Annotated in this window: 65 protein-coding genes and 1 riboswitch (1 of these 66 running past the window's edge); of the genes, 44 read left to right on the top strand and 21 right to left on the bottom strand. The window is 38.3% G+C overall.

Annotation, left to right across the window (positions count from 1 at the left end; translation table 11 throughout):
* From N178_RS18570 to N178_RS18540, 7 genes are all read left to right on the top strand, one after another.
* A protein-coding gene (locus tag N178_RS18570; protein WP_045293974.1) for a sucrose-specific PTS transporter subunit IIBC crosses the window boundary here: on the top strand, positions 1-56 show its 3' portion. The gene continues 1324 nt to the left of window position 1, outside the view; only the last 56 of its 1380 coding nucleotides appear in the window; its start codon lies beyond the left edge, outside the window; its stop codon occupies positions 54-56.
* A 505-nt stretch (positions 57-561) separates the two neighbouring features.
* Entirely contained in the window at positions 562-1380 is an 819-nt protein-coding gene (gene yidC, locus N178_RS18560) for a membrane protein insertase YidC (protein WP_014458568.1), read from the top strand.
* A gap of 167 nt (positions 1381-1547) precedes the next feature.
* Entirely contained in the window at positions 1548-1727 is a 180-nt protein-coding gene (locus N178_RS26125) for a hypothetical protein (RefSeq protein WP_080890216.1), read from the top strand.
* Between the two features lie 95 nt (positions 1728-1822).
* Positions 1823-3028 carry a TolB family protein gene (locus N178_RS18555; protein ID WP_045293973.1) on the top strand — a complete coding sequence of 402 codons (1206 nt, stop codon included), beginning with the start codon at positions 1823-1825 and terminating at the stop codon, positions 3026-3028.
* Positions 3029-3063: 35 nt separating this feature from the next.
* Positions 3064-3573: a GNAT family N-acetyltransferase gene (locus tag N178_RS18550; RefSeq protein WP_045293972.1), complete on the top strand. Its 510-nt coding sequence runs from the start codon at positions 3064-3066 to the stop codon at positions 3571-3573.
* A 119-nt stretch (positions 3574-3692) separates the two neighbouring features.
* Entirely contained in the window at positions 3693-4535 is an 843-nt protein-coding gene (locus N178_RS18545; protein ID WP_045293971.1) for an ATP-binding cassette domain-containing protein, read from the top strand.
* A gap of 1 nt (position 4536) precedes the next feature.
* Positions 4537-5223 (top strand): hypothetical protein, encoded by a 687-nt coding sequence (locus N178_RS18540; RefSeq protein ID WP_045293970.1) that lies wholly within the window; start codon positions 4537-4539, stop codon positions 5221-5223.
* A gap of 27 nt (positions 5224-5250) precedes the next feature.
* Here the strand turns inward: N178_RS18540 and N178_RS18535 are convergent, their stop codons facing one another.
* From N178_RS18535 to N178_RS18525, 3 genes are all read right to left on the bottom strand, one after another.
* Positions 5251-6069: a glycerophosphodiester phosphodiesterase family protein gene (locus tag N178_RS18535; RefSeq protein ID WP_045293969.1), complete on the bottom strand. Its 819-nt coding sequence runs from the start codon at positions 6067-6069 to the stop codon at positions 5251-5253.
* A gap of 128 nt (positions 6070-6197) precedes the next feature.
* Positions 6198-6821: a class F sortase gene (locus N178_RS18530; protein ID WP_045293968.1), complete on the bottom strand. Its 624-nt coding sequence runs from the start codon at positions 6819-6821 to the stop codon at positions 6198-6200.
* Positions 6818-7627 carry a DUF4397 domain-containing protein gene (locus tag N178_RS18525; protein ID WP_045293967.1) on the bottom strand — a complete coding sequence of 270 codons (810 nt, stop codon included), beginning with the start codon at positions 7625-7627 and terminating at the stop codon, positions 6818-6820. Before N178_RS18525 ends, N178_RS18530 begins: the two co-directional genes overlap by 4 nt.
* A gap of 259 nt (positions 7628-7886) precedes the next feature.
* Here N178_RS18525 and N178_RS18520 point away from each other — a divergent pair, with 259 nt between their 5' ends.
* The 5 genes from N178_RS18520 to N178_RS18500 all read left to right on the top strand — a co-directional run bounded on the left by N178_RS18520 (position 7887) and on the right by N178_RS18500 (position 11786).
* Complete coding sequence (locus N178_RS18520; protein WP_193377163.1) at positions 7887-8777, top strand: YitT family protein; 891 nt, start codon at positions 7887-7889, stop codon at positions 8775-8777.
* Between the two features lie 218 nt (positions 8778-8995).
* Positions 8996-9748 (top strand): alpha/beta fold hydrolase, encoded by a 753-nt coding sequence (locus N178_RS18515; RefSeq protein WP_045293966.1) that lies wholly within the window; start codon positions 8996-8998, stop codon positions 9746-9748.
* Positions 9749-9856: 108 nt separating this feature from the next.
* Entirely contained in the window at positions 9857-10225 is a 369-nt protein-coding gene (locus N178_RS18510) for a GntR family transcriptional regulator (protein WP_045293965.1), read from the top strand.
* Entirely contained in the window at positions 10222-11091 is an 870-nt protein-coding gene (locus N178_RS18505; protein ID WP_045293964.1) for an ABC transporter ATP-binding protein, read from the top strand. The genes N178_RS18510 and N178_RS18505 overlap by 4 nt, the downstream gene beginning before the upstream one ends.
* Entirely contained in the window at positions 11091-11786 is a 696-nt protein-coding gene (locus tag N178_RS18500; protein ID WP_045293963.1) for a hypothetical protein, read from the top strand. Before N178_RS18505 ends, N178_RS18500 begins: the two co-directional genes overlap by 1 nt.
* Before the next feature lie 15 nt (positions 11787-11801).
* Here N178_RS18500 and N178_RS18495 read toward each other — a convergent pair whose 3' ends face one another.
* Positions 11802-12422: a DUF3885 domain-containing protein gene (locus N178_RS18495; RefSeq protein ID WP_045293962.1), complete on the bottom strand. Its 621-nt coding sequence runs from the start codon at positions 12420-12422 to the stop codon at positions 11802-11804.
* Between the two features lie 230 nt (positions 12423-12652).
* Between N178_RS18495 and N178_RS18490 the strand changes: the two genes are divergently transcribed.
* Positions 12653-13021 (top strand): hypothetical protein, encoded by a 369-nt coding sequence (locus N178_RS18490; protein WP_045293961.1) that lies wholly within the window; start codon positions 12653-12655, stop codon positions 13019-13021.
* Between the two features lie 6 nt (positions 13022-13027).
* Here N178_RS18490 and N178_RS18485 read toward each other — a convergent pair whose 3' ends face one another.
* The 3 genes from N178_RS18485 to N178_RS18475 are packed head-to-tail and all read right to left on the bottom strand — an operon-like array spanning position 13028 to position 16701.
* The gene (locus tag N178_RS18485; RefSeq protein WP_045293960.1) at positions 13028-14155 is read right to left on the bottom strand and encodes a Ger(x)C family spore germination protein; all 1128 of its coding nucleotides are present in this window, start codon (positions 14153-14155) and stop codon (positions 13028-13030) included.
* Positions 14152-15249, bottom strand: coding sequence for a GerAB/ArcD/ProY family transporter (locus tag N178_RS18480; protein WP_045293959.1), 1098 nt, complete (start codon positions 15247-15249; stop codon positions 14152-14154). The genes N178_RS18485 and N178_RS18480 overlap by 4 nt, the downstream gene beginning before the upstream one ends.
* Before the next feature lie 15 nt (positions 15250-15264).
* Entirely contained in the window at positions 15265-16701 is a 1437-nt protein-coding gene (locus N178_RS18475; RefSeq protein WP_045293958.1) for a spore germination protein, read from the bottom strand.
* A gap of 118 nt (positions 16702-16819) precedes the next feature.
* Here N178_RS18475 and N178_RS18470 point away from each other — a divergent pair, with 118 nt between their 5' ends.
* From N178_RS18470 to N178_RS27895, 3 genes are all read left to right on the top strand, one after another.
* Positions 16820-17224 (top strand): secondary thiamine-phosphate synthase enzyme YjbQ, encoded by a 405-nt coding sequence (locus N178_RS18470; RefSeq protein ID WP_045293957.1) that lies wholly within the window; start codon positions 16820-16822, stop codon positions 17222-17224.
* A 102-nt stretch (positions 17225-17326) separates the two neighbouring features.
* The gene (locus tag N178_RS27900; protein ID WP_016765283.1) at positions 17327-17452 is read left to right on the top strand and encodes a hypothetical protein; all 126 of its coding nucleotides are present in this window, start codon (positions 17327-17329) and stop codon (positions 17450-17452) included.
* Between the two features lie 586 nt (positions 17453-18038).
* Positions 18039-18164 carry a hypothetical protein gene (locus tag N178_RS27895; protein ID WP_013058681.1) on the top strand — a complete coding sequence of 42 codons (126 nt, stop codon included), beginning with the start codon at positions 18039-18041 and terminating at the stop codon, positions 18162-18164.
* A 151-nt stretch (positions 18165-18315) separates the two neighbouring features.
* Here the strand turns inward: N178_RS27895 and N178_RS18465 are convergent, their stop codons facing one another.
* Positions 18316-18858 (bottom strand): 5' nucleotidase, NT5C type, encoded by a 543-nt coding sequence (locus tag N178_RS18465; protein ID WP_045293956.1) that lies wholly within the window; start codon positions 18856-18858, stop codon positions 18316-18318.
* Between the two features lie 139 nt (positions 18859-18997).
* A complete protein-coding gene (locus N178_RS18460; RefSeq protein WP_013058679.1) occupies positions 18998-19675 on the bottom strand; it encodes a C40 family peptidase in 678 nt (225 codons plus the stop codon).
* Between the two features lie 345 nt (positions 19676-20020).
* Between N178_RS18460 and pfkA the strand changes: the two genes are divergently transcribed.
* Positions 20021-20980 (top strand): 6-phosphofructokinase, encoded by a 960-nt coding sequence (pfkA, locus tag N178_RS18455; RefSeq protein ID WP_028415086.1) that lies wholly within the window; start codon positions 20021-20023, stop codon positions 20978-20980.
* Positions 20981-21006: 26 nt separating this feature from the next.
* Here the strand turns inward: pfkA and N178_RS27195 are convergent, their stop codons facing one another.
* A complete protein-coding gene (locus N178_RS27195; RefSeq protein WP_013058677.1) occupies positions 21007-21150 on the bottom strand; it encodes a hypothetical protein in 144 nt (47 codons plus the stop codon).
* A 158-nt stretch (positions 21151-21308) separates the two neighbouring features.
* On the opposite strand from N178_RS27195, the gene N178_RS18450 reads away from it, so the two are divergent.
* The 5 genes from N178_RS18450 to safA all read left to right on the top strand — a co-directional run bounded on the left by N178_RS18450 (position 21309) and on the right by safA (position 25523).
* Positions 21309-21707: a universal stress protein gene (locus N178_RS18450; RefSeq protein ID WP_013058676.1), complete on the top strand. Its 399-nt coding sequence runs from the start codon at positions 21309-21311 to the stop codon at positions 21705-21707.
* Positions 21708-21719: 12 nt separating this feature from the next.
* Positions 21720-22439, top strand: a complete 720-nt coding sequence (locus N178_RS18445; RefSeq protein WP_045293955.1) for an NAD-dependent protein deacylase — start codon at positions 21720-21722, stop codon at positions 22437-22439.
* A 114-nt stretch (positions 22440-22553) separates the two neighbouring features.
* Positions 22554-22784 (top strand): YuzI family membrane protein, encoded by a 231-nt coding sequence (locus N178_RS18440; protein WP_045293954.1) that lies wholly within the window; start codon positions 22554-22556, stop codon positions 22782-22784.
* 613 nt (positions 22785-23397) lie between these two features.
* Positions 23398-24762: a hemolysin family protein gene (locus N178_RS18435; protein ID WP_045293953.1), complete on the top strand. Its 1365-nt coding sequence runs from the start codon at positions 23398-23400 to the stop codon at positions 24760-24762.
* A 137-nt stretch (positions 24763-24899) separates the two neighbouring features.
* The gene (gene safA / locus N178_RS18430) at positions 24900-25523 is read left to right on the top strand and encodes a SafA/ExsA family spore coat assembly protein (RefSeq protein ID WP_078082276.1); all 624 of its coding nucleotides are present in this window, start codon (positions 24900-24902) and stop codon (positions 25521-25523) included.
* Between the two features lie 40 nt (positions 25524-25563).
* Here safA and N178_RS18425 read toward each other — a convergent pair whose 3' ends face one another.
* A complete protein-coding gene (locus N178_RS18425) occupies positions 25564-26670 on the bottom strand; it encodes a mechanosensitive ion channel family protein (protein ID WP_025750169.1) in 1107 nt (368 codons plus the stop codon).
* A gap of 290 nt (positions 26671-26960) precedes the next feature.
* Between N178_RS18425 and N178_RS18420 the strand changes: the two genes are divergently transcribed.
* Positions 26961-27926, top strand: coding sequence for a bile acid:sodium symporter family protein (locus tag N178_RS18420; protein WP_045293952.1), 966 nt, complete (start codon positions 26961-26963; stop codon positions 27924-27926).
* Positions 27927-28083: 157 nt separating this feature from the next.
* Positions 28084-28536, top strand: coding sequence for a CBO0543 family protein (locus N178_RS18415; protein ID WP_045293951.1), 453 nt, complete (start codon positions 28084-28086; stop codon positions 28534-28536).
* 61 nt (positions 28537-28597) lie between these two features.
* On the opposite strand, the gene N178_RS18410 is transcribed toward N178_RS18415, so the two are convergent.
* Together N178_RS18410 and N178_RS18405 are read right to left on the bottom strand one after the other, a co-directional pair.
* Positions 28598-30031, bottom strand: coding sequence for an alanine/glycine:cation symporter family protein (locus N178_RS18410; protein ID WP_045293950.1), 1434 nt, complete (start codon positions 30029-30031; stop codon positions 28598-28600).
* A gap of 277 nt (positions 30032-30308) precedes the next feature.
* On the bottom strand, positions 30309-30929 hold the full coding sequence (locus N178_RS18405; protein ID WP_013058667.1) for a LysE family translocator: 621 nt from the start codon (positions 30927-30929) through the stop codon (positions 30309-30311).
* A 221-nt stretch (positions 30930-31150) separates the two neighbouring features.
* Here N178_RS18405 and N178_RS18400 point away from each other — a divergent pair, with 221 nt between their 5' ends.
* From N178_RS18400 to N178_RS18385, 4 genes are all read left to right on the top strand, one after another.
* Complete coding sequence (locus N178_RS18400) at positions 31151-31633, top strand: GNAT family N-acetyltransferase (RefSeq protein ID WP_045293949.1); 483 nt, start codon at positions 31151-31153, stop codon at positions 31631-31633.
* Positions 31630-32556: a DMT family transporter gene (locus N178_RS18395; protein ID WP_045293948.1), complete on the top strand. Its 927-nt coding sequence runs from the start codon at positions 31630-31632 to the stop codon at positions 32554-32556. Before N178_RS18400 ends, N178_RS18395 begins: the two co-directional genes overlap by 4 nt.
* A 25-nt stretch (positions 32557-32581) precedes the next feature.
* Positions 32582-33520: an MBL fold metallo-hydrolase gene (locus N178_RS18390; RefSeq protein ID WP_045293947.1), complete on the top strand. Its 939-nt coding sequence runs from the start codon at positions 32582-32584 to the stop codon at positions 33518-33520.
* Between the two features lie 202 nt (positions 33521-33722).
* Positions 33723-34574 carry a VOC family protein gene (locus N178_RS18385; protein ID WP_045293946.1) on the top strand — a complete coding sequence of 284 codons (852 nt, stop codon included), beginning with the start codon at positions 33723-33725 and terminating at the stop codon, positions 34572-34574.
* 474 nt (positions 34575-35048) lie between these two features.
* Here N178_RS18385 and N178_RS18380 read toward each other — a convergent pair whose 3' ends face one another.
* The gene (locus N178_RS18380; RefSeq protein WP_045293945.1) at positions 35049-36434 is read right to left on the bottom strand and encodes a protoporphyrinogen oxidase; all 1386 of its coding nucleotides are present in this window, start codon (positions 36432-36434) and stop codon (positions 35049-35051) included.
* A gap of 221 nt (positions 36435-36655) precedes the next feature.
* Here N178_RS18380 and N178_RS18375 point away from each other — a divergent pair, with 221 nt between their 5' ends.
* From N178_RS18375 to N178_RS18350, 6 genes are all read left to right on the top strand, one after another.
* Entirely contained in the window at positions 36656-37981 is a 1326-nt protein-coding gene (locus N178_RS18375) for a metallophosphoesterase (protein WP_045293944.1), read from the top strand.
* Positions 37982-38139: 158 nt separating this feature from the next.
* Entirely contained in the window at positions 38140-38562 is a 423-nt protein-coding gene (locus N178_RS18370; protein ID WP_045293943.1) for a GtrA family protein, read from the top strand.
* Positions 38563-38599: 37 nt separating this feature from the next.
* On the top strand, positions 38600-40285 hold the full coding sequence (locus tag N178_RS18365; protein ID WP_045293942.1) for a DUF6044 family protein: 1686 nt from the start codon (positions 38600-38602) through the stop codon (positions 40283-40285).
* Between the two features lie 12 nt (positions 40286-40297).
* Entirely contained in the window at positions 40298-41287 is a 990-nt protein-coding gene (locus N178_RS18360; protein WP_045293941.1) for a glycosyltransferase family 2 protein, read from the top strand.
* Between the two features lie 107 nt (positions 41288-41394).
* Positions 41395-41835, top strand: coding sequence for a hypothetical protein (locus N178_RS18355; protein WP_045293940.1), 441 nt, complete (start codon positions 41395-41397; stop codon positions 41833-41835).
* Positions 41836-41915: 80 nt separating this feature from the next.
* Positions 41916-42362: a GNAT family N-acetyltransferase gene (locus N178_RS18350; protein WP_045293939.1), complete on the top strand. Its 447-nt coding sequence runs from the start codon at positions 41916-41918 to the stop codon at positions 42360-42362.
* Positions 42363-42374: 12 nt separating this feature from the next.
* Here the strand turns inward: N178_RS18350 and N178_RS18345 are convergent, their stop codons facing one another.
* Positions 42375-42671: a hypothetical protein gene (locus tag N178_RS18345; RefSeq protein WP_045293938.1), complete on the bottom strand. Its 297-nt coding sequence runs from the start codon at positions 42669-42671 to the stop codon at positions 42375-42377.
* Positions 42672-42792: 121 nt separating this feature from the next.
* Positions 42793-42894, top strand: a riboswitch (SAM riboswitch).
* Between the two features lie 69 nt (positions 42895-42963).
* On the opposite strand from N178_RS18345, the gene N178_RS18340 reads away from it, so the two are divergent.
* The 3 genes from N178_RS18340 (at position 42964) to alaP (ending at position 45282) form a co-directional block, all read left to right on the top strand.
* Positions 42964-43302, top strand: coding sequence for a hypothetical protein (locus tag N178_RS18340; protein WP_045293937.1), 339 nt, complete (start codon positions 42964-42966; stop codon positions 43300-43302).
* 100 nt (positions 43303-43402) lie between these two features.
* On the top strand, positions 43403-43561 hold the full coding sequence (locus N178_RS26120; protein ID WP_071271404.1) for a DUF1540 domain-containing protein: 159 nt from the start codon (positions 43403-43405) through the stop codon (positions 43559-43561).
* A gap of 317 nt (positions 43562-43878) precedes the next feature.
* Positions 43879-45282 carry an alanine permease AlaP gene (alaP, locus tag N178_RS18335; protein WP_045293936.1) on the top strand — a complete coding sequence of 468 codons (1404 nt, stop codon included), beginning with the start codon at positions 43879-43881 and terminating at the stop codon, positions 45280-45282.
* 66 nt (positions 45283-45348) lie between these two features.
* On the opposite strand, the gene N178_RS18330 is transcribed toward alaP, so the two are convergent.
* Positions 45349-47442, bottom strand: a complete 2094-nt coding sequence (locus N178_RS18330) for a TerD family protein (protein ID WP_045293935.1) — start codon at positions 47440-47442, stop codon at positions 45349-45351.
* Between the two features lie 233 nt (positions 47443-47675).
* A complete protein-coding gene (locus N178_RS18325; protein ID WP_045293934.1) occupies positions 47676-48074 on the bottom strand; it encodes a GNAT family N-acetyltransferase in 399 nt (132 codons plus the stop codon).
* Between the two features lie 112 nt (positions 48075-48186).
* On the opposite strand from N178_RS18325, the gene pdxR reads away from it, so the two are divergent.
* Positions 48187-49590: a MocR-like pyridoxine biosynthesis transcription factor PdxR gene (gene pdxR, locus N178_RS18320; RefSeq protein ID WP_045293933.1), complete on the top strand. Its 1404-nt coding sequence runs from the start codon at positions 48187-48189 to the stop codon at positions 49588-49590.
* A 146-nt stretch (positions 49591-49736) separates the two neighbouring features.
* On the opposite strand, the gene N178_RS18315 is transcribed toward pdxR, so the two are convergent.
* On the bottom strand, positions 49737-50456 hold the full coding sequence (locus tag N178_RS18315; protein WP_045293932.1) for a poly-gamma-glutamate hydrolase family protein: 720 nt from the start codon (positions 50454-50456) through the stop codon (positions 49737-49739).
* Positions 50457-50499: 43 nt separating this feature from the next.
* Entirely contained in the window at positions 50500-51309 is an 810-nt protein-coding gene (locus tag N178_RS18310; RefSeq protein WP_045293931.1) for a class I SAM-dependent methyltransferase, read from the bottom strand.
* Positions 51310-51414: 105 nt separating this feature from the next.
* Between N178_RS18310 and N178_RS18305 the strand changes: the two genes are divergently transcribed.
* Positions 51415-52077 carry an MgtC/SapB family protein gene (locus N178_RS18305; protein WP_013058646.1) on the top strand — a complete coding sequence of 221 codons (663 nt, stop codon included), beginning with the start codon at positions 51415-51417 and terminating at the stop codon, positions 52075-52077.
* An 89-nt stretch (positions 52078-52166) separates the two neighbouring features.
* Here the strand turns inward: N178_RS18305 and N178_RS27190 are convergent, their stop codons facing one another.
* Positions 52167-52304, bottom strand: coding sequence for a hypothetical protein (locus N178_RS27190; protein WP_169746691.1), 138 nt, complete (start codon positions 52302-52304; stop codon positions 52167-52169).
* A gap of 174 nt (positions 52305-52478) precedes the next feature.
* Here N178_RS27190 and N178_RS18300 point away from each other — a divergent pair, with 174 nt between their 5' ends.
* Together N178_RS18300 and N178_RS18295 are read left to right on the top strand one after the other, a co-directional pair.
* On the top strand, positions 52479-53120 hold the full coding sequence (locus N178_RS18300) for an NAD(P)-dependent oxidoreductase (protein WP_045293930.1): 642 nt from the start codon (positions 52479-52481) through the stop codon (positions 53118-53120).
* A gap of 67 nt (positions 53121-53187) precedes the next feature.
* Complete coding sequence (locus N178_RS18295; protein ID WP_045293929.1) at positions 53188-53682, top strand: GNAT family N-acetyltransferase; 495 nt, start codon at positions 53188-53190, stop codon at positions 53680-53682.
* 21 nt (positions 53683-53703) lie between these two features.
* On the opposite strand, the gene N178_RS18290 is transcribed toward N178_RS18295, so the two are convergent.
* Entirely contained in the window at positions 53704-54453 is a 750-nt protein-coding gene (locus tag N178_RS18290) for a sulfite exporter TauE/SafE family protein (RefSeq protein ID WP_045293928.1), read from the bottom strand.
* Between the two features lie 155 nt (positions 54454-54608).
* Here N178_RS18290 and N178_RS18285 point away from each other — a divergent pair, with 155 nt between their 5' ends.
* The 3 genes from N178_RS18285 (at position 54609) to N178_RS18275 (ending at position 56831) form a co-directional block, all read left to right on the top strand.
* Positions 54609-55508 carry a LysR family transcriptional regulator gene (locus N178_RS18285; RefSeq protein WP_045293927.1) on the top strand — a complete coding sequence of 300 codons (900 nt, stop codon included), beginning with the start codon at positions 54609-54611 and terminating at the stop codon, positions 55506-55508.
* Positions 55505-56143 (top strand): hypothetical protein, encoded by a 639-nt coding sequence (locus tag N178_RS18280; RefSeq protein ID WP_045293926.1) that lies wholly within the window; start codon positions 55505-55507, stop codon positions 56141-56143. Before N178_RS18285 ends, N178_RS18280 begins: the two co-directional genes overlap by 4 nt.
* Before the next feature lie 121 nt (positions 56144-56264).
* Entirely contained in the window at positions 56265-56831 is a 567-nt protein-coding gene (locus N178_RS18275; RefSeq protein ID WP_045293925.1) for a TetR/AcrR family transcriptional regulator, read from the top strand.
* Positions 56832-56873: the final 42 nt, after the last annotated feature.

Raw genomic sequence — 56873 nt, 5'->3', positions numbered from 1 at the left:
TCTCTGTGAGTGTAGCATTCGGCGTTACGTGGTTCATGAAACTAAAAGAAGACTGAAAACCAGCGTTAAGCATACAACAATAGAGAATGGTATTAGATTTGCTCATCATATCTTGTGGTGAGCAAATTTTGTGTCGTAAATATGAAACTTTTTAAAAAGTAATACGTAGAACAGTCAAAGAGATAAGTTGATGTTGTGTAACAGGAACGTAAATGCTACACTACATATATTGGATTGTACTATTATAGTCAGAAAGAGAGCTGGCACATGGAATTTTATCACGATCTTTTTCTATATGCGCCGTATTTATCTGCTTTCGTTTTATACATCCTTTGTTATTATATGCTTCGTGAAGCTAGGTTTACGGCTTTTCATGCGGAACCTGTCACCGACCATGTGAATGCAGGGATCGATCCTTCAGTATTAACGATATGGAAAAGACGAAATGTATTTATACATGTGTATAGAAAAACACCAGTTAAAGAGAAGAATAATGATGAAGAAGATCCTTTCCTTCTGAAAAACACTTCATACATTTAGTCATTATTAGGAGGAAAGAATATGAAAAGAAATAAAAAATTATTATTGCTTGGTTTAATGGGAGCGCTTCTTTTAGCTCTAGCCGGCTGTAGCAGTACAAAAACACCGGTTACGGCTACAAGCGGCGGATTCTGGGATCATTATTTTGTTTACCCTTTATCTATGGCATTAACGAAAATTGCTGAGTGGGCAGGCGGAAGCTATGGTCTGTCTATTATTATTGCGACGGTTATCATTCGTTTAGTTCTATTGCCGCTTATTTTAAAACAGCAAAAGAGCACGATGGCTATGCAAGCACTTCGTCCAGAGATGGAAAAGATTCAAAAGAAATATGCTGGTAAAAAAGATCCAGAAACACAGCAAAAGCAGCAAAAAGAAATGATGCAGCTTTACCAAACGCACAAAATTAATCCGGTTGGCGGATGTTTGCCAATCTTTATTCAAATGCCTATTATTATCGCATTTTATAATGCCATTGCACGAACGCATGAAATTGCGCAGCATTCATTCTTATGGGTAAGTTTAGGAAAGCCAGATCCTTACTTTATTTTACCGGTAGTTGCAGCGATTACGACATTCTTACAAATTCGTGTAAGTATGACGGACGAAATTCAACCTCCAATGAAAATGATGATGAACATTATGCCAATCTTCATCTTAGTAGCGGGAATTTCACTTCCATCTGCTCTTGCATTGTATTGGGTAATTGGTAACTTATTCGGAATTGGACAAGGTTACTACTTGAAAAAACGTATGAGTTTATTAAAAGAAAAAGATGCGGCTAATAATGCAGCACAAGCTAAAACAAAGCCATCACCAAAATCTAAGTCAAAATCATAATATACAAAAAGCGCAGCTATTCGCTGCGCTTTTTTATTATTTAAAAAGAGGCTGGGACAAAAGTAGTTTAGCCGAAGTGAAAAACGAACCATTAATCAAAATATCTGATTAGTGGTTTGTTTTTTTATGGTGAACGGAGATTTCATCTATTTCATTGCTTCTAGCAGTTGATTGGAGGGCTAGACGAAGACTCCTGCGGGAAAAGCGGAAGAGGTGAGACCCCACAGGAGCGCAAGCGACGAGGAGGCTCAGCGGCCGCCCGCGGAAAGCGAAGTTTTGCACGGAAATCAACTGTGGTGTCACAAGAGGTTCAGCTCATGTATCTCATTTGTTGGTCTTTCGATTAAATTCATTTCTTTATGTCTCAACCTCTTTTATTTTTTCAAAAATGTGATGAGATGAGAAGATTTGTGTAACGCTATAAAAAAAGACAGGAGTGAACATGGTGAAAAAAATAGCGTTATGTCTGCTTTTTCTTATATTGTTCCCGATGCAAATAAATGCTGCCAATACAGTGAAAGTCAGTTTTATACGGGAAGGAAACCTATGGATATATGATAACGGCACCGAAAGGCAGTTATCATATGGCCGTCATGCCTCTATGCCTCAATGGTCATCTCATGGAGGTATGGTTGCATATGCAGAAAATGATTCTTTAATGATTGCACCGTTAAAAGGAAAACCGCTGCTTGTTGAACATGATGTGACTCATTATCAATGGTCACCGGTTGCCGAGGAGCTTGCGTATATTTCGAATGGAATCTTAGTATATTACAACGTTAAAACGCATGAAAAGAAGCGTGTAGCCGTAGGAGTTGATCAATTTTCATGGTTTCCGGAAGGAGATCGATTTTTAATTACGTCAGCTGCTGCGCTGGCGCCCACGGGATGGGGACCGGTAAAGCTATATACAGTGAGTAAATATGCAGGGTTAGACGTAAAAAAAGTGGAGGCTTTTACGACGCTGCCAGCAGAAAATGATTCATTTTTTGCGTATACAACAAGCAGCTTTAAATGGTCTCCTAACGGTCAATGGATTAGTTTTATAGCTATTCCAACGGCTTCGATGTCTGCAGATGCAAATAAGCTGTGCATTATTACAAAAGAAGGAAAAGCTTTTCAAGTAGTGGGAGATATGCTTAATGTACCCAATTGGTTTAAGTGGAGTAATGAAGAGCAAGTACTGGCATTTATTAATGGAGAAGGAAGGTTTGCCACCGAAAATAAAAAGTTCACTTTAAAAGAGATGCCGGTTTTTAAAGAACATGTGTATACTCCAAAAGGCTTCGCAGATTGGGATTTCACTTGGACAGAAAAAGATAACATCATCATTTCACGTGTGCCCGAAGCAGGGTGGTCGAATGATGAAAAAAAGAGGCCGCTGCCCTTTTTGTATAGTATGAATGTAAAGAACAATAAGCAAAGTCAGTTCACATTTCCGCAAAAAGGCTTAGGAGATTACGCGCCTGTTTATCATAAAGCAACGAATCAAACGATGTGGATTCGCACAAATCGAAAACAAGCAAATCTTTTAACACGCGTAAAAGATACGAAAAATGACAAGATACTCATTTCAAACTTAGACCTGCCGGGAAATTATTATGAGCTGTATCGGTGGAATGAAGTATTTAGCGTGTACAGTCCTTAATAGCTAATTAAAACATAAGAAACTAAGGTGAAAAGATGAATATACGATTGTTGGCAAAAGAAGACGCTGACGTGTACTTTGAACTCCGTCTTCGTGCTTTAAAAGATCATCCCGAAAGTTTTATTTTAAGTTATGAAGAAGAATATGAAAAAGAAATTGCTGATATCCGAAATTATTTTCCAAGCAGCCAATCAGAATTTGTAGTAGGAGCTTTTATGGAAAAACAGCTTGTGGGGATTGTAGGGTTTCAGCAGCAAAAGCCTTTAAAAGTTCAGCATAAAGGAGATATTTGGGGCATGTACGTAGCCCCTGAAGCAAGGGGGAAAGGTCTTGGGAAGACGCTGTTAAAAGCCGCTGTTGAACAAGCTTTTTCCAAAACGAATGTTTTGCAAATCTATCTAGCTGTCGCTGCTGAAAATGAAGGGGCAAAAGCCCTATACAAAAGCCTCGGTTTTACTTCTTATGCGTATGAAAAAAGAGCTCTTCAAGTAGATGGTGAATTTATTGATGAAGAGCATATGGTATTGTCTATGAAAAGCCTTTGATCATATCAAAGGCTTTTTTGTACGGGAAAAATTTAGCTGAAACGTATAGAGATGGAAGCACATTCCCCCTAAATATGCTATGATTTAACATATAGGATTATGGAAAGGCGAGGCAGCAGATGGAAAAACTGATTGAATTAAAAAATGTTGCAAAAGTATACAAAAAACATACCGTGTTAGAAAACGTTCATACGACGCTTTATAAAGGAGAGACTGTCGCGATTGTTGGAAAAAACGGTGCGGGAAAAAGTACGTTTTTAAAGCTAATTGGGGGATTATCTAAACCGACTAAAGGGACGGTTCACCTTCATAAAGAAACCGGTACGCCTGGATTTGTGGTAGAACAGTTTCCTCAGGAGCTGCGTTTTACACTAGCAGGATATTTGCAGCATATGGGGCGAATTCAAGGGTTGTCTAAGAAAAAGCGCAGCTCTAGAATTGAAGAGTTGCTCGAAACTTTCGAAATGGTAGAGTTTAGACATGAAGAAATTATTTCTTTTTCAAAAGGAATGAAGCAAAAAGTCAACATGATGCAAGCACTGCTGAGTTCTTCTAAGCTGCTATTGCTTGATGAACCTCTATCAGGATTAGATGCTCGTGCTCAGCTAGAAGTAGAACGGATTTTTACAAAGCTCAAAGAACGAGGGATGACCATTGTATTTACGTGTCATGAAGAAAGGCTCATTCATGCTGTAGCGGATCGTGTTATCACTATTGGCTCGCAGCGCATTTTAAAAAATGAGCGCGTTCAACTCATTGAGCATTTAACGGTTATTGAGGCAAATGTCATTCTCAATAAGCCGCTTCGTTTATTAAAAGAAAAGTGCATGAAAATTGAACAGCACGGAAACTACTGGATTTTTTACATAGATAAAAAATATGTAAATGAGTTTCTTGCAGAATTACTTGCTGTTCAAGCTGAAGTTGTAAAGCTATATCATATGGAAAGGGAAGAAATTTAAGATGGGCGCATTGATTCGCTATCATTTTATTACATATATTAAATCGTATCGATATATTCCGCCGCTTGCACTTTATATTATTTCGCTATGTATGAACTATACATATAGACCGAACCCGGTACTTGATAGCTTTTTTAATACTGCACTTTTTCTCTTTTTTCTAACTACTTGGTTTACAATGTCGCTGTTTCACGCAGAAGATTCCAGTCAAGAAGTTATTACAAAACTTCACGTAGGGAAAAAGAATAAGTACTTTACGAGCAAACTTATTAGCTGTGTTCTGCTGTTTACATTTTTATCGGCGGTTTCAATTGCTTATCCCGTGCTGCTTGATATGTTTGAAATGGATATATCCACTAAGCAAATGGTGTTTGGGTTTATTATTCACTGGACGTTTAGTTTGCTTGGTATGAGCATAGGTCTTGTTTTTACAAGAGATGTTGTAAGAGAAGGCAGCTTATCGTGGTTTGGACCTCTATTTATTTTAATCATTACGCTTGCAGCGGCAGGCGTTTCCTTTCCGTATCAAGGAGGCGGACTGCTGCTGTATGTACTGCCACCCGTATCTGCAATCATTCAATTTGTTAACGAAGGATTAAACAAATTTTTGGTGTTTGGCTGGGCTTTGCTTTATGCTATAGCACTAATTAGCCTGTACTTGTGGCGAGCGAATAGAAGAGATGTATAAAGAATAAACACTTGCCGCGGCAAGTGTTTATTCTTTATGCAGCACGTTATAAAGACGATCCGGGTAATTAGTAAACATGCCGGTTACGCCCCACTCGATAAGTGTTCTCATTTGTTTTTCATCATTTACTGTATACGGATGGACGTCTAAATCATACGAGCGAGCTTTTTGTACATATCGTTTTGTCAGCGTGTTTGCGTTAGGACCGATGCCGTTCGCGTACGTTTTAATTTGTTTGAACTGCTGATCTGTTAACATATTGGTTTGCTTTGTACGAATCAGTTGAATTAGTTTCATAGTAGGTCGGTATCGATGGACGGTTTTTAAGCTTTCAGGACTAAATGATTGCACAATAACATGATCAGTATGAATGTTGTACTTAGCCATCAGCGTTAACAATTCTTTTTCCATACCTGGATATTCATGTGGAGATTTTGTTTCAATATAATAGTTTGTTCGATTGCCAAACGTACGGAATATTTCTTCTAAAGTTGGAATGACGGCTTTTTTATTACCTTTTCCTGCGTTCAAACGCTGAAGCTGCTTCACTGTATACTGTTTTACATATCCTGTTCCATTTGTCGTGCGGTCAACTTTATAGTCATGAATTGCTACAAGCTGGTGATCTTTAGACATGTGAAGATCAAGTTCGAGATAATCTGCTTTTTGCTGTACGGCGGCGAGATAAGATTGCATCGTATGCTCTGGCTCATATCCTGATGCGCCTCGATGAGCAATAATGGCTACTTTTTCTGCTTGAGTAGAAGCTGCCTGCGTATGTATAAACATAAAAATACCGCATAAACAAAGAGTGAGTGAGCTTACAAACCACCATTTTGGTCTCATATCAAAACTCCTTTTTATTGAGGGGTCGTGCATTAGTTTACTAGCGAGATGTTGTGTTCATATTAAGGCTGTGTAAATATTTAAATAAAACGAACCAGTGTGTAATTAAAAGTAATAAAGGCCGATGTTTAGTGAGAAACATCGGCTGTTTTTTCCGGGCGCAGGCTTGTATAAATAACGAGTCTGCGCTCATGAGTTTTTTGTTTATGATCAAATGTTCCCGTACAGGTGATTAAATTAAGCTGGTGTTGAAAAGTTGGACCGAAAATCTCTCTGATAGGAGCAGAATCTCGGGGATAAGAAGCTTTATTGGTAACAACAAAGGCCAGCTGCTGACCTTGCTGATCGGTTACAAAAATTTCATCTCCTTTTGTGAGCTTGTTGAGATGATAGAAGATAGCGGGTCCTTTTTGGTCATCAACATGTCCTGCAATGACCGCATTTCCTTCCTCTCCGGGTCTTGCTCCAAGCTTAAACCAAGCTACATCATGACCATTATCAGGAACGCTCATTTCACCTTGATTAGTAAGGCCCATTCCTTTTATAAAAGCCTTGATATGAAGCTTCGGAATAATAAGCTGAGATGGAAGAGGCGTAGAAGCAGTCCCTGAAGATTTCAAGGATTGAGCCGATTTTGTTTCAGCCATCTTTACAACAAAATCCGTCGAGCTGTTTGCAAATGCTGATTGGTCAAACCAACTGCTCATGAATAGTATAAAAGAAAAGGTGAAAACCCCTCCTATCCATTTCATTCGCTTTCGTATCCTCTGTGACGACGAACAACAAATATAGCAACCGCTCCAATTCCTAATAAAGTAAGAACCGGCACAATTGAATTATAATTATCCTCTGAAGCACCGCCCATACCTGTTTTTGGCATTTCGGAAGGCATAGCCGTATTATCTTTTAATAACAGTGTTTCAAGGCTGTCGGCTTTGTTAATAGCGAGCACCGTGTAGACCGTGTTGGCTTCTAAATTAAGATTTGGAATCTCCAGTACTTTTTTATTGTCTTGACTAGTTGCGATGGTTAAATCATAGGTTCCGGCATCTACTTCAGAATAATTTGTCATTTGTTTAAAAGCAGTGTCTTTAAACAAAGTAGGGCCGTGATTAATACCTACATTAACAGCGGGAGTATCTGGAGAAAAGTGAGCAATTCGGATTTTACTCTTTCCTTTAGCCACGTTCATATCATCTTGAGCTACTTTTAATTCTAAGTGTGCAACTTGGTTAATGGCAGCAAGGGTATAGGCTTTGTTTGCTTCGACGGTTACATTAGTGGAAATGACAGGCTTTTCTTTTCCTTTTGTACCTATAGCATATACCTCTACTTTATGAGACCCCGCAGGTACCTTAAGGTAATCTGTCACATCTTTAAACGATGCGCCGACTACGATGCTTTGATTGTCCACATATATATCTACTTCAGGTGCATCAGGTGATGCATGCACAACTCGTATCATTGCCTCCTGCACAGCTGCAGAAGTGAAATTATCTGAAAAAGCTAGCAATAAAACTGCGAGTAAAGAAGCAGCAATAATCTTTACACGGTTCATAACGTTTTACTCTCCTTTTAATCTAAGTTTGTCCTGTTAATCCCGTATGAAAAGTGGTGGGATGCATTCACTTTTGAACGTACTCGGGCATTTATTCACTTGTTATCATCTACAATTTTATCCAATATATGCACAATTTATTTCATTAGATGAAATTTTTGTAAAAGAGAAGATAAATAGTTTGAATTTTATGATAATATTAAAATAGAGCGTTTAGTTAGTCATTGATGTCTCGATCACAAAAAGGAGGGGAAGTTATGTGCTGCAAACGAATCATGAAATAAAAAAGGTTGTTCATCGTTCGCTATCAGCTAAAATGATTATAAAGCGCATGCTGTTTATTTTAGTGGGAGCCCTTTTAATGGCCGTCGGGCTAGAATTTTTTCTTGTCCCTAATGAGGTTATTGACGGTGGAATTGTAGGTATATCTATTATTTTATCCCACTTAACGGATGTTCAAATCGGATTTTATATCTTCGTATTAAATCTTCCATTCTTTTTTATTGGATATAAGCAAATTGGAAAAACATTTGCGCTATCTACGCTTTTAGGTGTTGTCATTCTATCCATTGCTACCTCTATTTTTCACGACTTGCCGGTCTTAACAGGCGACCCTCTTTTAGCAACTGTGTTTGGCGGAATTGTTCTCGGTGTGGGAGTAGGAATTGTTATTCGATACGGCGGTTCTTTAGACGGCACCGAGATATTAGCTATTTTATTTAACAAGCGTACGCCTTTCTCGGTAGGTGAGACGATTATGTTTTTTAATTTATTTATTTTGGGAAGTGCCGGTTTTGTATTTGGCTGGGACCGCGCTATGTATTCTTTAATGGCTTACTTCATTGCTTTTAAAACGATTGATATTGTGATTCAAGGTTTAGATGAGTCCAAGTCAGCTTGGATTATCAGCGAACAATATGAACGAATTGGTGAAGCAATCCTTGCTCGTTTAGGGAGGGGCGTCACGTATTTAAATGGGGAAGGGGCGTATACGGGAAATGATAAAAAAGTAATTTTTTGTGTTATTACCAGGCTTGAAGAAGCAAAGTTAAAAGCGATTATCGATGAGATAGATCCATCTGCTTTTTTTGCTGTAGCAGCTATTGCTGAAGTCAGGGGAGGAAGGTTTAAGAAACGAGATATTCATTAATGAAGGTTGTCTGCTAATGAGACTGCCCCTTATTATAGCTTACAGCAGAATTTTTAGCCTTCTCTGCTTGTTTGATTATTTGTAATGGTTTGCGTCACTTTTGCTGCTTCATGCATATTGAGCCCCTCTTTTTTCTTGTATGTCTTTGAAACAAACATGTAAAATGTCTAAAAGATGTAAAAAGAGTACATAGTAAAAAAACAGAAAGAGGGAGTGACATGAAAAAAACGTTAAAAATATTAGGAGTCGGTCTTGCCGTTCTTGTTGCAGTAACCGCTGCTTTTTTTATTATATGGTCAGGTTTTGATTATGAACCTTCAAAGCAGCTTCACTCACTGGTAGATGAGAAAAAAGTAGTGAAAAAAGACGATTATTACGTATTTAAGCCTCAAACGAACAAAGAGATAAAAGCTGGCTATATTATTTATCAAGGTGCTAAAGTAGAGCCGTTAGCATATGGCTATTATGCTCAGCAAATTGCAAATGAAGGATATCTTGTTGCTGTTGTAGATTCTCCGTTTAATATGAGTTTTTTTAGTCAAAACAAAGCGACGGATATTGTGAAGAGCTACCCGCAGATTTCCGCATGGTTTATCGGAGGGCATTCCCTTGGAGGAGTGAGTGCAGCCTCTTATGCGTATGATCATCCAAACTCAATAAAAGGCTTAGTTCTTTTAGCATCGTATCCGATGAATAAAAATGATTTTTCAACCTCCACTTATCCTATTTTGTCTTTAACCGGTGAGAAAGATGGTTTGTCGACGCCTGAAAAAATTAAAGAAACCAAGCATTTACTTTCAAAAAATACGGAGCTGGTCCAAGTAAAAGGAGCTAATCACGCACAGTTTGGAATGTACGGGAAACAAAAAGGCGACAACAAAGCCAGTATTTCTCCTAAAGAGCAGCAGGATGAGCTAGTAAAAAGAACGGTCAAGTGGTTAAACAGTCAAATGAAAAAGTCCGTCAGTTAGTTACTGACGGACTTTTTTTCTTTTTTTGGAAATAACACTTGAAAAAATAACCAGTTGGTTATATAGTTAGTTACATGAGTAACGAACCACTTAAGTGAGGTAGTCAAAATGAAACAATCATTAGATCATCAGCGACCAATTTTTCAACAAATCAAAGAAACCATCGAAGAGAATATTTTGAATGATGCTTTTCCAGAAGAAGAAAGAGTACCGTCTACGAATGAATTTGCCAAAATGTATCGCATTAACCCTGCAACGGCAGCTAAAGGAATTAATCAGCTAGTTGACCACGGAATATTGTATAAAAAGAGAGGGATAGGGATGTTTGTATGTGCGGGTGCCAAAGAAGAATTGCTTACACAAAGAAAAGAAGAATTTTATAACCGTTTTATCGTTCCGCTGAAAAAAGAAGCACAGCATTTAGGAATTACGGTAGCCGAGTTAAAAGAGCTGTTAGACAAGGGGGAAATAGAATGAATATAGAAGCGCAGCTACTGAACAAGTGCTACGGATCTAAGCAAGTGTTAAAAGATATCTCACTTACGCTAGCACAAAATAAAATATACGGACTGCTAGGGAGAAACGGAGCGGGTAAAACGACTCTTATGCAAATTGTAGCCGGACATATTCCGGTTACGACAGGAGAGGTAAAAGTGGGAAATCAATCTCCGTTTGAAAACCGCTCCGTTTTGCAAAACATCTGCTTAATTAACGAAAGCGGAAATTTCAAAAAAACATTAAAAGTCAAAGACGTGCTAAAAATTGCGTCACTTTTTTATCCTTATTGGAGCCAAGAAACGGCTGAGAGACTCATGGGAGAGTTCGATTTAGAGTGTAATATAAAAGTGAAGGCATTATCTAAAGGTATGGAATCAGCACTAGGAATTATTGTTGGGCTATCTTCTCGAACGAGCATCACAATTTTTGATGAACCTTATATTGGGCTTGATGCTGCGATGCGAGCGCGCTTTTATGAGCTTTTACTGGATGAATATGAAGAATATCCACGCACGTTCATTATTTCAACGCACTTAATTGATGAAGTAAGTAATTTATTTGAAGAAATACTCATTATGCAAAAAGGACAGCTGATTCTTCAGGACACGGCAGAAAATTTGCAGCAGCGCTGTGTAAGTGTGAAAGGACCTAAAAGTCAAATTGAAGAATATGAAAAAGGAAAGCAAGTAATCCATGAGCAAGTATTCGGGGGAGAGAAAAAAATAGTGTTGTTTAATGAAGATATTTATGCTGAAGAACTTGTCGACAGTCCATTTCATGTAGAAGCTGTTCACATACAGGATATTATGATTTATCTTACGGCCAATCGTGGAGGTGTAGCGTAATGAAAGGACAGTTTGCCGCCATTAGTTATTCGCTCTACGTTGAACTGAAGTATTTAATGATTCGCTTTTGGACGATTCTGTTAGCTTTTGTTGTAGTAGATATTTTAGTGTTCAGTCAGGTGAATGAGCATCTTCTATTGGTAACAAGTATGCCGCAGTACATCTTTTCAGGTATTGTAAGTTTTATTATCATTCGAAAAAGTTTCTCTTTTTGCTTAAAGTTAGGCGCTACTCGTAAGGCATATCTTTTAACGATGACCTGTGTTTTTGCTTTATTTGCAATTGTAATGTCCCTTATCAATGTTGTCATCATAAGCATTTCAATAAAGGTGATTAATAGTTTGAATTTAATGAATGTTCAGCTTTATCATGCGAGCGATTTTATCTTTCATGACCCTACCGTCGCTATTCACTTTTTAACAGACGCTGTATTTATCTTTTTTATTACAGCAGCAGCGTGTTTGCTCGGAAGCATCGTCTATAAATTCGGGCAAACAGGAGGGATGATCACCGGTGCTGCTCTAATTTTACTGTTTACGATTCCAGTGACAAAAGAACCGGTTATTCATTTTATAAAAAGCTTTTCGAACGGTTCGTTAGTGATTACATTCGGAACAATGGTTATCGTAAGCTTTCTACTCTTTCTTATCAACTGGCTGTTTTTAAAAAAAGCCTCTCCTGTCTATCAAGCCTAATAAAAAAGCATCATCTTACTGTATGATTGTCTTTTTACTGACTTTTTTTGAACAAGCTGCATCAATATCTAGAATCCAGTCGTGAAACTTTTGCTGAAGAAGTTGAAGAGAAGACTGATTGTTCGATACAATGTCCAGTCCGCGCTCATCGTATAGGTGGAAGATGGTTTCTTTATTCAAATTCACAATGTAACACTCTTCTTCAATAGCCGGATGAATATGAAGATCGCGGTTGGCAATTGATTGCAAAAGAAGCTTTTCTTTCACATCATTTGTTTTACAAGCAATAATATACTCAGCGTTATTTAATAATGCTACGGATTGAACTTCCTGCTTCTTCAGGCGAGAGCGAATGAATTTTTTAATAGCTGTTTCTTTTTTCTTTTTTAAAAGTAAATCATCCTGTGCAGCATTCGCTTTGAAAACAAGCAACAGCTCATCATTTTTTTCATGGAGTGTCTCAAAAATTTCGTAAGCGCGTGCGTAAACATTTTTCATGTATTCTCGTTCCCATACGCCTTTTTGATTGGTAAGCGTAAAGCGAATACCTGCGGGCGCGTTATAAAAAAGAGGTCTCTTCATTTGAACATTTGGAAACATTGTTGTTAAGTATGATTGAAGCCGCATTGTGGTCATACGCAACACCTCATTTAGTTTAGTCCTGACTTAATATGTTGAATTTAGTCTATCACGTGATTAGCTAAATTTGTAAAGAAGTAATGTTATTTAATCAAAAGGTAACCAAACTGTTATATTTTGTTGATTTTGCATTATTTCTTTACACAACCTTTGCGGATGAACAGGTTTTTTCATACGGCTGTCGTATTACTTAACGTAGTAACGACGTGAAGAAAGGGTGATATACGGTGAAAAAAAAGCTTCTTCTTATTTCAATTGTTACAGCTGCTTTTTTTGTGCTTATTTTTCACAAAACGATTTTTCAAGAAGGTAATCCTCTTCCTATTGCATGGAGTATTGTAAAATTAAAGTCTTCGGGTGAAGACGTTGTGCAAATATCGGATAAGCCTAAAAGGTATCTCATTCATTCAGATGACTACTTAACGTTTATTAAACAAATGAAAAAGAAAAAAGTGAATTTTCAATATCAAGATGATAAAAAATTTTATTTTAATAACGACAATGAACGCCAGCTGTTCGTCAGCAAAAACTATACTGATAAGTTCACGATTATGGAACTAAAGAAAAAAGAGCTGACTGAAGCTGGCGTTGAGTAATAAGAGCTAATCTCTGCCCTGTGTCCCAAAATCTTTAATTTGAACACGAACATGATAATCGATGGTCGACTGGCTAAATATTTCATCCCATTCATGCTGATGTTTTTTCCAAAAATGAGGATAATGAATTCGTACGTAATCATGCAGGTCAATCACATCAGCTTTGTAGTTGTTTTGCAGTAAGCCGAGTGTTTTTTCTGCGTCTTTTCGAATGATTTTTTCTATTTTTTTTTCGGTGTTCTTTACATTAGAGGCGGTAAGAGCCTGTTTTGAAGTCTCCCAATCTTCTGATAGCCTGCCGCTTGTTTGAACGTTGATGTCAAAATGAATGGAGTGATTTGAATCAATCCTGCCCTTCACATCTTGCTGAACATCTCCAATTTCGTAGGAAAAGGGGTATGGCCCGTGTTTGCCGTAAATAATTCCGCCTTTAATATTCCCCGTTAACCACGTTAAAGCCTCCACTTGGTGCTGAGTTAAGATGAATTTTGCTTTTTTATCTTTGATGATCGCGGCACCGTCTAGTTCAACGCTATTTTTAATTTTAGAAAGCCGCTGTATTAAAAAGCTTTGATCGGTTTTTAACTTGGCTGATAGCTCTCCCATTGTTAGGGGATTTAAAATTTTATTCGTTTTGAATTTATTGTAAACAAGCTCGTAAATTAAGTTTACAGGCGGTACAGACATTCCTTGAATCGTTAAAACGTTTTTAGCATCGCCTTTTGTAACAAACGCAAGGCTGCTGCGCCGTATCTCGTTATCACGAACGAATTGATTAATAAGCGCATCCAGAGGGATGGTCTTGCTCGCTTTTTCTCCTATTAAAAGTGCTCGCTGATGCTGGCTGTATATAGGATCAGATTTCAGCGAAATATTTCGCGTGATTTCATGAATAGTAGGACCAGCTGTTGTAATGTTCTTGTATGGAATGGAAGAAGACATATTTCCGGATTCCGTTTCGGTTAAGGTTTGATGAGTCAGCACAAGCTGATTTTTTCCTGTTTTTGGTTCGATTTTCGGTGTGATATCCATTGCCACTCCTATAACAAGAGCAAGTTGTTCAATATTCCGATGGCTCATACAGCCGCATAATAAAAAAATGGTCATCATGACAGGAAGACATTTTTTCGTCATTTGAACACAACCTTTTTTATTTTCATTAACGTGCTGAAAAAAAGAGGGATAACTAAAAATGTCACTAAAAATGCCCAGCCTAATACCGTTGAAAAATGTGACACGTCGCTTGCTGTTTTGGGTGCTAACGAGCTCATAAATAAAATGGGCACAAGAAAGATAATATTGGTAGTTGATCGATTTTTGAAAATCTTTTTAAAACCTGAAACAGCCAAAAAGAAATACATTACAAAGGTTAAAAAAAACTGAAGAAGCCACACAATAAGCAGAAATAATTCAAGCCTCTCAAAGAAAATTCCTTTTACTTCATGCGTCTGAACAAATTCAATCGTAGGCCAAACGGTTGTTTTTACCTCCGGAACGGATAACGCGCCTACAACTAATACGTAAGTGATAATATATAAAAGTAAAGGAATAGAAAATCCGATAATCGAAACTTTTCGTAAGTGATTTTTATTTTTCATATGCTTCGGAAGAAATACAATGGTTTCAATCCCTAAAAAGGAAACAGAGACGGTTGTAAAGGCAGCAAGAAGCGGGCTGAATCCGTCAGCTAATACAGGCTGCAAGTTTTTTAAATCCACCATACCGATGCTAAGAGCGTATAAGGTAAGAAGGATAATGATGGTTATAGGTGTACATAGTGCCATTACTTTTCCAATAGAATCAATACCTCCCGTGATTAAATAAACGCCTGTCAAAATAAACGAAAGAATAATTAATTCAATGGGCATCGTTTCTAGTAAATAAAAATGAATCATTTCTGCCATAGCTCTTACTTCAAAGCTTGCTACAGATGTAAAATAAACGACCATAGCAAAGTTGAATATATTTCCAATCAGCTTGCCGGTTACTTCCTGTGTAAAATCAAACATACAAGTAATCGCAAAAAACTTAACCATCCAGACTAAAAAAAGAACAATTCCAATAAACAAAAGACCGTCCATAATCAGTACAATCCATCCGTCTGCATTATTTGTCTGGTTTGTAATACTGCTTGGCAGTGTTAATAAACCGACGCCAAGCATAGTTGAAGAAATAATTGAAATGGCGTAAAAATCTGAAAGAAGCTTGCTTGATTGTGATTGTTGCATATGGTCCTCCTTTTGTTAGTTTTGTTTTGATTTATTTTTAGACTGTTTTAGACTTTTGTTTGGAAGACGAACATAAGAGTCTTTCCATGCTTTTTTATTTAACGCAAAAAACGGTTTAAAGTAGGCCATACCAAAACTTTCGAGTTTGGTTAAATGGATGACGAGCACAAGAAAAAACATGGAAACGCCATATAATCCAAAAATTGCTGCAATCATCATAGATACGAAACGCAAAATTCGAAACGAAAGACCAATCCCGTACTGAGGAACGGTAAAGGACGCGATTGCCGACACAGATACAACAATAATCATCACAGAACTAACGATATGTGCTTCTACCGCTGCTTGACCAATAACAACTCCGCCTACAAGTCCAACTGTTTGTCCAACTGGAGTAGGGAGGCGCAGTCCGGCTTCGCGCAATAGTTCAAGGGTAACTTCCATGACCACCGCTTCGATAAAAGGAGAAAAAGGAACGTTTTCTCGTGTGGCTGCAATAGTAATAGCCAGCTCTGTCGGAAGCAGACCTTGGTTAAACGAAACGAGTGAAATATAAATAGCCGAAAAGAATAGGGTAATAAAAATAGACAAGTACCTTAGTAATCTTAGCAATGAACCCGCTATCCATCTTTCGTAATAATCATCGGGTGATTTCATAATCATATCGAAAGTTGTAGGCACTAAAAGGGCAAAAGGAGAACCATCTACTAAAATGGCTACTCGCCCTTCATTCACCGCAGCGAGAACACGATCTGGTCTTTCTGTATTTTGTACTTGAGGGAACGGTGAGTAAGGTGCTTCTTCTAAAAATTCTTCAATCATTCCCGAGTCTTGAATGTTATCTAAAGGAATGTCTAATAATTTCTCTCGCACTTGATTCACAATGTGAGTTTGACAGTGTTTATTATGAAAAACGATACTTGTTCGATGTTCCTTTGCATTTCCAATATAAATGTCTTCAATAACCATTTCTTCTTCGGTAGAACGCTGCCTTAAAAGACCAAGGTTTTCATCTAAGTTTTCGATAAGAGCAATTTTAGGGCCTCGCACTACTTTCTCTGTTGTAGGTTCACTTAAAGAGCGCTGTTTGGTCATAGACATATTCAGTGAGTATACCGTGGTGCTTTCGCTCATAAACAGCAAGGGCTGACCTTTAAAAAAACACGAGATCGCTTGTTTGTATGTATAGACTTCTTTGTCTTTAATGACAGAAATAAACGAATCGATGTCATCGATTGTTTGCGTTTCACTTTTCGCTTTTGTCTCAACGATATGCTGAGTAAGATTATCAAGTTTTTCTCCGTCGACTAGTCCTTGGAGATAAATAATGCATATATATTTTGTGGGAGACAGCCATAATTTTTTGGAACCAACATCTGTATTTTGACCCACCAAATCTAAAAACGTTTGAACGGTGTAGTCTGCATTGGGCTGAAATTTTGAATCGAGCATAAATAAACTCACCGCCTGTTGTGTTAATGAGCTTAGTGTTTACGATGTAAAAACGAGTTATGCGAAAAATGTGGAAGAATAGAAAAGATATGTTATGGTAAAGAAAAGAGGTGATTGTATGCTGCATTCATTTACGTTAAAAACGAACAAGCGTGACGAAATGATTGACGTAACAAGTCAGGTACAAGCAGTGATAAGAACAGAAGGATTAAAAGAAGGGACTGTAGTAGTTTACTGTCCTCATACAACCGCGGGTATAACAATTAATGAAAATGCGGATCCCGATGTAAAAACGGATATGATTCGCCGTTTTGATGAAGTATATCCTTGGGAACATGAGTTAGATCTTCATATGGAAGGAAATACGGCGGCGCATCTTAAAGCGAGCACGGTCGGCTCCTCACAGCATATCATCGTTCACGATGGGCAGCTGCTGCTAGGAACGTGGCAAGGAATTTATTTTTGCGAGTTTGATGGACCTAGGACCCGTACGTATTATGTAAAAATTTTATCTGCTCAATAACTTTTTTTCATACTTATTGTCCAACTTTTTTCTGAAAATTGTTATAAAACAAAGTTAATTTAATATAAATGTTATATAACAGTTAAAGGGAGAGATTGAACAATGGAAAAGATCGGTGCAGAACAAGAAACAGTGAAAAAAGAAAATGAAAAAACAAACTTTACATGGGTGGAAGAATACCCAACTATTTTGGACATTGTCAATGAGTATTATAGTACGTGTCGATAATGTGAAGAAGCTGGGGCAAAATTATTTTAGTTGAAGGAAGATCCGAACGCGTTTGATTCTTGCTTGAGAATCCAACGCATTCGGATTTTTTCATTGATATCGTGAACGTAGATTTCATATATGTAGACGAGGAGGCTCATCGGCCGTCCGCGGAAAGCAAAGTCTCAAACGGAAATCAATAGCGATGTAACAAGCCGTCGAGATCATTTATCTCATTTGCTCGTCTTTAGATTGAATTGATTTAGTTATGTCTTAATATCTTTTTTTAAAAAAAGATATAATAGTAGCAATTTTCCTAAAAGGTTTAATATAATAAATATTAGGGTACTGAATTGTATGAAATAAAGATAAAACGCATCGTTTCATACTATTTCCTTTTTTACCGCTAGTATAGCCTTGAAGAAAAAGCTTCATTTGATATACTAACTATACGCTTAGTCTTTAAGATAAAGATGAAGATTCATTGTCATTGTTACACGCAGTGAATGAGCTGCCTTTGCTTGGCGAAAACGTCGTACAAACAAAGACAGATAGCGAATTGTTTTGGGTGCGTTCATTTAGTTCAAAACAGGGAGGCGATTAGTCTATGTTACTTGTACGTATGGCCATGATTGGTTTCTTTTCATTAACAGCCATATCATTGTTCTCTTTTCAGTCCGTTGAAATTATCCATGCCATTATGGACTTTTTCTCATCAGCTGATAAGTACTAAAAAACGATATCTTTTTTAAATAAAAAGAGGATAACCCTTAGGGGGCTATCCTCCAAAAACCGCCCAAAAGGCGGTTTTTTTATGCTTATAGCTGTGCTCACAAACGCACTGCATTCATTTTCTGATGACAAAGTCCACGTATTTTTTAAGCTCAACATTTGTTGAAATAAGTATTTACGTACTGTTCAAACTGAAGCCAATCGTCCACGCGAGGGACATTTACTTCTTCGTTGTATGGGTAGCTCATGGCAACAGCATGGCGACCTGTAGCTTGAAAAGCCTTCAAATTATGCGGTGCATCATCAAATAGCAAGTCTCCGTATATTTTATCTTTTTGGTGTGTAAACACGATATTGTACTTTCCGATAAACGGAAGGTGTTTTTCAACCCACTGCTCTTTTTCTGTATAAGCATAGGTACGGCTGCTTGTGACAATTAAAATGGAAAACCTTTCATAAAGTCGTTTAAGAACCTCAACAGCATGAGGCAGAGGTTTTAAATGTAAAAAAAGCCCCGGCTGATCGAGGTAGTCATAAATTTTTGTGCCGCACTGCGGCTTTACATACTTTTCTGATTCCCAGCATTTTAATTTTTCAACCGATAAGCTGTCGCCATAATCTTTGTTATATTGGTTATGCCAATCCGTCATAAGATCACAAATGACAGAATCCATGTCAATTAAAAGGGTTTGCATTTATTCAACTTCCTTTACAGTATTCATCTACACGCTTGGTTTTGCAATGTAATGTGCTGCTTCTACTATACCAAATCTTTTACATACAGAAAAAGAGCAAGCCGCATCAAAATCGCACAGCTTGCCCTTTTTATCGAAACTACATTCTTTTAGCACCTAAATAGCGTTTGCTCCAATAGCTCTCCTTTAGAGAAGAGATGCTCACACCTTTAGATGAAGAGCAGTGAAGAAACTGGTTATTTCCTAAATAAATTCCTGCATGAGAAGGCCCTTTTGTATAGGTTTGAAAGAACACAATATCTCCAGCTTTTGGACTTGAGACGCGCGTTCCTTTTTGATAAATTTGAGCTACTGTACGAGGAAGCTGAACCCCACCACCATGTTTGAACGCATAGCCAATAAAGCCGCTGCAGTCAAAGCCGCTTGGCGTTGTTCCGCCCCAGCGATATCGAACGCCCATATACTGTTTTCCTTTGTTAATCACTGCGTTAGGGTTATAGCGCGCTGAGCTAGAAGACGATTTGCCCTTTGCTGAAACGCCTAGTTTAGCATACGTTCCTTTTCCGACAATACCATCTGCTGCTAGTCCGTTTTTGCGCTGAAATGATTTTACAGCAGAAGTTGTAACAGTCCCAAAGTATGTAGTTGTATTCCCTTTAAAATAACCTTTATTTTTCAACGTTTGTTGTAGTTGTTTAACATCTTGGTGATTCATGCCTTGGCGAAGCGTTTGGTCGCCTAGAGCCGCTTGGCTGACAATCGGGCTAGTAGAAACAATAACGCCAGCGAGCGTAAGAGCTGCTATTACTTTTTTCATAAAACTAGTACCCCCTGAAAATTTTTCCTGATTTAAGTAAATTCATCATATCATCTTTCGACAGTGTTCTACGTTACAATTTCATTACATATATGAAAAAAATGAAATATAACGGTGAATATAGTCGTATAAAAGCCGTAATTAAAAAGGTTCTTTAGATGTGCAATATCACTAGAAAAACTTTGAATATTTGACGGTAAATAACTAAAAGATATGAAAAAGTATGTACATTTAAAATTTAACAAAGAAATATGTTGTGAATTACTACACAAAAAGTTCGAACTCGGGTAAAATGTAGAACTATAATATAGTAGTCATGTATGTGACTTTGATGAGGTGAAAGTAATGAAAAGAATAGGTGTATTAACAAGCGGCGGAGATTCTCCAGGTATGAATCCTGCGGTTCGTGCTGTTGTGCGTAAAGCAATTCATGAAGGTATGGAAGTTTATGGTATCTTCCAAGGGTATCAAGGGTTAATAGAAGGGAATATTAAAAAGCTAGAAGTTGGAGATGTTGGTGACATCATTCAACGCGGCGGAACTATGCTTTATTCTGCAAGATGTCCAGAATTCAAAACAGAAGAAGGGCGTTTAAAAGGTATTGAAAACCTTAAGAAGCACGGTATTGAAGGCTTAGTAGTTATCGGTGGAGACGGATCATATATGGGAGCTGTAAAACTAACAGAGCTTGGTTTCCCTTGTATCGGTATTCCAGGAACAATTGATAACGACATTCCAGGAACAGATTTTACACTAGGATTTGATACGGCCCTTCATACGGTTATCGACGCAATTGATAAAATCCGTGATACGGCGACTTCTCATGAACGTACGTTTATTATTGAAGTTATGGGTCGTAATGCAGGAGACATTGCTCTTTGGTCAGGTCTTGCTGGCGGTGCGGAAACAATCCTTATCCCAGAAGCAAAAGATGAGTTCCAAGAAATGGTTGATCGTTTGAGAAAAGGACAAGAGCGCGGTAAAAAGCACAGCATTATCGTGGTAGCTGAAGGTGTAGCCAATGGTAATGAAGTAGCGAAACAGCTTCATGAAGCTGCAGGTATTGAAACGCGTGTAACAGTATTAGGACACATTCAGCGCGGTGGTTCCCCAACTGCTCAAGATCGTGTGCTAGGAAGCCGTTTCGGCGGTCGTGCAGTCGAACTTTTACTAGAAGGTAAAGGCGGCCGTGCAATCGGTATCCGTAAAAATGAAATTGTAGATTATGATATTATGGAAATTTTAGGTGAACCTCACCATATCAATGCTGATATGTACCGTTTATCTAAAGAGCTTTCAATCTAATCACAGTATTGCTGAGGCGAAACTTCTTATATTGAAGGAGTTTCGTCTTTTTTTGACTGCATCCCTGTCCCTTCGCAGTGTTTGCATGTTTTCATGTAACCGATACCAGGAATAACGGCTAGCTTTCCGAGCCCTTTGCAAAAAGTGCAAATTAATTCAAAACCAAACATTGGTTCATCCCCTCTATACACGTTTTCTTTCAGTTTATCATAAAAGTAGACAAGTAATTTTAAAAATTATAGGAATAATCAAAAAAATGATTACATTTGAACAGCGAGTGATATAGTAAAGAGAGAAAACCATTTTACAAAAGAGGAGAGGAAGCATTATGTTTAAACGGATTTTACTTGCCTCAGATGGCTCAGAGCATGCAGCTAAAGCAACAGAAAAAGCCGTTCAGCTGGCTCAGCTGACGGAAAACAGTTTTATTCAAGTTATTTATGCAGTAGAGGGTGATTCAAGATTAAAATCACTTAGCCGCGACGAGGAACGGGAAAGTCGGATACATACAACGGATGAAATTTTAAAGCAAGGAAACGTGGAGTATGAGATTACCTTTATGCACGGAGACGCGGCTAAAACAGTAATTCAATTTGCTAATCAAAATTCATTTGACCTTGTGGTAATAGGAAGCAGAGGGTTAAATCCTGTAAAAGGCATGCTGCTTGGAAGCGTTAGTTCTAAAATTGCACAGCAAGTAACGATTCCTGTACTAATTGTTAAATAGGAGAGAAATGCAATGTTAAAACAGTACAAAGAATTAAAACAGCTCATTGATGATGCTAAACACATTTGTTTCTTTACAGGAGCAGGAATGAGCACAGAGTCAGGCATACCGGACTTTCGCTCCCAAAATGGCTTATATCGCCAAAACAAAAGCTTTGTGGACATAGTAGCTGCTGACTTTTATGAACAGTATCCTCATGAATTTTGGCCGCTGTTTAAAGAGATTTTTCATATTAAAATGCTGCATCAGTATAAAGCAAATACAGGCCATCGCTTTATTGCGGAACTAGAATCAGCCAAAACCGTACATGTTATTACACAAAATATTGATGGATTGCACCAAGATGCAGGAAGCACGAACGTTTTTGAAATTCATGGCTCCATTAAACGTGCTCATTGTCCGAACTGTAAAGAAGAGTATGATTTGGCTTATTTGAATCAGTCAGCTCTCCCGCAATGTACAGTGTGTGAGCGCCTTTTAAAGCCAAATGTTGTTCTCTTTGGAGATGCTATTCATCAGTTTGATGAAGCAGTTACAGCAGCGCTGTCATCTGATTTATTTATCGTACTTGGTTCATCGCTTGAAGTAGCACCGATTAATCAGATTCCGCTGCTTGTGAGCCGGTACAATCGTACAAATATGGTGATGATTAATCAAGAACCTACGCATTACGATTATTTGTTTGATTTGGTTATCTATGATTCCATTGGACAAGTGGTCGCCAACTTATAAGCGTCTATGCATGGACATAGCGCTTTTTTAGCATTTAGTGATAAAGTGTAGGGATGTATCATATGGTGTAGTACATCATACATTCGCTAATGGATAGAAGGGATGTTTTCGCATATGAGTGTAGGCTTGAGAGTTTGTCTCTTCATTGTTGGTATTGCACTCAAAGTGACAGCTGTTTTGACTTTGATTTTTGAAATGAATCTTGTCCCTATTCACGGAAGGAGTCTCACTTATTATGCTGAAGCGATAGGTATGAAACTCCCCATTATCTGTTTTGTCCTTGGTTTTTTTTGTGCAGCAGCAAGCTTTTATTTACCTGCTAAAAATCGCCGCACCAGTAAATAGCAAGGGCAGGAGACTATCTAAAACGTTTGACTGCAAAGTTTTTAACATTTAAAATAAAGACAATAAGTCTAAAAAGAAATAGGATAATTATTCCTTATTCTTTTTAGATATACGGAAATAGAGGTGATTGGATGGGGCAGTGTACCACGTTGGCAAAGTAGCGTTATATGCACCAGTGTCAAAGCGTACAATACAGTATTATACAAACCTACATTTGCTTCACGCATATCGCTCTTTATCACATAATTGCTCTTTTAAGGCGTTAACAGACTTTAACTTTATAAAGATTGTAAACTACTAATTTTTTTATAAATGAACTGGAAGAGAGAATCAGCGCTGAAGCAACATCATGAAATGAAGCGATGTGAGCCATTGCTTCACATCTAGAACAGCTGAATAAAGAATGACCTGCTACATTAATGAGTGAAACGTGAGATAAGGAAGAAAGACTGGCAGTTTTGCTCCATATAAAAATGTTTATACATTTATCATGTGATTCCTCCTTATATGCACTTTTCCATGTGATCAGTACAGGGATAGAGTTCTTTATCCAAATTTTTTATTTTTTAGGAGGTGAGTCCTTACTCGTTTTTAAACGAGCTAAGGAACTTGATTGGACATATTTAACTTGATTTTACTAGCGGTACTGATTGCATTAACTGCTTTTTTCGTTGCTACCGAGTTTGCGATTATTCGCGTGAGGAGTTCCAAAGTGGATCAGCTTATAGCAGAAGGGAGCAGCAATGCAAAAGCTGCGAAGCAAGTTATTTCAAATTTAGATGAATACTTATCTGCGTGTCAGCTTGGGATTACGATTACTGCGCTGGGAATTGGTTGGTTAGGAGAGCCTACACTTTCGCATCTCCTGTCACCATTACTTGATCAACTAGGGATAAGCGGTGCTTTAACAAAAGTACTATCTGTTGCGATTTCTTTTGCGGTTGTTACATTTATAAATGTTGTGGTCGGAGAGCTTGCTCCGAAAACATTTGCAATTCAAAAAGCAGAGAAAGTCACTTTATTATTTGTTCGTCCGCTTATACTTTTTTATAAAGTAACCTATCCTTTCATTTGGCTATTGAACAGTTCTTCTCGTTTAATAACAGGGTTATTTGGTCTAAAGCCTGCTTCAGAAAATGAGCTTGCACACAGTGAAGAAGAGCTTCGCATCTTGTTATCAGAAAGCTATAAAAGCGGTGAAATCAATCAATCGGAGTTTAAATATGTAAGTAAAATTTTTGACTTTGATGATCGCGTTGCCAAGGAGATTATGGTGCCGCGTACGGAAGTCGTTTCAATTGATCAGGAAGATACGGTCGAATACATCCTTGATATGGTGCAAGAAGAACGATTTACCCGCTATCCGGTCATCGATGGAGATAAAGACCATATTATTGGAATGGTCAATATGAAAGAGATTTTAACCGAGATTGTTATGAACAACAGCAAGGAAAAAATAAATTTAAAACAGTATATCCGTCCTGTTATTGAAGTAATTGAATCGATTCCTATTCATGATCTATTGCTTAAGATGCAGCGTGAACGCATCCATATGGCTATTTTAATTGATGAATACGGAGGAACAGCAGGGATTGTAACAGTAGAGGATATTTTAGAGGAAATTGTCGGTGAAATTCGTGATGAATTCGATGCGGATGAACTTCCATTGATTCAGAAAGTCAAACCCGATCATTATATTGTAGATGGAAAGTTATTAGTAAGTGAGCTTAACGAGCTGCTTGGCACAACAATTGATGATACGGATGTTGATACAATTGGAGGCTGGGTCTTAACGGAAAAATATGACGTCAAGCAAGGAGAAAGCCTTAGCTTTGATCAGTATGACTTTACCGTTACGAAAATGGAAGGCCATCACATTCAATATATTGATGTGATCAAAAAACGTCAGGTGCATCAAAGTATGGATGAAGAGGTTAATGTGTCGGACATGAATCAGTCACAGGCTTTATCTTCATAATAAGAAGGCGCATTGCGAAAGAGCAGTGCGCCTTTTTTATAAAGAAAGTGTGGAGGGAAGATAACAAAGTCATATAGTGGAACTATGGGATAATATTACCGCTATGAATCTTGAAATCAATTTGCTTTAATAAAAGTATGAAAACTCTATCAAAACTTTTATTAGTAACACTGTTGTCTGTCACTCTAGCTTTTGGTCTTAATAACACTGCGCAAGCAGCAACCGTACATACCGTTCAATCGGGAGATACGATGTGGAAAATAGCAGTAAAATATCAGGTTGGCGTTTCCGAGCTGATTGAAGCGAATTCTGCTATTAAAAATCCTAATTCGATCTATCCGGGACAAAAAATTACCATACCAACAGATAAAGCAGGAAGTTCATACGAAGAGCAAGTGGTTCAGCTAGTGAATCAAGAACGTGCTAAAGTAGGGCTTAAGCCTTTAAAGTCTAATTGGGAAGTAGCTCGCGTTGCTCGCTATAAATCGCAGGATATGATTGATAAAAATTATTTCAGTCATACATCACCTACATATGGAAGTCCGTTCGACATGATGAAAAACTTTGGCATTACATACAGTACAGCAGGTGAAAATATCGCTGCTGGACAAGCAACTCCAAAAGAAGTGGTTAACGCATGGATGAATAGCGAAGGTCACCGTAAAAACATACTATCAAGTCAATTTACCGAAATCGGAGTAGGTTACGCTAAAGGCGGAAGCTACGGTCATTACTGGACTCAAATGTTCATTTCAAACTAAAAAAGAAAGGAAAAAAAGCTGACTTAGTAGTCAGCTTTTTTTAGCTTCGAGCACTTTCTAAAAATTCTTTTGGATTGCCAGAAAGCTTTCCGTCCTGCTCAACGATGAGTGTGCGCGTAGGGAAAGCAAATTCTACGCCTTCTTCTTCAAGAATGTCCATAATTTCGAAGTTTATATTTTCTTTTACATCTAAATAATCAGCAAAAACGGTTGTATTTGTAAAAAAATACAGATAAATATTTAGACTAGATTCATAGAAGCCGTCAAAATTTACAAGAATCGTTTCATTGTGAATTTCTTCGTGTTCAGTCAGCATCTTTTTAATTCTTGCCACTACGGTTTCTAACTTTTCTTTTGGTGTATTATAATTCAAGTTTAAATGAAAGGCAATTTGACGTTTCCCCATTTTAGCCCAGTTAATAATAGGTTCATTAGAAAGAGTAGCATTTGGCACTGTTACGACTGCTTGAGCGAACGTTCGAACTTTGGTGCTTCGAAACGTAATATCTTCTACAACGCCTTCAACACTCGGTGTTTTAATCCAATCTCCAATGGTAAAAGGCTTTTCGGTAATAATTACAATTCCGCCGAATAAATTACTAACGGTGTCTTTTGCGGCTAGGGCAAAAGCAAGACCACCTAAGCCAAGACCTGCTACAAAGCCGTTTACGTTAAAACCCCATTCTTCTGCGATAATGGAGATAGAAAGCATAACAACAACGATGCGGATGAACTTTTCAATAAAAGGAATGATGATTCGATCCACTTGGATATCAAAATTTTTGGCAAACGTTGCAAAAAATAAATTGGTAGAAGCAGCTAAATTATACAAACCCCATCCTGCAAGGCCAACAGAAGCTGAACGAACTAAATGTCTTTCCGTGTCGGCTGTTAAAACATCAAAGGGAAGATAGGGAAGAGCAAGCTTGAAACCAATAATCACAAATATCCAGCGCAGCGGCTTTTCAAAAGCTTCTAAAACGCTCGTAATTAAATTGATTTTTTTATTTTTGACAAAACCAATAATAAACTTAAACAAATAAGTCGTGAACAGCTTGCGAAGAATCAAAAAGATCAGAAAGATCCCAATCGCAATCACGATTTTTTTCCAATCATCCAACGATGACAGAGACTTTAAAAAATCCATACAATCCTCCTAATTACCAAAACTGTGCTACAGTTCATTTATATCCGTCATTTGAAGCATGTCTATGTAGAATGTACTGTACCCTAAATTCATTCTTTTTAAAAGCTTCTTCCCTATTAAAATAGCATAAAAATACCCGTAAATCTATTTAAGTGATAATTATGAATATATCTCTCTTTAGTAAAAGAGACAGACAATAGTTTGAACATAAGTTGTATAATAAATAGGTGATATTATAAACGTTAATTTATCTTATTATTTATTTAAAACGTTCGTTGGAGGGAGAAGCTTTGTTAAGTCAATTAAATAAAATGCTAGAAAAATTGATGCCGTTTATTACGCCGGTCAGCTTGCTCGTAGGAGTTCTTGTCGGTTCGTCATTAAGTCATTATACTTTTTTAATTCCATGGCTTTTTGCATTAATGACGTTTGCCGGAAGTTTAAACTCAAATTTTCAGCAGTTAAACGCCACCATACACCGTCCATTTCCAATCTTTATGGCCCTGTTTGTTTTACATATTTTTATGCCAGCGTGGGCTTGGAGCGTTGGTCAAGTGATTTTTCCGCATGATGTATTTACAAGCACGGGCCTTTTACTAGCAGCGATTATTCCAACAGGAGTGACTAGTTTTATATGGGTCTCGATTTACAAAGGAAGCATTCCTCTTGCGCTATCCATTATTTTAATTGATACTCTTTTAGCGCCGCTTATCGTTCCTTATACGCTTTTATTGGTGGTTGGAGACACCGTGCATTTGGAAGCGCTAAAGTTAGTCAAAGATTTATGTTTTATGATTGTCCTTCCATCCCTGTTAGGCATGTGCTTAAATCAATATACAAAAGGAACAATTAAGCAGACATTAGGACCAAAGCTGGCACCTGTTTCGAAAATAGGGTTAAGTGTGATGGTTATGATAAATGGGGGAGTAATTGCACCTTATTTAAAACATATTGATAAAAAACTGCTGTTTATTATCGTAATCGTCTTTTTAATGAGTTCAGCTGGTTATTTCTTCAGCTGGATGATTGGCAAATGGCTAAGGTGGGACCGAGCAAAAGTTGTGACGCTTACGTTTTGCGGAGGCATGAGAAATATTAGCGCCGGAGCCGTATTAGCGGTATCTTATTTTCCAGCTCCCGTTGCTGTACCCGTCGTACTAGGGATGTTATTTCAGCAGGTATTAGCTGCTTTATCAGGGCGTTTAGTTCAAAATTATTACCAGAAAAAAGACGCTGAATTTGTTTCATTAAAATAAATGGAAGAATAAGGGGATAAACTACATTAATCATAAAATAAGCACTCTTTTTTAACGATCAGAGATAAGGTGCTTTTACACTTGTTGCGTTCAAGATAATGAGATGATTAGAAAAAGGTACGATGTGGCATACTAGAAAGAAAAAGGTCGGATATTCTTGCTTATCAATATAGCGCTGGCATTTGTTTTACCTTGGGTTTTTGGCACCCTCTATTTACATCCTAGAAATCGTCGTTTACTGCCTTTAGTAGGAACTGCTTTTTGCATTTTAGCAATCGTTATCAATGAATTAGGAAGCTATTATGGCTTTTGGAAACTGCGGACTTCTTTAGAAAATGAAGCATTAGAAGCGCTGCCTTTTAATTTAGGTGTCTATCCTGTATTGGCCAGCTATATGATTTTTTTAATCCAGCGAATAGGAAAGCCTCATTTTTTTATTTTTCTTATTGCGCTGCTTACAACATTTTTAGAAGGAACGTATATGTATATGGAAAGAATTATATACGGAAACGGATGGAATCTCGGCTGGACATTTTTTTCCTACTGGATTCCGTACAGCGTGATTTATTTATACTATAGGTATTTGGTTAGTCTTAGACTGCTTCATTAGAAGAAAAAAAGAAGTAAATTTGCACAATAAAAAAAGCCGTGAATATTCACGCTTTTTTTTATTAGATCGCTTCTTTCGAGCTAGATTTATCTTTTGAATGATCCCATGCATCAATATTATCAAGTCCAGAAATGCTGTCTTGATAGAAGACAGGGTCTTTTCCAGCTTTCTTTTGGGCAAGATAATCTTTGAGTGCGGCAAAGGCCACTTTTGAGAGCAAGAGAATGGCGATTAAGTTGACTACTACCATAAAGCCCATAAACAGGTCTGCTAGATCCCAGACAAGCTGAATTTGAGAAATAGAACCAAACACAATCATTGCAAGTACAGCAACACGATAAGTCATCAGCCAAGCTTTATTTGTGTTCAAGAACTCAATATTTGTTTCTCCGTAGTAGTAGTTACCAATTAATGTACTAAAAGCAAATAGGAAAATCATAATCGCAAGAGCGCCTGCTGCCCAAGAACCAATGTGAGTGCTTAAAGCAGCTTGTGTTAACTCAATACCGCTTAAATTTTTATTTGTGTAAGCACCTGAAAGTAAAATGATAAAGGCAGTGCTACTACAAATAATAAGCGTATCGGTTAATACACCAAAGGCTTGAATCAATCCTTGTTTTACCGGGTGGCTTGTTGTTGCAGCAGCTGCGGCGTTTGGCGCGCTACCCATACCCGCTTCGTTTGAGAACAATCCGCGTTTAATTCCTTGCATAAGAGCTGCTCCAAGAGAACCGCCGGCAATTTGCTCGAAACCAAATGCATTTTTTACGATTAACGCAATAAGAGAAGGCATCTCTTGAATGTTCATAATAATAATAAAGAGTGCTACGCCAATGTAGGCAACAGCCAGTACTACCACAATATATTCTGACATTTTTGCAATACGCTTAACTCCGCCAAAAATAATGGCAGCGAAAGCCACTGTCATAATAATTCCTAACACTAGACGATTTGTTCCGAACGCATTTTCAAACGCAAGGGTAATCGTGTTTGATTGTACAGCATTAAAAATTAAGCCGAAGGATAAAGTGATTAAGATGGCAAAAAGTCCGCCCATCCAGCGCTTTTTTAACCCTTTTTCCATATAGTAAGCCGGTCCGCCTCGGAAGCCCCCGTCTTTGTCTTTTACTTTGTATATTTGTGCTAACGTACTCTCGATAAATGCTGAAGCTGAACCAATAACGGCCAGCACCCACATCCAAAATACGGCACCAGGTCCCCCTAAAGCGATCGCAATCGCAATACCTGTAATGTTCCCCGTACCAACGCGGGCTGCCATACTGATACAAAACGCTTGGAATGGAGAAATTCCGTCTTTAGAAGAGCTATCCGCACCTTCTTTTAATACACGAATCATTTCTCTTAATAACCGAATTTGTAAAAACTTTGACCTGAATGTAAAAAACAAACCAAATGCAATCAGCATCGCAATCAGTAAGTAGGACCAAAGAAATTCGTTGATTGAACTAACAAAACCTTGAACTACTTCTTGCATAGTTTCACCTCTTCATGAATTATACTAGAATAATAATAAAAAACGTGAATTTATAGAATTTTCCCTCTATTTAGATAGATCTCTCTATTTCCCCGCTGTTTTTCTTCATTATCCTTGTCGAATCTTGTTGCTAAATCTAAACCTTATATATATATAAAATAATAATTTTGGTCTTTTGTCAACTAACCTCACATGGAAAAATAGGGTGATATGACAAATGAAGCAGGTATGAAAAGGCGATAACAGCAGGGATGAAAGAAATTTCATTTTGTTTTACTTAATTGTTGCTAGAAAATAAAAGTTTTAGGCCAAGTACGCCAAAAACCGTTCCTTTTACATATTTTAATGTGTGCTGAAAGATGCGGCTCTTTTTGACTTTTTTCCCAAGGCCAGAAGCAAATAGCGCAATAAGTGAAAAGATGATGAGCGTTTCGGCGATAAAGATGATACCAAACAAAATCATCTGCAAACTTACATGTCCAAGAGACGAATTGACAAACTGCGGTAAGAACGTAATGAAGAAAATAGCTACTTTTGGATTGGTTAAGTTGCTAACAAATCCTTTTCTAAAGTGATGGTGCTGCTGAACGTTTTCTGTTAATTCCAACGGACCGCTTTTTTCGCGAAACGATTGGTATGCTAAAAACAGCAGGTACAGAACACCTACAACCTTTAGAATTGTAAAGGCAATAATTGATTTTTGAAAGATAATAGATAGCCCCACTGCGGCTAAAAGAGTATGTACGAATGTTCCCGTAATAGATCCCAATACGGTTTTGATGCCTGCTTTGACGCCTGAAGCAATACTTTGTGTCATTACAAAAATCATGTCTTGTCCTGGTATTAAGACAATGATAAGTGACACTGCTATGTAAGGTATAAGCCAAGAAAATGTCATGATGATCCCCTCCCAACAGAATTTTAACCATTTCGACAAAAAGTTCTCAAGAGTGTGTGCTAATGAATTAATAGATTAATGGAGTAAAGTTAGGAAGGTGTAAAAGCGTAAAAAGAGGTTATTCTCCTTAATAAAAATCAATAAAAGGTGTAGGAAAAAAATAGGTGGTGTTGTATAATAATTCGATATACTTAATTTTTATAGAAAGAGGGTAAAAATTTATGAAGTACTGTTTAGCACAGCCGGAGGACGCTGCTACAGTTCACGATCTTATGCTGCAAGCCTTCTCCGTCTATCGCGATTCTGTCCCACCATCCAGTGCTCTTGATGAGACAATGGAATCTATTATGCAATCATTAAAGCACGAAAAAGAAGCTGTCATTTTATCCGTCGAAAATAAGCCGGTAGCGATGGCGCGTTTTACGCTAGAAGAAACGAGCTTATATTTTTACCGCCTGTCTGTTATTCCTGCTTTTCAAGGGAAAGGAATAGGTAAACAGCTTATTCAATGGTTAGAGACATACGCCAAAGAGTGTGGTAAGGAAAGTTTAACATGCAAGGTGAGAATGAATATTTCTCGCAATATAGCTTTGTATGAATCAATCGGCTTTTACATAGAAGAACAAGAAATTGTACATAGAGACGGAGTGGATATTCCTGTAGTAAATATGAAAAAAGACGGTCTAAAAGGAGTAATGGCATGAATAAATCAACTCTTCCTTTACCGCCGGCATTATTTCTTTTAGTAGGTGTATTAGCCGTGTCCTTTTCTTCTATTTTAATTAAATGGTCGGACGCACCTGCTTCTATTTTAGGGATGTATAGGCTGCTGTTTACGGTCTTTCTATTCTTGCCGTTTCTACCCTGGAGGAAAATGAAAATTCTTTTTAAAAACAGCACGGTAAAAGAATGGCTAATGCTAGTTGTATCAGGCGTATTTTTAGGGCTTCACTTTTTGTTTTGGATGGAGTCTTTTTCACATACAACAGTTGCTAGCGCGATGATTTTGACTGCGCTTGAGCCGGTCTTCGTGGTGATAGGAGCTTATTTTTTATTTAAAGAAAAAACCAGCAAAGTAGGAATCATCAGCATTTTAATTGCTGTTAGCGGCTCGATGATTATCGCATCGGGAGATATCGGCGTATCTAAAACGGCTCTTTATGGAGACTTGCTTTCTGTTTTAGGTACAGTGGCTGTTTCTGTTCATATGCTGGCAGGGCAAGACCTGTGCAGGAAAATGCCTCCAATCATCTATAGTTTCGCCGTTTTTTTAATCGGTGGACTGGTTCTATTTGTCTACAATATTTGTACAAACGTATCGCTGACTCAGTATGACACAAAGGACTGGTGGATCTTTTTGCTGTTAGCACTTATTCCTAATATTTTTGGTCATGCCTTATTTAACTGGCTGTTAAAGTATGTAGGTGCTACAACGATTTCAATGGCTATTTTAGGCGAGCCAATTGGCGCCATCATTCTCGCTTATTTCTTACTTGGAGAAATGACCACCGCTTCTCAGCTAGTGGGAGGAATGATTGTGATGATTAGTGTAATGATCTTCTTAAAGTACAAAGCAGCAGAGCCGGAAAAAGTCATAGCTCTTCAAGAGAAGTCGAATATTACCTAATGGGATAGGCAAGCAGCACCCGAGTATGATACAGTTTATTTATCATTATTTACCATTTGATAAAAAAGCTTTTATTAAATTACATAAAGCAGGTGTAAATATGCTGAAAAAACTAACGGACCACATTTATTACTTTCCTCACTCTAAAGAAACGGATCGACCTGTCCTCGGGCTTATATGCGGGGAGAAGTATAGTTTCGTCGTCGACGCTGGGAATTCTCCTGCGCATGCATCAGCCTTTCTAGAAGAAGTGGAAAAACTGGGGGCCCCTCCAATCAAAGGAGTAGCTATTACGCATTGGCACTGGGATCATACATTTGGCATTCATGCAATGAACAAGTATACAATCAGCCATCATTTAACTAAGAAGAAGCTGGCCTATTTAAAGACACTGCGCTGGGACGATGATTCCTTGGATAAACGCGTCCAGGAGGGTGAGGAAATCGAATTTTGCCGGGATATGATAAAGAAAGAAATGCCATGTCGAGAGACGTTAATTTTACAGGAACCGGACGTAACGTTTCATCATCATATGGAAGTTGACCTAGGTGGAATCACTTGTTGCATTCAGCATATTGGAGGGGTACACGCCAAGGACTCGTCCGTTGTCTACGTCCCCCAAGAAAAAGTACTGTTTTTAGGTGATTGTCTATGTCCAGATTTTTATAGCGGTGACTGGAGTTATGATAAAGAAGACCTTGAGCGGATTCAGAGAGAACTTCAAAAATATGATGCGCAGTATTATCTTTCATCTCATTTTGACCCTGAAACTTCTGAGGAACTTTGGCGAGACTTAAATCAATTGAGTGCGATTGGAGAAATTGTAGAAAATGAAGTCGATTTAGAAAAAGCATGTTTTCAGTTTGAATGTGAAACGTATAAGAAGCCAACAAATGAGCAAAAAGAGAGAATACAGTATTTCGTTAATGGAAATGTCAAACGCAAAAGCAGAGAACTGTTTTGATAGTTTATGCATAATGGTAAATAAGCCCGCCTGCTCATACTATAGTATGAGCAGGCGGGCTTATTTAATTGGTTGTGCTGTGATATAAGTGTTAAGTTATGATAGTAAAATAAATAACTTGACGAAACGAAGTTATAAAAATATAATAAGTTACATAAAGTAAGTTAATTAAAAAATGATATATTCAAAAGGAGAAATAATCATGAACTTTCACCGTGCACCCCATGTATTTGTTGGAAAAGTAAATTTAAAAGTAGAAAATTTAGAGCGTTCACTTGCTTTTTATCAGCAAATAATTGGGTTTAAACTTTTAGGGAGAAAAGAGAATAAAGCCTTGTTAACAGCTGATGGACGCACGGCGCTTTTATCGATTGAACAGCCGGAAAACGTTACAGCAAAACAGCCTCGTACAACAGGCTTATATCATTTTGCTCTATTGCTGCCGACTCGTTCTGATTTAGGAAGTATTCTGCAGCATTTGTTAAATAGCGGTTATCCGCTTCAAGGGGCGTCTGATCATCTAGTGAGCGAAGCGCTGTACTTGGCAGATCCAGATGGAAACGGTATAGAGATTTATCGAGATCGTCCGTCAAGTACATGGGAATGGAATGACAGTGAAGTAGTAATGGCTACAAAACCTTTAGATGCAGAAGCGATAGTAGCTGAAGGAAACGGTAAACCATGGACAGGATTACCTTCAGCTACCTTAATGGGACATATTCACCTTCACGTTTCTGAATTAAAGCAAACGGAAACCTTTTATCGAAATGGATTAGGTTTTGAGGTTGTGAGCAATTACCATAATCAAGCATTGTTTATTTCAACTGGACGCTATCATCATCACATCGGACTAAACGTTTGGAATGGAATTGGAGCGCCTAGTCCTCTTGAAAGCAGCGTTGGTTTAGAGTCATTTACACTTGTTTTCCCAGCTGAAGAAGCAAGGGAGCAGGCAATAAATCAGCTTCGTGAAATCGGAGCAGCTGTTTCTAAAGAAAACCAAGATTTCATCACAAAAGATCCATCAGGCAATATAATTAGATTAGTCCTTTAACATAAAAGCTGCCGCAATTGGCAGCTTTTATTTATCGCAATGTTCGTCAAAATAGGCAAGAAATGTACACTTTTTTCTCAAATAGTAAGAGGATAATGGCGAAAACGGTGTTATTTTCAGGGAAATAAACGAAGAGTCTTACGTTTAAAAAAGTTTGTAAACAAGCGGGCGTGGGAATAAAATACATATCAAGCGTCGTTTCTTATCGTTATTGAATCTTTATATAAAGTCTTTCCATATAAAAACTTGAAGGAAGGGAGCGGAAACCTGTGAGATATAAAGTGAAACATTGGCTTAGATTAACTTCAGACGAGCGCTATCTTGTATTGTTTGCTACTGCTGCTTTGCAAAAAGAAAAGCGATAAAAGAGTTGTTAATAGTAAGGAAAGTAGCTTTATATGCTAACGAAAAGGTAATAAAAGGCCTGAAAATAATATATTTATTTTCGGGCCTTTTATTATTTTTAAACCTTTTTTAAGTCAATTGTTGAGAGATAGCTTCGGCCGTTTGTTTGCCGTTTGTTATACACGCTGCAATGCCTACTCCATAGTAAGAACAGCCTGCTAATGTAATAGCGGGGTGCTTGTCATGCAATTTTTGAGTCAAGTTGCGCACAAGTTCACCGTGTTTAAGATGATAGGTAGGCATCAATTTATCCCAATTGGTTACGTCGCTTTCAATGGGCTGCTCTTTGATCCCTAAGCTGTTTTCAATGTCCTTTTGTGCCACTGCTAGCAGCTCTTCCTTTGACATCGTCCGCAGGCTGTCAAAGTGGTGACTCGTGCTTTTATAAAATAAGCGAACTAACAAATTCCCCCGCTTAGAGGTGTGAGCCCATTTTTTGCTCGTCCACGTGCAGGCATTGGCGATTAAGTTGCTTGATTGAGAGGCAATAAACCCGGTGCCTTCAGCGGGAAGGTATTCGTCTGGAACGTCATAGCCGATGTACACGCTAATCAGAGAAGAATCTTTTAACTGCTCAAAGTCTTCGTTTAATTCGGGATCGTTCAACAGGTGCTGAGCAGCCGTGTGCGGTGTAGCTAACACCACGTAATCCGCTGAATGGGCTTGCCCCGGCGTACTGATTTGGTAACGTTCACCGTTCTGTTTTATGCTGGTGGTTGGCGTATCTTTTAAAATCGTTACATCAGAAAGCTCTTCTTCTAGGCGGTGAATAATCGTTGATAAACCTTGTTTAAACGAAATGAATTTTTTATTTCCTGCCGTTTTAAATTTTTTTTCATTGGCTCCCATTCCCTTGATGATGCTGCCGTACGTGTTTTTATAGTCGAGCAGATAAGGGAGAGTCGAAGAAATCGTGAGTTTGTCTAAATCGCCAGAGTAAACGCCCGATAAAATAGGTGCAATTTGCTTTTCTACTAGCTCTTCTCCTAAGAAATGTTTTAAAAAGAGTCCAATTGAGCTGTCTTTTGTAAACGTTGTATTTTTAGTAATTAAGTCTTTTAAAGCTGTAATTTTAGCTTTTGAAGAAATCAGCTCGCTTTTAAAAAGAGATTCCACGCTTGTTGGAATACCGAACATGGTATCTTCCGGAATTGGAAGCAGCTCATTAGCAGAGTAAATAAACGATTTGCCCGTTTCGTTATATACTAAATCGTTTGTTAAGTATAGCTCTTCTAGCAGAGGCATGACGTTCTCTTTTCGAGCTACGATAGAATCTGCCCCTGTTTCCATGATAAATTCCCCCGCTTCACGCGTATTAATTTTTCCTCCTAGATGGGAATTTTTCTCTAGTAATAATAATTTAAGCGGAAGGTTACGTTCTCGTTTTAGTTTCTGCAAATAGTACAGAGTGGTTAAGCCCGTAATTCCTCCTCCAATAACAGCGACCGTTTTCAAAATATTCACTCCTACATTTTCAACAATTAGTCTGTAATATACGAAAATCATACCACTATGACTAGGAAAAGTGTAATGAATTGATTGTGAACATAGTGTGTGCAAATACGAAAAGAAATATTGAAACTATACGATTAGATATTTTGAAATTACATAAAATAAAAGCTCATACACGTAGAGAAAATAACTGAGACGCAGCAGTGAAGAAAGGAGGAAGCATCATGCTCGGCGGTTTTATGGAAACGCTGAAAAAAGACTGGCTCGCTTTCGTATTAATAAGTGTTCTTATATGCGGGATTACCTTAAACGTACGAGCTGAAGAGAAGAGCGGACGAAGCGGATACATCGAACCAAAGCTAGTTTTTCCTGTGATCAGTGATGTTCATATTAAGGAAACAGGAACGCTTGATTTGCGTACTTTTCAACATGCATTAACGCAATTAAATGAACAGGCACCGAAACAAGATGCATTTGTAGTAGTAGGAGACTTGGCCGATACAGGCGCGTTAAAAGAATACGACCGTTTTTTTTCTGTTTATAATCAAAATAAACAGTCGCAGGCCGTATCTCTTTTTACAATTGGCAACCATGAATACCGGGACAGCGTAACCAATCAGCAAGCGCAGCAGCGTTTTTTATCTAAAACCAAAATGAAGGCTCTTTACTTTCATCAAGTGATAAAAGGCTATCATTTTATCATGCTTGGAACAGAAAGCCGATTAACTGCCGGTGATTATTCAATCAAGCAAATTAACTGGCTTGGAGAACAGTTGAAGATAGCAAAGCGAGACGATCCTAAAAAACCGATTTTTGTCTTTATTCATCAGCCTATTAACAATACACTGTACGGGGAAAATAGATGGGGGATAGAAGTGAATGAACAGCTTCTTTACAATACGTTAAAACCTTATTCGCAAGTCATTACGTTTTCTGGTCATACCCACCATCCGTTGGACGACCCTCGTACTATTTTTCAAAGAGATTTTACCTCTCTTGCAACGTCTTCTGTTCGGTATATATGGCCTGGTGCTGGATATTTACAAGGTGAACTTCCTCCTGGCTATCGAGACGTGAGTCAAGGTCTTCTTGTAGAGGTTTATAATCGAAAAATAGTCGTTAAAAGGCGGGATTTTCACGCAAATAAGTGGACGGGAGAAGCGTGGGAAATTGATATACCTGCAGATGCAAAAAAATTTCACTACACAAATGAGCGAGATTTAGTAAAACCGATTTTTCTTCCAAGCTCTACTATTTCTGTTATACAAGAAAAAGCTTCAGCAAATCAGCTTTATATCCAGTTTACGCAAGCGGTGGATAATCTGATGGTTCATTCTTATCGCATTACCGTCAAAAATAAAGAAACTGGAAAAGTGGTCAAAACATATAATGCATTTTCTCAATATTACAGCGATCCTGTTCCGGATGTTTTAAGTCTTCCGTTATCAGGTTTGCAGCCTCATACTGCGTATCAAATAGAAGTAGCGGCAGTGGATGCGTTTGACAATCAAAGCGATCAAAAATTAATTATTGAAGGCTCTACTAAATAGCTGAAAGAATCCTGATTTTTATTGATTCTTTTAGCTTTTTTTCATCTGTTTTTAATGTTATTTTCATTAGATTTTTAAGTGGAGTTGCTACACTGAAACTGTATTTAAAGTCATAATATGTAATTTTTATGAAAGTATCAAAATCAAAAGGAGTTTATATGAAAGGATCTTTTGTACGTTTTTTAGTAGTGGGACTGGTCAATACAGCAGTAGGTCTCTCCATTATGTATGTGCTGCTTCATATCTTTCATCATTACTGGATAGCGACGTTCGTCGGCAATGCAGCGGGGGCAGTCGTCAGCTACGTGTTAAATCGAATATTTACGTTTAAAAGCGGAGTTCATTTATCAAAAAGCATACTGCGTTTTATTTTAGTTATTGGCATTTGCTACGGCTTGTCTTACTATATTGGACTGCAGTTCTCCAGCTGGTTATTGCATCAACTTCCTGTTGCGGTGCGTCCGTTCAAAAAAGACGTCGGTATATTAATTGGAACAGGTCTGTATACGCTTTTAAATTATACGGGTCAAAAATACTTTGTATTTAATACAAAAAAAGAAGCAGTCGTCATTCACGATTAGCTTTTAGTCATTATGAAATGGAAATAGGTGTTAACAGATGAAGAAAGAAACAGCTATGAATAAAGAAAAAACATTGCTTATTATCGCTTTCCTTTTGCTGCTTGCGTATGTATCTCCTATGTTTTTACTTGGGGAAAATTCACATATACGCGTGCATGATAATTTAGACTCAAATATTACGTGGTATAAAGTTCTGCATCAAAGCGGGGAGCTGTTTGGTTCCAGTCATGCCGTATTACCTCAAATTATTAACGGATTGCCGAGAAACACGTTTGGAACAGAATTTAGCGGTATTCAGTGGCTGTATGGCTTATTTCCTACCATGCTTGCGTACAGCCTCAGCCAAATGATTACGCGCATATTTGCTTTAATTGGAATGTATTTATTATTAAAAAAGCATTTTATTAAAAGCGAGGATGCTTATGCGATTCGAGTGCTTGTATCACTTGCTTTTGCACTTACGCCATTTTGGCCTTCGGGCATGCTGAGTACATTAGGACAGCCGCTGGCGCTGTGGGCGTTTTTAACCATTCGAAACCGCGAAGGAACGTGGAAGGAATGGCTTACACTTTTATTGCTTCCGTTTTACGCGAGTTTTGTGCTAGGTTTTTTCTTCTTTTTAGCGGCGATGGGGCTGCTATGGCTAAGAGATGCCGTAAAAAAACGAGCGTGGAATATTCCTTTTTTAAGAAGTATTGCAGCGATGACCGCTGTCTTTCTTCTCATTGAATACCGGCTTGTTGATTCGCTTTTATTTCCGGAGGCCCCGACGAGTCGAAATGAATTTTTAAGCTCTACTCTAAGCTTTGGACATTCCGTTCGCCTTGCTTTAAAGAACTATACGCTCGGGCATACGCATGTAATGACGCTTCATACCTTTGTCATTTTACCGCTTTCTTTTGTCGTACTGTGGATTGTTGCTCGGAATCAGAAGGGAAAGCTTGAAAAAACGTTTTTGCAGTTATTTATTCTTAATCTCCTGCTGTCGATTTGGTATGCGTTTTGGTTTTATAAAGGATGGGAGCCGCTAAAAGAAAAATATCAGCTTTTTAATACGTTCAATTTTGCTAGATTTCATTTTTTACGCCCGCTCATTATTTATTTAATGTTTGCCGTTGGCGGCTATGTTTTATGGAAAAGGAGCAAGGCGTGGAAGAAGTTTGTGTGGGTATGTTTGATTTTACAGCTGCTTGTGTTATTTATAGCAAATCCAGAACTTTATTACCGCTACAATCACGAGCCGTCAGTCAAGGAATTTTATGCTGTTCATCAATTTGATGAAATAAGCAGATATATTGGAAAACCTAAATCATCTTATCGCGTAGCAAGCATAGGGCTTCATCCATCCATTGCTCAGTATAACGGCTTTTATACGCTAGATACGTATAACAACTTCTATCCGTTAACGTATAAGCATGAGTTTCGTAAAATTATTGCCAAAGAGCTTGATAAAAATAAAAAACTAGAAAGCTACTATGATCACTGGGGCAACCGCTGCTATGTGTTTGTTAGCGAGCTAGGGAAAAAATATGATTACCGAAAAGACTCAACTAAAAAAATCCATCATTTGCAGCTTAATATCAATCAATTTAAAAAAATGGGCGGTCGCTATATTTTTTCAGCTGTGCCAATCGAAAATGCTGAAAGCGACGGTTTGCACTTTTTAAAAGCATTTAACGATAAACAGTCCGCTTGGAAAGTGTATGTATATGAAGCAAAGTAAGGGGGCAATAAAATGAACAGACCTATTTTAACGATTGTTGTTCCATGCTACAACGAAGAAGAAGTATTCACAGAGACGTCTTTTCAATTAACTACTGTAGTAAAAGAACTAATAGATGAACGTCTTGTATCAAGTGAAAGTACCATTTTATTTGTAGACGATGGAAGTAAAGACAGCACGTGGTCGCTTATTGAAAAAGAAAGCTGCAGCAATTTATTTGTAAAAGGGTTAAAGCTAGCGCGAAATGTAGGACATCAAAATGCTTTGCTTGCAGGACTAGAAGCAGCCTACCAACAATCTGACTGCGTCATTTCCATTGACGCGGATTTACAAGATGATATCAACGCCATTCGTACTTTTGTAGAGAAGTATTGGCTCGGGTATGAAGTTGTATATGGTGTTCGAGACAGCAGAGAAACCGATACACTTTTCAAACGAACTACGGCAGTAGGATTTTACCGTTTTATGAATAAGTTAGGAATTCAGCTCGTTCAAAATCACGCTGATTTTCGTCTCATGAGCAAACGTGCTCTTGGTGAACTCATGAAATACAAAGAAGGAAACGTCTTTTTACGAGGTCTTGTACCATTAGTAGGATTTCGCTCCACTGAAGTCACATATGACCGCAAAGAACGGACGGCGGGCGAATCAAAATATCCGTTAAAGAAAATGCTCGCTTTTGCATTTGACGGGATTACATCTTTTAGCGTAGCGCCTATACGGTTATTAACGCTGCTTGGAGGAGCTTCTTTTCTTTTTAGTGTTGCGTTTGGCATTTATGCGCTGATTCAAAAATATTTAGATCATACGCAAATTGGGTGGACGTCTCTTATTTTATCAATTTGGCTTGTAGGCGGCCTGCAGCTAATGGGGATAGGGCTTGTCGGAGAATACATTGGCAAGATTTTTAACGAAGTGAAACAGCGTCCTAAATATACGGTTGAAAGAGATTTATATACGAAACACTCATTAGACAAACAAAAAGATTTGCTGATGCATTAATTAAGAAGCTTCTCCTGAATGGGGGGCTTTTTGTGTTAAAACGTATATCATAATTTTTAGGGCAATAGGAGATGCTACTACTAAAATTGCTAAGGAGATCAATATCTATGAAAAGACTATTTTATACAGTCAGCACTTTTTGTTTTGTTTGGCTTGCTTTTGCAACTATTCATGTTAGCGCTCTTTCGATGGAAAAGCTTCCAATGAAGAAATCATCTGAACAATGGTCGGTTGAACTGGCAAAAGCAAGTATGACGGGAGATAATCAGCTAAAGTGGAAAAATAACGTCTATCATACATATGGGTTAACCGTTGAAAACATTGGAAAAGACGTAGAACGCGTGCAGGTTCAAGCTTTTCGTCACGAAGGAAAAAATAAGACGAAATACAGCTTGTTTTCTCCTATTGAAAGATCTAACTTAAGCAAAAGCGGTCAGCGTTTTCGCTATGCGAATTTTGCTGTTCCTGGAAAAGCGGCAGGCTTAGACATCATGATTAACTGGACGGATGAACAAGGCAATCATCAAGAACATTTTGAATTTAAATAAAAGTCTTCGCTTAGGCGAAGACTTTTTTTGCAGGAATTTATCTCTGCATGTGGAAAACGAACACGAAAGGAGAGATCGTGATGATTGTAAAAGCTACTGAAGAAGAAATACAGGAAATTCGGACAAAATCTGCTGATGCGCTGTTTGAAGGAACAACGCATCAGTTTCAACCGTCAACTGAACGCGTAAATGAACTAATTGATAATGCTCTTAAAAAAGGATGTTATTATTTAGTATCTAGACAAGAAAATAAACTCGCAGGCTGGGTTCTTGCGGGACCATCTGCCGACTTCTTTTCAAAAGAAGAAATTGGCTTTATCTACGAGTTATATGTTGTATCAGAATACCGCGGGCGGGGTCTAGCCAAGCCGTTAATGCAAAAAGCGATTGATGAATTGTCTATCAAAGGATACCCTGAAATCAGGCTCAGCGTTCATGCTGGGAATTTTGTACAGCATGTGTATCGCGAACTTGGATTTGTAGATAAACAAATATCAATGAGCCTGCAGGTGGTAAAACGTTCGTAACGTTGGTGAATGTCAGCGAGTCCATAAAACATAAGATGTTATACATGCGATGAGGTTTGGTAATGAAAGTAAAAGTAAATAAGTAGCCCAAACGGCGCCTTTATCTAGTACTTCAACAGCTCCTCCACCTGTATGATCTGAGGCGGGAGGATCTTCAAGCGCGTTCATAATCAAAGCCGCTGCTGCTAAAATAATTCCTCCAATGCTTCCGGTTGTTTTGATAATTGCAATATGGAAAGTAGATGAAAAGGCAATGCTGAGAAGCAACAGCAAGCTTCCCAAAAAAGCAGATAACATATATCGTTTCATGTGCTCACCATCCTTTATGACAGCATACCATATTTTACTTCTTTTTTCTTTTTATTGAAAAGCTATTGACGTAACCTACAAAACATATTAGAATAGTCAGAAATAATTTAAAAACGAAATATTCTTATCTAGAGAGGTGGAGGGACTGGCCCTTTGAAGCCTCAGCAACCACAATTATTGAATGGTGCTAATTCCAGCATAGCCTAGCTTTGACAGATAAGAAGAGGAATCTTTTTCTATGGTGAAATCCTCTTCTTAGGAAGAAACATTTCGTATAGAAAAGGTGATGACATTGAACAATAGACAAACGGCGTTAAGCATTGATGATTATTTAGATCTATACTTGTTAGCAAAAGAAATAAAAGACGAAACGTGGCAACAGGAAATTTTAGCTGCGCTAAAAACGAAGCAAAATCGCTCATTTGAAGACAAACAATCCGCACTCGTTCAAGAAATATGGGAAGATTTTAAACAGTTAAATGAAGATATTTCTTTTACGTATCGCTTAATTCAAGAAGAGCCAACTAATGAACGATTTCAGGCTAAATTAAGGCACCTGCGAGAACGACGGATTACGCTGAGTCGCGAGTTATATCTAGCTAAAAAACAGTATGTTGAACATATGCAATAAAAAGATCCGCTTGATAAACAAGCGGTTTTTTTGCATGTAAATGTTAGAAGCATTATATTTCGGGTAAAAAAGAGATAAGACAAGAAAAGGAGGGATGACAGTGGCTCAAGGTGTATTATGTGAAGTAAATGAGTGCGTGTATTGGAAAACTGGAAACAAATGCAGTGCAGAGTCCATTTACGTTGTGAGTCCTGAAAGTAGTCACCATGTTTCTGAAACGGAAGAACCTGGCTGTAAAACTTTTGAACCCGCGAGATAAATGCTAGTTTTTATAAAAAGCATAAAATGAACGATGCGCTGACGGAGTTGAGTCGGCGTTTTTCTATTTTTTTAAAATGCTATTACTTAGGTGCAATAATAAATACATAGTAAAAAACCAGTGTCTACATCTAATTGTGTATTTAAACAAAATGATACGATAATTTTTTTATTTTTCGACAAAAGAAAAGTGAGAGAAAGGTGATAGAATACAAATATATAGCCTAGCTGACTTTTAGCACAGACTTATATGAAAGCGCTAACAAAAAAAGGCTGTATTCATCTCGTTTTGACAGATTGGAAAAAGGGGAGACGTTTATGCAGGGGAAAACTCAGGGGAAAGAATTGAAACGCGGGTTAGAAGAAAGACATGTGACGCTGATGTCCTTAGGAGCAGCCATAGGGGTAGGGCTGTTTCTTGGATCTGCATCTGCTATTAAATTAGCAGGACCGGGAATATTGTTGGCGTATGGATTTAGCGGAATGATTATGTTTTTTATTATGAGAGCACTTGGAGAAATGGCGATTCAAAAACCTGTTGCAGGTTCATTCAGTAAGTACGCGCGCGACTATTTAGGGCCGCTTGCTGGTTATTTAACAGGTTGGAATTACTGGTTTTTATGGGTTGTAACATGTATGGCTGAAATTACAGCCGTTGGTATTTATATGGGGTATTGGTATCCAGATGTACCAAACTGGATTTGGGCGTTATCGGCGCTTGTCATTATGACAACAGTTAACTTCTTAGCTGTTAAGGCATATGGCGAACTGGAATTTTGGTTTGCACTTATTAAAATTTTAGCGATTGTGTTAATGATTGCCGTTGGGTTATTAATGATTGTGTTCGGAATCGGCAACGGCGGCGTTGCGACTGGTATTAAAAACTTGTGGGACAACGGCGGACTGTTCCCGCACGGATTCAAAGGCATTTTGCTGTCGCTGCAAATGGTCATGTTTGCGTATTTAGGAATTGAAATGATCGGTGTTACCGCGGGAGAAGTGAAAAATCCGGAAAAATCTCTAGCAAGAGCAATTGATTCTGTCTTTTGGCGTATTCTTATTTTCTACGTGGGTGCATTATTTGTCATTATGTCAATTTATCCGTGGCAAGAAATTGGTTCACAAGGAAGCCCGTTTGTATTAACATTTGAAAAAATCGGGATTCCAGCGGCGGCTGGTATTATTAACTTTGTCGTGCTAACAGCAGCTCTTTCTTCTTGTAACAGCGGTATTTTTAGTACAGGCCGTATGCTGTTCAACTTAGCAGAACACGGAGAAGCGCCAAAAGGATACGGCCAGCTTACAAAAGGCGGCGTACCAGGAAAAGCTGTTTTAGCATCAGCGGGTGCTTTATTAGTGGGAGTAGCGTTAAACTACATTGTGCCTGCAAAAGTATTTACGTGGGTAACAAGCATTGCAACATTCGGTGCGATTTGGACGTGGGGAATTATTTTGCTTTCTCAAATTAAGTATCGCAAAACGTTAAAAAAAGGTGAAGAGGCAAAGTTAAAATACAAAATGCCTTTGTTTCCGCTAACGTCTTATGTATCACTTGCGTTTCTAGCGCTTGTTGTTGTTCTTATGGCGTACAACCCAGACACAAGAATTGCAGTTGTCATCGGACCATTATGGTTTATCGGTCTTATTATTGCGTACTACGCAAAAGGATTTCATAAACGAAGTCAGAGTTCAGCTGCAACTGAGCAAAAGCTCGTGAAATAAAAGAAAAAACCTCTTTCTTGGAAAGAGGTTTTTTCTTTTGTTTGTTTTTAATTTCTTATAAATTAATTAGTTTAGGTAGGTTTCGATAATTGTTTCAATATCATAAGGGGTAACACCTTCATCAAGAGAATAAATAGTGTCAGCTTTTTGCTTGTCGTGGATAAGTGTTCCTCTAGCTTCTGCGTGAAATGAAAAAAGGTCATAAAGCGTTGGCTTCAACAGCTTTGTCATAGCTTTTCCTATAAGAGAGACAGATCCATTGTTTTGTTCGAGATTATTTTCAAATTCAACATGATGATGCAGCGAAATATCCGTCCAGATTAATTTTCGCTCTTGTAAATCAAAAATTAAAGGGATGGAGATGGTGGAATCACTAGCAAGATCTACTTTATTCTGCACGGTAGAAGGTTCGAATATCTCGCCGGACTCTATGTGCTGTCTCATCATCCATCCTCCAAAACATTCGGGAAGCATAACAAAAGGCTGGACAGAAAATGAATAAACGTTCATCAATATATAACGGCCGCCTTTTTTTAGAATCGTAGGGATATGCAAGTCAATAAATTCACATGCCCCGTTAGGAGCAGATGTAATATCTCCGCTGTGAAAAGCTTTGAAGCTTTTTGAAGATAAGTTTGTATAAGAAATATGCTCTTTATACTGCCAGTTTTCATCGTAAATTCCGGCAGACAAATCAATATCTACACTACCGGTGTGTTCACCATTTACAAAGCCTTCTTTCCACCAAATAAAAAAACGAAGCGTATTGCCTTCAGGAATTGTTAATTTACTGCCCCTACTAATCGTTTTTAATGTTTTGCTGCTTGAACGCTGTGAAAATGGTATAGTTTGTTCACGTAAACGTTCATCAAGCCATACATTTCCAAGAGGTGGCAACTTAGCAAAACGGTCATGTAAAGCATCTTTGCATGCATTTATTACACCATCACAAAGATTTTTACGAAGAGAAGGTAAGGTATTATCAAGCGCCATTACTTTGGACACATTCCCTTTTGGAAACACTACGCGCATATCTTGTCTATGATGTCGATGCTTCATATGTGAATAGAGCTGAAGCAGTACTGGCGTAGAGACATGATGAGCGACCGTTGCAAATGCTACAATAATAGAAGCAGCTTCTTGTTCCCCAGTAGATAAGCGCAGTAAATGGTCAATTCGTCTAGCAAAGTCACCTGGCCGTTTTTCTAAAAGTGAAACTGCTTTTGAGACGTCTTGTTGCTCGAGTGCTTTCTCTAATTTACTATAGAACGTCAACGGTCTTTTATGGTTTCGAACAGCATCGAATCTTTTAGCAGCGTGAGGAAATCGATGTTTGTATTCTCCAGGATGTAAAATCTCACCTAAACGAATCCACTTTACTTTATAACGAAACATATCTTCTTCTACATTTGGAGTGCTTTCTAGCAGCTGCAACAAGCTTCGGCGTTCAAAACGACTAAACTTTTTAAATAAAGTGGGTGATGAAAGGCTAATATCGCCATCAGATAAAGCGGTTGCCAAACGTAAGACATCTGTTGCTGTTTTAAAATAAGAAGACAAGACATCAATAGGTAGTTTGTTTGTTTTAATTAAAACTGAGCTAACAAATGCAGCATTTTCTTTTTGAGGAATGACTGCTGGAAGTAGGTCTAATGCCGGTAAAGTGATAAGAGACCATTCGATGTCTGCTCGATCCGTTTGCGATAATGAGGTATTGGCACCAATTAATTGGCGCATCATAAGGTCAAATTCTTCATCCGTTCCGAGGTCAATAATCCGTAAATCTGTAGTATCAAACAGTGGAAAAACATCTTGTTTTTCACTGTTTGGTAAAATCCCAGTCAGATAGTGAACCACAGCATTTATGTATAGTTCTGCTTCGGACGCTTGCATGACTTCGTTTGGAAAGTTAGGATACATCGGTTTATATTTAACATGAGCGCCAACAAGTCTTTTTAAAGATAAGAGAAGCTGCTCATAAAAAGACATAAATTCGTAGAACGGAAGAGTGAGTAACCGATCAATTAAAGAAGTTGAAGCTGTAAATCCTAATGCCTCAATGTTTTTTAACATGGAAGCCACATAAGCAGGGGGTAATATATCTGATCCTTGCTTCACAATTACTTTAGACTGTCTTCTTAAAAAAATATCGTTTTTCATTCAAACACCACCATGTATGATTTGCACAGAAAAAGCCAGGCGCTTTGCTTCCTGACTTTGAATATATGTATAGTTAAGTTAATGGATTAAGGAAAGGGATACCTCTAAATTCTAAGAGTTGGATGAGAAGGAAGAAGTATCATAGCCTTAATCTTTGAATAGTGTACCATCATATTGAAAGGATGTAAAATAATAATAGTTTAGTAAGAAAGGGAATTTTTTATCTTTTTTACCTATCGAATTCTCTCAATCTTAAACCCATTATCAATCTGATGAAAGCCGACTTTGGGATAATAGTTCATAGCAGAAGGAGCGGAAAGTAAAATGAGCGCGGTTTCTTCACCGATTTCTGCTTGAACGTGCTTGATGAGCTGTGTGCCGATTCCTTGATTTTGATAGTCTTTTACGACAGCTAAATCCGATAAATAGCAGCAGTAGCTAAAATCTGTTAACGCTCTAGCTATGCCAATGAGTTCGCTGTCGTTCCAAGCGGTAATGGTAAGAGAAGCGTGATCAAGCATTCTTTGAATCCGATCAAGATCTTGTGAAGGACGTTTAATGCCTGAATGTACAAACACTTCAGCAGCTTGTTCGGCACGGATTGAGACGTTGGTTTTATAAGTAATAGTCATTGTGTCATCTCCTTGAGTTATAAGATATAATTCAGTATATGAAGAAACTGAACTGAGAGTAAGTGTCAGAAACGGTAAATTTGATAGTATCAGTTAGAAAGGAAAGAATACCATGTTAGAGTTAATGCCCTTGCTCAATAAAAGAAAAGCAGATCCCTTATACATGCAGCTTTATACTTACATAAAAAAACAAATTCAAAAAGGTACCATTCCGCCTCATGAAAAACTGCCTTCTAAACGAAAGCTAGCTCTTCATTTAAGCATTAGCCAAAATACGGTTGAAGCAGCTTATATACAGTTAGAAGCAGAGGGCTATATTGAGATACTAGCCAGGAAAGGAGCATTTGTAAAAGAGATAAAAAATGAAGTCGTGCTTCAAGAACTGCCTCCTATCTCTGTATCTCTGCAACAAGAAGATCAAAAATCAACTGCCATTGATTTTAGCCATGGAAAGATAGACGTAGAAAAATTTCCGTATAATACGTGGAAAAAGCTAACGGTTCAAGCTATTTATCATGATGAAAGCCAGCTTTTTTATAGCGGACATCCGCAGGGCGAACTGCTTCTTCGCCAAGAAATTGCGTCATACCTTTACCACTCAAGAGGAGTGCGCTGCACAGCGGAGCAAATTGTGATAGGTGCAGGTACACAGTACCTCATGTGGCTGCTTTCTGTCATTCTAGGAAAAGAAAAGATAATTGGGTTCGAAAACCCAGGTTTTCACCGAACAAGGCACGTTTTTCAAGAACAAGGCATGTCGGTCGTCCCTATTTCTCTTGATAGTTCTGGCTTGAAAGTCAAGGAACTGAAAGAAAGCGAAGCGGATGCGGTGTACATTACGCCGTCTCATCAATTTCCTATTGGTATGGTCATGCCGATAGCAAGAAGGCTTGAACTACTAGAGTGGGCGAAGGAAGCGAACGGCTATATTATAGAAGATGACTATGACGGAGAATTTCGCTATAAAGGAAAACCGATTCCGGCACTTCAAGGATTAGATCAAGACGATCGCGTTATTTATACGGGGACGTTTTCAAAATCGTTGATGCCTTCTCTTCGAATAAGTTATGCCGTGCTGCCACACCGACTTCTTACAAGATATGTGAAGCACTGTGGACTTTTTAAACAGCCTGTTTCAAGACTTCATCAGTATACGCTTTTTCTTTTTATGAAAGAAGGACACTGGGAACGTCACTTGAATAAAATGAGAACAGCATACCGCAAAAAACAAGCGCTGCTGCTAGATTGTTTGACTACTACTATGGGAGAACGTGTAGATATTGTCGGAGAACATTCTGGCTTGCATATTCTTCTTAAGGTAAAAAACGGAATGAGTGAACAGAAACTAATTGAAGCAGCTGCCGAGCAAAAAATAACGGTTTATCCAACGTCTATTTATTACCATACTGCTAATAAAAACCAGACGCCATATGTACTGCTTGGATTTGCGGGACTGTCTGACGAAGAGATAAAAATGGGCATAGATTCGCTGTTTAAAGCTTGGTTCGTCCAATAAGAAGTAAAATTAAAGAGTTTTTTAAACAAAAAGACTTTAAACAGTCTATTTTAGCGAGAGAAATAGATAAGAACCAGCGCGTTTGATTATACAGACTGCGCTGGCTTTTTTGTCTGGAAATCAAGGAACAGGCAAGGGTTAATAAGTTAGTGAACTTGAAAGTAAAGGAAAGTTTGATAGGAAGAAGATGCTTCTTGTAAGGAAGTGATAAATATATGGAAAAGCGGCGTTACATTCATGCGGTTGTTTCTCGACCAGTCGTGGTTTACGAAAAATGATTTTCTTAGTTCGGCTGTGAGTTCAAGCTGTACTCCGGCTTTTAGCAGATTATCGTTCACAATATTTTGCTCGCTTGTTCCGGCTATATCAGAAGGAGCGTCACGGACTGTAAAGTCGTGTTTGCGCAGCGATTGCTTTACCAGCTCTTTATAAAGCTGATTTTTTCCCCCTACATATACGATAGGCTGGCTGCCACTGTAGCCGTGAATCGTCATGACGGACATACTTTGCTGAGCCATTCCTCTAGCAAACGGTTCGTCAAAGTTTTCTGAGGTTATGTGCAGAACTCCGTTGTTAGTGGACTTGATGCCTTCGAATAAATAATAAGAAGCGGAAAAGCGATCAGCGAGTTCTTTGGCAACTTCTGATGTACCCGGTTCAATTCCTCCGCCGTGAATGGCCATAATGGATAGGTAGCTAAAGCGCTGCTCGTAGCGAATATCATAGTCTTGATGGAGAATCTCGTGCTGCTGCAGTTCTGCATAGGAAGAGTAAGAGTCACCGCTTGCATAAGAAGGAAGGGGAATCAAAAAGCAGTACATCAAACATAGCAAAGTGCTCGCACTCCATTTGAATAAACGGTTCATTAATAATCACCTCTATCTATCCTATGATAGGTAGAGGTGATTATTAGTGCTTCCGGCCGATATAGAGTAAATGAGAAGAAAGTCCAAGGTGATAAGAACTTGATGCTTGTTGAATAAGGAGCTGAACGATGCTGTTCATTTCTTCAGAAGAAGTTTCCTGCCAGTACGTCCATTCCTTTGAATTAACTGACGAAGCAAGGTTAGAGGCAATTAGCTCAACACATTGGAATCCATGGTTCGCTAAAAAAGGAATAATATCCTCAATTTTAGTGTAATAAGCGTGGGTAAATCGGCCTTCTTCTGCATGATCAAAGCAGCCTGATTCATAAAAATCATGAAGCGCTTTTGCCGTGTTGTTTGGTTTTAAACGTTCCGGCGATGTTAAAGAAGAAATCATGTGCTGAACACGCGGCATAAACGAAATAAAAACAGTTCCGCCTGGCTTTGTTACCCGATACAGCTCTCGAACGGCTTGAATACGATCTTGCTTCTTCTGTAAATGATACATTGGTCCAAGCATTAGTGACGCATGAAATTGTTCATCTGAACAACAGTGAAGGTTTCGTGCATCTGCCACATGAAAATTACGAAATGCATTATATACTTGCTGTTCTAAAGCTTTTTCTTTGGCTTTTTCAACTAGCTGCGGCGTCAAATCAGTTAAAGTTACTTCATAGCCGTTTTCTGCTAGTTTCAAAGCATACCTTCCCGGTCCGGCACCGTTATCTAAAATATGTCCGCTAGGGAGAAGGTGCTTATTAATAAAATGCCAGTTTACTTGAAACTCAATAGGTTCTCGTTCTAATCGTCCCCACTCATCAAATTTGCTGTAATAATCGATGACTTTATCCATTTTAAAGAGCCTCCTATTCAAAAAAAAGTTATAGTAAATTATAACAAAAATAGAAATAGTTAATAGGTGCATTTATGAAAAATTGAAGAGAAAGGAGGAAAAAAAGTGACTGCAGCTTTTATTAGTCGTCTCGCGCTATCAGGTCTGTTAGGAGCTTTGGTTGGATTAGAAAGAGAATTTAGAGCAAAAGAAGCGGGCTTTCGAACTCATTTTTTAGTTGCTGTCGGTAGCACGCTGATTATGCTGATTTCGAAATATGGCTTTTCAGATGTGCTTCATCAAGATCATATGGCTCTTGATCCGAGCCGGGTTGCGGCACAAGTAGTAAGCGGTATTGGTTTTTTAGGGGCAGGTATGATTATTATTCAAAAGCAGCATATTAGAGGGCTTACAACAGCCGCAGGCGTATGGGCAACATCGGGAATTGGTTTAACCATTGGGGCGGGTATGTATACAGTCGGCATTAGTGCAACTATATTAGTGCTGATTGGCTTAGAAATATTGAACGTGATGTTTACATCTCTTTCTACTCATTCCATTTTAATTAAGTTTCGTGCAGCCAATCAAGAGGATATTTATGAGCTGCTTGATAAAATTGAAAGAGAAAATATTATGATTTCATCTTACGAAATTCACCGAGATCATCATCAAGGTGAGCTGCTCTATTTTGTAGAAATAAAAGGAAAGGCAAAAAAGAAAGGGAATAAAGTAGAATTGATTAAATCCATTCACTCTATGGCTCACGTGTTATTTATTGAAATTGAATAAGCGCTCATTTGTTTTTTGTCAAAGAGATTAAGACATAACTAAATTAATATAAAATCGAACAAATGGATAAAGGGGACCGTATGGATCGTTTAGTACACCGCGGTTGATTTTCGTGCAAGGCTTCGCTTTCCGCAGGCGGCTGGTGAGCCTCCTCGTCGCTTGCACTCCTGCGCGGTCTCACCTGGTCCGCTTTTCCCGCAGGAGTCTTCGCCTTGCCCTCTAATCAACAGCTGGAAGCACCTCCATATATGAAACCTACGTTCGGATCTTTTATTAACTAAAAAACTTTCGCTTCGGCTTCTTTATTCGTTCTCTATCTTGCTTAAACCATTTTGCTGTGTTTTAGCATAGCAAAAAAAGGCTATTACCTAAATATAGAGAATTTTACTGGAGGTTTTAAAATGAAAATTGGAGTCGTAGGTGCTACAGGAAAAGCAGGAAGTTTTATCGTGAAAGAAGCCTTAAATCGCGGACATGACGTAACGGCAATTGTACGCGATGCGAGCAAAGTAGAAGAAAGAGATGTTCATACACTGGAAAAAGACATCTTTGATATTACGGAAAAAGATATTGAAGGTTTCGATGCAGTGGTAAATGCATTTGGGGCTCCTGAAGGAAAAGAACACCTGCACGTAGAAGCGGGGCAGTCGTTAATTCATGTATTTAAACAAGCTCCGGACGTTCGCCTTCTTGTTGTAGGGGGAGCAGGCAGTTTGTTTGTTGATGAAGAGAAAACGACGCGTCTAGCAGATACGCCTGATTTTCCAAAAGAATACAAAGCAACAGCTGACAATCAAACTCAAAACTTAAAAGACCTAGAAAGTACAAGCGATGTTAACTGGACTTTTATTAGCCCGGCAGCATTTTTTAATCCTTCAGGAAAACGAACGGATGCTTATAAAACGGGGAAAGATCATGTCATTTTAAATTCAGAAGGAAACAGCCACGTCAGCTATGCGGATTACGCAATTGCGGTCATTGATGAAATTGAGCGAGGAGAACATGTAAATGAACGTTTTACCGTAGTATCCGACGCTAGATAAAGGAAAAGCCGCTTTATGCGGTTTTTTTAGCGCATGTTATACTAAGGAAAAAGGAGTAAGGTCGAGAATGGATAATGCAGTAAATGTAGAGCTAACGTTTTATAGTGAAACTTATGAGTCACCTGTACATAGCTATACGCTGCCTGAAGGGCAGCTCATTTATACGGCACTTCCTGCTGAAGCCATAGCTAAGTGTAAGCAAGAAAGAGACAGAGCGCCCGTTTTGATTTTGGCAGAAAACAAACTAGCCGGCTTTTTCGTGCTCGACGCAGGGGAAGCTGTTAAAGAATATACCGAGAGCTCCGGCGCGCTTTTAATACGGTCTTATTCCATTCATCCTGATTATCAAGGAACTGGAGTTGGCAAAAAGTCATTAAAGCTTCTTCCTTCTTTTATCATTCATCACTTTCCAACTAAAAATAAAGTGGTGCTAGGCGTGAACCATAAAAACACGGCTGCGCAGCGTCTGTACAAACGATGCGGCTTTATTGATACAGACCGGCATATTTTTGGAAGCCAAGGAAAGCAGTTTGTTTATCAGATGAACATAAAAAAAGCTTGAACAAGAGTTCAAGCTTTTTTCTTATATAACAAGGAGGAAGCTAGAGCAAATAGGGAGAGCTACAAGGGACGTTTTTAATACGGGAGCAGGTACGCGGTTTGTAAACTTTGCTCCAATATATGAACCGACCATTGTGCCGACAACAACTTGAATCAACAGCGGAATATCTAAAAAGCCCTGCTGATAATAGCCCATTCCGCCGCCAATTGCAATCGGAATAATAACGAGCATTGTCGTTCCGGCCGACTGGCGAATAGACAAACCTAACACCATCATAAGGCCAAGCTGGATAAATGGAGTTGATCCAATTCCAAACATTCCGGACAGAGCACCGGTAATTAAGCCAATTAGTAAAGAGTAGACGACAAATTTAGCTCCTGTTGGAACAGTACGTTCTTTTTGCTGACGGGAAAATAAAAACATTCGCAGCCAAAGTAAAACACCAGATAATAAAAGCATGCTGGCTGTTAGCCATTTTAGCTCGCCTTCTGGGATAAAGGATGAGAGGTTAGACCCAATCCAAGCGCCTAATGCACCGAGGATACCAACAGAGATACCGGATTTCAAAGATACGTTACCTTCGCGGTAATGACTGACTGCGCCAGATAAAGAAGAGAAAATCATTGCGGTAAGAGCCGTTGCGAGTGCAACGTGTACAGATACGCCGTACAGCAGCGTTAAAATTGAAATAATAAAACCTGATCCGCCTGCTCCGACAAATCCTAAGATCAGTCCGACGGCTAACATTGTTAAAACAATTGAAACATCCATAAACTAATTCCTTCTTTCAACACTTATTCTATGCAGGCACATAACATTTTTAGCAAGTGCTACGTTCTTCATTTAAACATGAATTTTTTATGACGTCCAATGTATAATTTATATGAAATTGATAGTATTATGTAATAAGTAAAGGATGTGAAAAAATGGAATGGCAGCAGCTCGAATATTTTAATGTTGTAGCTCAAACGGAACATTTTACAAAGGCAGCGGAACAACTATCAATCGCGCAGCCTACGCTCAGCCGCTCAATTTCTAAATTAGAATCAGAGCTTGGCGTGCCGCTATTTGAACGAAAAGGAAGGCAAGTTATTTTAAATCGATACGGACGGCTTTTTTACGAACGAACGGCCAAAGTATTAAATGAAATGGAAGAAGCTAAACGTGAGCTTTCGGATTTGATTCATCCTCATCGCGGCAGTATTTCGTTTGCTTTTTTAAAATCATTAGGCGCTTCGTCCGTCCCAAAATTAGTTCATGCTTTTTTACAAGAGTATCCGAACGTTCAATTCCAAATTTTTGAGAACGCTACAAACATCATGCTCGATCAGCTTCAAACCGGGGAAATTGATTTTTGTATGTCTTCCGTAACGGAATCTAGGGCAGGAATTCAGTGGGAATATTTATGGAAAGACGAGCTGTACGCGTATGTCCCTGATACGCATTCTTTTGGCTCAAGGCAAGTGCTTTCGATTTCAGAGTTGGCTCATGAATCGTTTATCGCGTTAAAAAAAGGATACGGAAGCCGAACAATTTTTGATCAGCTGTTTGAAGAAGCCGAAATTGTCCCAAATATTACGTTTGAAGGAGAAGAATTTTTGACGGTGATTGGTTTTGTAGCGGCTCATTTAGGGGTTGCCTTGCTTCCTGAAATAAAGGGAGTGGACTTGCGAGGTATTAAAAAAATAAAGCTCAAAGAAGACACAGCTTCAAGGGTAATTGGGATTGCGTGGAACAAGGATAAATATTTAACTCCTGTTGCGAAAAAGTTCCAGGAATTTTTAATTCAGTATTTTAAAGACCATCATACGGGGGGAGAACTATGAAGAAAATTGCTTGCCTGCACGCTCATTATTCGAACATCTCTTATATCGAAAAAACTCTGCCGTTTGCGAACTGTATGCATTTCGTAGACCCTGGACTTGTACATCGGGTAACAACCGACCCTAAGTTTGCAGCGGAGTCAGCAGCTGAAGAAGTAGAGAAGCAGTTAAAGTGGATGGAAGAATGTTCAGCAGATGCCATTTTACTTACGTGTACGAATTACATTGCTCTTTTACCAGAAGCATTTACAAGCGATGTTCCAATTATTAAAATCGATGAGCCTTATTTTCGCCGAATATGTGAAATAGAAGAACCGCAGCTTATCGTGTTTACAAATCCAGAGACCGTAGAAGGAACGATGAAGCGTCTAGATGAATTTGCATTTTATCAAAATGTAAAGATAAAGGTTAGCCCTGTTGTGATAGAAGGTGCTTTTGAACTAGTAATGACTGGAAACCTAGAGAAGTATAAACAGAAGGTAAAACATGTCTTACATGAGCTAATAAAAGAGCATAACACCGTTGTTTCAGTGGCGCAGCTCTCGATGGTAGAAGCGGCGGAGGAGGTAAGCGACCGTATTATTACGCCTCTTCAAGCGTTAGCCGAAGAAGTAAGAAAAACAATTATTAGGTCATAAGAAATGAAAGTAAGGGAAAATAAATGGTAAAATATTCACTTTATTTTGACAAAAATTTCATTTCCTTATATGATAAGTAGTGTTATAGAAACCACTTATTATATAGGGGAGGCATCGTTTTGTGAAGAAAGCAAATGCGCGCGATAAGATTTTAGAAACAGCATCGCGGCTTTTTCAGCTGCAAGGCTATCATGCAACAGGATTAAACCAAATTATTAAAGAGAGTGGGTCGCCAAAAGGGTCTCTTTATTATTATTTTCCAAAAGGGAAAGAAGAACTGGCGATTCACGCTGTTCAATATACGAATAAATACGTCCAAGTTCAAATTAAAGAAAGTTTAAATAAATCTTCTGACGCGGCACAGGCTATTCAGTATTTTATTGAAGAATTGTCCAAGCAGTTTGAACAGGAAGAAAGTATTGCTGGTATGCCTGTTGGGCTGCTGGCTGGAGAAACGGCGCTTATTAATGAAGCGCTGCGAGAAGTCTGCTACTCAGCGTTTCAAGATTGGGAAAAACTTTTTAGAGAAAAAATGATAGAGAGCGGATTTCAAGAGAAGCAGGCAGGAGAGCTCGCAGTTGTGATTAACTGTATGATCGAAGGAGGAATCTTGCGTTCGTTAACAGAGAAAACAAGCGCTCCTTTGCAGCAGATTCAGCAGCAGATTCCAATTCTTGTTCGTAAATAAAGAGTAGCTTTGCGCTTGGCTATTGGTACTTAACATTTTAAA

The sequence above is a fragment of the Priestia aryabhattai B8W22 genome (genome assembly GCF_000956595.1).
GTDB classification, from domain to species: Bacteria; Bacillota; Bacilli; order Bacillales; family Bacillaceae_H; genus Priestia; species Priestia aryabhattai.
The sequence above is the reverse complement of the archived record's forward strand: the minus strand, read 5'-3'. Positions and strand labels throughout refer to the sequence as shown.

Bases quoted from the DNA above. Each gene is read 5' to 3' on its own strand.
- N178_RS18465 (WP_045293956.1), bottom strand. From the start codon at position 18,858: ATGCAAACCCTTTTAATTGACATGGATTCTGTCATTTGTGATCTTATG.
- N178_RS27195 (WP_013058677.1), bottom strand. From the start codon at position 21,150: ATGTTTGGTTTTGAATTAATTTGCACTTTTTGCAAAGGGCTCGGAAAG.
- N178_RS18530 (WP_045293968.1), bottom strand. From the start codon at position 6,821: ATGAAATGGATAGGAGGGGTTTTCACCTTTTCTTTTATACTATTCATG.
- N178_RS27900 (WP_016765283.1), top strand. From the start codon at position 17,327: ATGGAAAAGATCGGTGCAGAACAAGAAACAGTGAAAAAAGAAAATGAA.
- N178_RS18365 (WP_045293942.1), top strand. From the start codon at position 38,600: ATGAAGAAAGAAACAGCTATGAATAAAGAAAAAACATTGCTTATTATC.
- N178_RS18425 (WP_025750169.1), bottom strand. From the start codon at position 26,670: ATGGATTTTTTAAAGTCTCTGTCATCGTTGGATGATTGGAAAAAAATC.
- N178_RS18460 (WP_013058679.1), bottom strand. From the start codon at position 19,675: ATGAAAAAAGTAATAGCAGCTCTTACGCTCGCTGGCGTTATTGTTTCT.
- N178_RS18535 (WP_045293969.1), bottom strand. From the start codon at position 6,069: ATGAGACCAAAATGGTGGTTTGTAAGCTCACTCACTCTTTGTTTATGC.
- N178_RS18345 (WP_045293938.1), bottom strand. From the start codon at position 42,671: ATGAAACGATATATGTTATCTGCTTTTTTGGGAAGCTTGCTGTTGCTT.
- N178_RS18285 (WP_045293927.1), top strand. From the start codon at position 54,609: ATGGAATGGCAGCAGCTCGAATATTTTAATGTTGTAGCTCAAACGGAA.
- N178_RS18410 (WP_045293950.1), bottom strand. From the start codon at position 30,031: ATGCAAGAAGTAGTTCAAGGTTTTGTTAGTTCAATCAACGAATTTCTT.
- N178_RS18315 (WP_045293932.1), bottom strand. From the start codon at position 50,456: ATGAACCGTTTATTCAAATGGAGTGCGAGCACTTTGCTATGTTTGATG.
- N178_RS18385 (WP_045293946.1), top strand. From the start codon at position 33,723: ATGAACTTTCACCGTGCACCCCATGTATTTGTTGGAAAAGTAAATTTA.
- pdxR (WP_045293933.1), top strand. From the start codon at position 48,187: ATGTTAGAGTTAATGCCCTTGCTCAATAAAAGAAAAGCAGATCCCTTA.
- N178_RS18485 (WP_045293960.1), bottom strand. From the start codon at position 14,155: ATGACGAAAAAATGTCTTCCTGTCATGATGACCATTTTTTTATTATGC.
- N178_RS18450 (WP_013058676.1), top strand. From the start codon at position 21,309: ATGTTTAAACGGATTTTACTTGCCTCAGATGGCTCAGAGCATGCAGCT.
- N178_RS18290 (WP_045293928.1), bottom strand. From the start codon at position 54,453: ATGGATGTTTCAATTGTTTTAACAATGTTAGCCGTCGGACTGATCTTA.
- N178_RS18440 (WP_045293954.1), top strand. From the start codon at position 22,554: ATGAGTGTAGGCTTGAGAGTTTGTCTCTTCATTGTTGGTATTGCACTC.
- N178_RS27895 (WP_013058681.1), top strand. From the start codon at position 18,039: ATGTTACTTGTACGTATGGCCATGATTGGTTTCTTTTCATTAACAGCC.
- N178_RS18505 (WP_045293964.1), top strand. From the start codon at position 10,222: ATGAATATAGAAGCGCAGCTACTGAACAAGTGCTACGGATCTAAGCAA.
- N178_RS18550 (WP_045293972.1), top strand. From the start codon at position 3,064: ATGAATATACGATTGTTGGCAAAAGAAGACGCTGACGTGTACTTTGAA.
- yidC (WP_014458568.1), top strand. From the start codon at position 562: ATGAAAAGAAATAAAAAATTATTATTGCTTGGTTTAATGGGAGCGCTT.
- N178_RS18400 (WP_045293949.1), top strand. From the start codon at position 31,151: ATGAAGTACTGTTTAGCACAGCCGGAGGACGCTGCTACAGTTCACGAT.
- N178_RS18495 (WP_045293962.1), bottom strand. From the start codon at position 12,422: ATGACCACAATGCGGCTTCAATCATACTTAACAACAATGTTTCCAAAT.
- N178_RS18390 (WP_045293947.1), top strand. From the start codon at position 32,582: ATGATACAGTTTATTTATCATTATTTACCATTTGATAAAAAAGCTTTT.
- N178_RS18470 (WP_045293957.1), top strand. From the start codon at position 16,820: ATGCTGCATTCATTTACGTTAAAAACGAACAAGCGTGACGAAATGATT.
- N178_RS18445 (WP_045293955.1), top strand. From the start codon at position 21,720: ATGTTAAAACAGTACAAAGAATTAAAACAGCTCATTGATGATGCTAAA.
- N178_RS18300 (WP_045293930.1), top strand. From the start codon at position 52,479: ATGAAAATTGGAGTCGTAGGTGCTACAGGAAAAGCAGGAAGTTTTATC.
- N178_RS18525 (WP_045293967.1), bottom strand. From the start codon at position 7,627: ATGAACCGTGTAAAGATTATTGCTGCTTCTTTACTCGCAGTTTTATTG.
- N178_RS18555 (WP_045293973.1), top strand. From the start codon at position 1,823: ATGGTGAAAAAAATAGCGTTATGTCTGCTTTTTCTTATATTGTTCCCG.
- N178_RS18325 (WP_045293934.1), bottom strand. From the start codon at position 48,074: ATGACTATTACTTATAAAACCAACGTCTCAATCCGTGCCGAACAAGCT.
- safA (WP_078082276.1), top strand. From the start codon at position 24,900: ATGAAAACTCTATCAAAACTTTTATTAGTAACACTGTTGTCTGTCACT.
- N178_RS18475 (WP_045293958.1), bottom strand. From the start codon at position 16,701: ATGCTCGATTCAAAATTTCAGCCCAATGCAGACTACACCGTTCAAACG.
- N178_RS18545 (WP_045293971.1), top strand. From the start codon at position 3,693: ATGGAAAAACTGATTGAATTAAAAAATGTTGCAAAAGTATACAAAAAA.
- N178_RS18500 (WP_045293963.1), top strand. From the start codon at position 11,091: ATGAAAGGACAGTTTGCCGCCATTAGTTATTCGCTCTACGTTGAACTG.
- alaP (WP_045293936.1), top strand. From the start codon at position 43,879: ATGCAGGGGAAAACTCAGGGGAAAGAATTGAAACGCGGGTTAGAAGAA.
- N178_RS18405 (WP_013058667.1), bottom strand. From the start codon at position 30,929: ATGACATTTTCTTGGCTTATACCTTACATAGCAGTGTCACTTATCATT.
- N178_RS18510 (WP_045293965.1), top strand. From the start codon at position 9,857: ATGAAACAATCATTAGATCATCAGCGACCAATTTTTCAACAAATCAAA.
- N178_RS18515 (WP_045293966.1), top strand. From the start codon at position 8,996: ATGAAAAAAACGTTAAAAATATTAGGAGTCGGTCTTGCCGTTCTTGTT.
- N178_RS18360 (WP_045293941.1), top strand. From the start codon at position 40,298: ATGAACAGACCTATTTTAACGATTGTTGTTCCATGCTACAACGAAGAA.
- N178_RS18350 (WP_045293939.1), top strand. From the start codon at position 41,916: ATGATTGTAAAAGCTACTGAAGAAGAAATACAGGAAATTCGGACAAAA.
- N178_RS18375 (WP_045293944.1), top strand. From the start codon at position 36,656: ATGCTCGGCGGTTTTATGGAAACGCTGAAAAAAGACTGGCTCGCTTTC.
- N178_RS18540 (WP_045293970.1), top strand. From the start codon at position 4,537: ATGGGCGCATTGATTCGCTATCATTTTATTACATATATTAAATCGTAT.
- N178_RS18280 (WP_045293926.1), top strand. From the start codon at position 55,505: ATGAAGAAAATTGCTTGCCTGCACGCTCATTATTCGAACATCTCTTAT.
- N178_RS18310 (WP_045293931.1), bottom strand. From the start codon at position 51,309: ATGGATAAAGTCATCGATTATTACAGCAAATTTGATGAGTGGGGACGA.
- N178_RS18395 (WP_045293948.1), top strand. From the start codon at position 31,630: ATGAATAAATCAACTCTTCCTTTACCGCCGGCATTATTTCTTTTAGTA.
- pfkA (WP_028415086.1), top strand. From the start codon at position 20,021: ATGAAAAGAATAGGTGTATTAACAAGCGGCGGAGATTCTCCAGGTATG.
- N178_RS18480 (WP_045293959.1), bottom strand. From the start codon at position 15,249: ATGCAACAATCACAATCAAGCAAGCTTCTTTCAGATTTTTACGCCATT.
- N178_RS18330 (WP_045293935.1), bottom strand. From the start codon at position 47,442: ATGAAAAACGATATTTTTTTAAGAAGACAGTCTAAAGTAATTGTGAAG.
- N178_RS18355 (WP_045293940.1), top strand. From the start codon at position 41,395: ATGAAAAGACTATTTTATACAGTCAGCACTTTTTGTTTTGTTTGGCTT.
- N178_RS18370 (WP_045293943.1), top strand. From the start codon at position 38,140: ATGAAAGGATCTTTTGTACGTTTTTTAGTAGTGGGACTGGTCAATACA.
- N178_RS18295 (WP_045293929.1), top strand. From the start codon at position 53,188: ATGGATAATGCAGTAAATGTAGAGCTAACGTTTTATAGTGAAACTTAT.